Origin of the sequence: Pseudomonas sp. 18-147 (assembly GCF_051048045.1) — a bacterium.
Lineage (GTDB): Bacteria > Pseudomonadota > Gammaproteobacteria > Pseudomonadales > Pseudomonadaceae > Pseudomonas > Pseudomonas aeruginosa.
In genome coordinates, this window is record NZ_CP182296.1 from 842,750 (window position 1) to 895,761 (window position 53,012).

Below are 53,012 nucleotides of genomic sequence, written 5' to 3' on the forward strand. Positions count from 1 at the left end.
TACGACGCGACCAAAGCGTTGCAGACCGCCGCTCTGGCTCGCGGCAACCATGATTTCGCCGCCCAGTGGGCCGGCCAGGGCGCGGCGCTGGCGCGGGAGCTGCCGGCCGCCGAACTGCTGCGCACGCTGGTCGAGGAACTGCGCGGCTGAGGGAGGCCGTTCGCTGCGCGCGACGATGACTGTCTCTGTTCAGTTACCCCTGTGTTGTGCTTTTCTGCCTCCAGCACTGGAACGACAGGTGGAACATGGGACAGGACAAGTTGAAGGTCGCCGTTCTCTTCGGCGGCAGCAGTGAGGAACGGGACGTCTCCATCGCCAGCGGCGCGCAGGTGATCCAGGCGTTGCGCAGCGCCGGCCACCAGGTGCTGGCGGTGGATACCGCCAGCGGCCTGCTCGGCGCGGAGGAAGAGCGCCGCCTGCTGGCGAGCAAGGTCAAGGAGGTCCCGCCGGACTCCGACTCGCTGGCGATCATCCGCAGCGGCAAGCAGAGCCTGCTGAGCGCCGGCGAACTGGCTGGGGTCGACGTGTTCTTCCTCGCCCTGCACGGCGGCACCGGCGAGGACGGCACCCTGCAGGCGTTGCTGGATGCCGGTGGTTTCGCCTATACCGGCAGCGGCCACCTGGCCAGCGCCATGGCGATGGACAAGGACGTGGCCAAGCGCCTGTTCCTCGCCGCCGGGGTGGAGACCGCCAGTTGGCTGATGGCGCCGGCCTCGGAAGAGGCGGTGCGCGAGCAACTGGGCTTCCCCCTGGTGGTCAAGCCGAACAGCCAGGGCTCCACCGTGGGGCTGTCCATCGTGCATTCCCAGGCCGAATTGCAGCCGGCCATCGAGCTGGCCGGGCGCTATGGCGACGAGGTGATGCTGGAGCGCTTCGTCGCCGGCCGCGAGGTCACCGTCGGGGTGCTCGACGACCAGGCGCTGCCGGTGGGCGAGATTCTCCTCGGCGGCCAGGAGGTCTTCGACTACGAGCACAAGTACCAGGCCGGCGCGGTGCGCGAGGTGTTTCCCGCCGACCTGCCGCCGGCGATCGCCGCCGAGGCCCAGCGTCTGGCGCTGAAGGTACACCGGGCGCTGAAGCTGAGCGGCTACAGCCGCACCGACTTCCGCCTCGACGAACAGGGCCGGCTCTGGTGCCTGGAGGTCAATACCCTGCCGGGCATGACCGCCACCAGCCTGCTGCCGCAGGCCGCGGCGGCGGCCGGGATCGGTTTCGCCGAACTCTGCGAGCGGATCTGCCGGCTCGGAATCGAGCGCTGCAAGGGCGCGCGCAAGGCGCGTTCCTGATTCCCGCGGCCCGCCACCGGGGCGGGCCGCGCCTTTCGCTCAGGCCTCGAGGTTCTCGACCCGCTCGAGGGTGTCGTAGAGGCTGTAGCGCTCCTGTTCGTCGCGTCGCACCCGGCCCATGGCGACGCACGGATCATGGGTGAAGACCAGTCGGCCGTTGCGGGCGATGAGGCTGTCCAGCAGGCGTTCCTTTTCCTCGATCAGGCCTTCCGGGAAGCGGTCGTAGCCCATGGTCAGCGGTAGGTGTACCCAGGGTGCGCCGGGGATCAGGTCGCCGCTGAATACCACCGGGCCGTCGGGCATGGCGATCTCCGGGAGCATCTGGCCCGGGGTATGGCCTTCGCTGAAATGGAAACGCCAGCCCTCGCCCAGATGCGCCGAGCGCTCGCCGTCGTCGAGCAGCTCCAGGCGTCCGCTGGCCTGCAGCAGGTCGAGCAGTTCCGGCACGAACGAGGCTCGGTCGCGCGGGTGCGGCTGGCGCGCGCGCTGCCAGTGGCGGCGGCCGCTGACGAAATGCGCGTTGGGGAACAGCAGGCGCGCCGGCTGGCCTTCTTCCCAGGCGGCGAGCAGGCCGCCGGCGTGGTCGAAGTGCAGGTGGGTGAGCAGCACCACGTCGATGTCGGCGTCGTCCAGGCCGACCGCGGCGAGGCTGTCGAGCAGTACGTGGCGCTCTTCCTGGACGCCGTAGCGCTGGCGCAGGGCGGGCGGGAAGAACGCGCCGATGCCGGTCTCCACCAGTACGTTGCGCTCGCCGTCGCGCACCAGCAGGGCACGGCAGCCGAGGTCGATGCGGTTCTCCGCATCGGGCTGCATCCAGCGTGACCAGAGCGCGCGCGGGGCATTGCCGAACATGGCGCCGCCGTCGAGTTTCTGGCTGTTGCCGAGGAGGGTGGTGAGGGTTCGCATGGATATGTCCTTGTTCCTGGTCTAGCGAATAACCGGCGGTTGCGTCGTTTTTCAAGAATGCCTGGCCGGCTTCCCGGGCGTCGTAGGGCGAATAACCGCTTCGCGGTTATCCGCCGTTATCGCGGGCTGTCGGCGGACAGCGCGTTGCATGCTGTCCCGGAAAAAACACGTGGCCCACGGGCCGCGCGACAATGCTCGACGGAAGCTTCAGAACTGTTCCGCCTCCAGGCCGTACAGGCTTTCGCTGCCGGCTTCGACGGCGGCGGCGAGGGAGTGCACGCGGGGCAGGATGCGGGCGAAGTAGAAGCGCGCGGTGGCCAGCTTGCCGTCGTGGAACGACGGGTCGACCTCGCGCTGGCGCAACGCGGCGGCGGCCATGCGCGCCCAGAGGTAGGCGTAGGCGGTATAGCCGAACAGATGCAGGTATTCCACCGAGGCTGCGCCGATCTCGCGCGGGTCGTTGCCGGCGCGGGCGACGATGCCCTGGGTGAGGTTGTCCAGCAGGTCCAGGGCGGTCAGCAGCGGGGTGACGAACTCCGCCAGTTCGGCGTTGGCGCCGGCGGCGAAGGCTCGCACCTCGCGGCTGAAGATGGAGAGGAACAGCCCGCCGTTGGCGACCACCTTGCGGCCCATCAGGTCGAGCGCCTGGATGCCGTTGGTGCCTTCGTAGATCTGCGCGATGCGTACGTCGCGCACCAGTTGCTCCTGACCCCATTCGCGGATGTAGCCGTGGCCGCCGAACACCTGCTGGCCGAGCACGCAGCTCTCCAGGCCGGTATCGGTGAAGAAGGCCTTGGCCACCGGGGTCAACAGGGCCACCAGGGCTTCGGCCTGGCTGCGTTCTTCCTGGTCCTCGGCGTACTTGGCCAGGTCGAGCTGCTGCCCGACATAGGTGGAAAAGGCGCGGCCGCCCTCGGTCAGCGCCTTCATGGTGAGCAGCATGCGGCGCACGTCGGGGTGCACGATGATCGGGTCGGCGGCCTTGTCCCTGGCCACCGGGCCGGTCGGCGCGCGGCTTTGCAGGCGCTCGCGGGCGTAGGCGACGGCGCTCTGGTAGGACATCTCGGCGCAGCCGATGCCCTGGATGCCGATGGACAGGCGCTCGTAGTTCATCATGGTGAACATCGCCGCCAGGCCCTTGTTGACTTCGCCGACCAGCCAGCCACTGGCGCCGTCGAAGTTCATCACGCAGGTGGCCGAGGCCTTGATCCCCATCTTGTGCTCGATGGAGCCGCAGTGCACCGCGTTGCGTGCGCCGAGCGCGCCGTCGTCGCCGACCAGGAACTTCGACACCAGGAACAGCGAGATGCCGCGCGAACCGGCCGGCGCGTCGGGCAGCTTGGCCAGCACCAGGTGGATGATGTTCTCGGTGAGGTCCTGCTCGCCGCCGGTGATGAAGATCTTCGTCCCGCTGATCCTGTATGAACCGTCGGCCTGCGGCTCGGCCTTGGTGCGGATGATGCCCAGGTCGGTGCCGGCGTGCGGTTCGGTCAGGCACATGGAGCCGGCCCAGGTGCCGGCGTACATGTTCGGCAGGTACCTGTTCTTCAGCTCCTCGCTGCCGTGCGCATCGAGGGCCAGGCAGGCGCCGGCGGAAAGGGTCGAGTAGAGGCTGAAGCTGGCGTTGGCCGCGTACATCATCTCCTCGAACTGCACTGCCAGCATCTTCGGCATGCCCATGCCGCCATGGGCCGGATTGCCGGTGAGGCCGACCCAGCCGCCCTCGGCGTAGGTCGCGTAGGCCTCGCGGAAGCCGGCCGGGGTGCGCACGGCGCCGTCCTGCCACTGCGCGCCTTCTTCGTCGCCACTGCGGTTGAGCGGCGCGAGCAGGCCGCCGGTGACCTTGGCCGCTTCCTCGAGGATGGCGTCGGCGGTGTCGGCGTCGATCCGCTCGGCCAGTCGCGGCAGGCGCTGCCACAGGGCGGGGGCGTCGAACACGTCGTTGAGCAGGAAGCGCATGTCGCGCAGCGGGGCGTTGTATTCAGGCATTGCACACCTCGTCGGTGAACGGCCGGCGGGACGGCCGCAGGTACAGGGTTGCCCGTGCGCATCCTGCCTACGGCCGCCGTGGCACGGCCGCTGCACGGGCAATTCGGCTGGCGGCGCTCAGAGGGCGGCGGCCCACTCGCGCAGCACGTATTTCTGGATCTTGCCGGTGGAGGTCTTCGGCAGTTCCGAGAACACCACGGTACGCGGAATCTTGAACGCGGCCAGGTGTTCGCGACAGAACGCGACGATCTCGCTCTCGGCGAGCCCCTGATGATCGCTCTTCAGGGTAATGAACGCACAGGGCGTTTCCCCCCACTTTTCGTCGGGCCGCGCCACCACCGCCGCCTCCAGCACCGCCGGGTGGCGGTAGAGCACGCCCTCCAGTTCGATGGTGGAGATGTTTTCGCCGCCGGAGATGATGATGTCCTTGAGCCGGTCGCGGATCTCGATGTAGCCGTCCGGATGGCAGACCGCCAGGTCGCCGGTATGGAACCAGCCGCCGGCGAAGGCTTCCTCGGTGGCGCTGGGATTCTTCAGGTAGCCCTTCATCACGGTATTGCCGCGCATGAATATCTCGCCGATGGACTGGCCGTCGCGCGGCACCGGCTCGAGGGTCTTCGGGTCGGCCACCATCACCCCTTCGAGGGTCGGGTAGCGCACGCCCTGGCGCGACTTGATCGCGGCGCGTCGCTCCAGCGGCAGGTCGTCCCACTCGCCGTGCCAGGCGCAGACCGTGACCGGGCCGTAGACCTCGGTGAGGCCGTAGACATGGGTGACGCGGATGCCCATCTCTTCCACCGCGCCGATCACCTTGGCCGGTGGCGCGGCGCCGGCGACCATGGCATGCACCGGGTGGTCGATGGCGGCCTTGGCCGAGTCGGGCATGTTGATCAGGGCGTTGAGCACGATGGGCGCGCCGCACAGGTGGCTGACCTGGTGCTCGCGGATCAGGGTGAGGACCTTTTGCGGATCGACCCGCCGCAGGCAGACGTGGACGCCGGCCAGCGCGGTCACCGTCCACGGATAGCACCAGCCGTTGCAGTGGAACATCGGCAGGGTCCAGAGGTACACCGGGTGCTGGCCCATGGACCAGGTCATCTGGTTGCCCAGCGCGTTCAGGTAGGCGCCGCGGTGATGGTAGACCACGCCCTTGGGGTTGCCGGTGGTGCCCGAGGTGTAGTTCAGCGAGATCGCCTGCCACTCGTCCCGGGGCCATTCCCAGGCGAACTGCGGGTCGCCCTCGGCGAGCAGCGCCTCGTAGTCCAGTTCGCCAACCGGGCGGCCTTCGCCATACTCGGGGTCGTTGACGTCGACCACCAGCGGCGGGTGGTCGAGCATACCGATGGCGGCATGGATCACCTCGTGGAATTCGTAGTCGGTGATCAGCACCTTGGCTTCGCCGTGTTGCAGCATGAAGGCGATGGCTTCGGCGTCGAGGCGTACGTTGAGGGTGTTCAGCACCGCGCCGATCATCGGCACGCCATAGTGCGCCTCGAGCATCTCGGGGATGTTCGGCAGCATCACCGCCACCGTGTCGCCCTGGCCGATGCCGCGCCCGGCCAGGGCCGAGGCCAGGCGTCGGCAGCGTTGGTAGGTCTGCGCCCAGTCGCGGCGGATGTTGCCGTGGATCACCGCGGGGTAGTGCGGATAGACGCTGGCGGTGCGCTCGATGAAGCTCAGCGGCGTCAGGGCGATGTGGTTGACGGCGGCGGGCGCGAGACCCTGTTCGAAGATCGACATGAAGAGTACCCCGTGGCTGATTGTTAGCTCTGTTCTGGGTAAGGGTCACGATCTGCCGCGCGCGGAGAGACTGCGTCGAAAACGGCTGGTTTCTCTGGCTCGGCAGATCGTGAACAGCTTCCAAGGACCAGGCGAAGCGCTCCTTGGGTTGGGGCGATTTATAGCAACGATGAAAAATATATGGAAGTTAAACCATAAGCTTATAGTATAAATACCATATAAGTTCCCAGGATCATCTTCCGCCCATGAGTCCGCTTCCCGCTTCGCCTGCCCTCAACAGCCTCCTGCGCCTGCTGCGCGAGGGCGCGCCGCTGGTCGAGCGGGTCGGTGCGCTGCGCCGCTTGCTGCTCGAACATCCGGGCACGCGCCAGGCCTGGTACCTGGCCTGGCAGCCGCAGGCGCAGACCTATACCCCGGTGCCGCCGTCGCCGGCGCTGCCGCCGGGCGCCGGCGAGCCGAACCGGGCCAGCGACCTGGCGTTGCGCGAGCGGCTGGTGCGCGACGGCCGGCTGGCTCTGGACGAATTGCGGCGTTCCGCCTCCTGGCTCGGCGCGCGCTTGCGGCGTGCCGGCGTGGAGCATGGCATGGCCTTCGCCCTCGACCTGCAGGCCGGCGACGAAGGCCTGCTGCTGGTGGCCAGCGATACGCCGCAGAGCGCTGCGCTGGACTGGCTCGGCCTGCTCCTCGCACCGTTGCTCGCCGCCGCCCGTGGCGTCACCCGCGCTGCGCCGTTCCTCGCGGCCGACCCGCAGCCGGCGCTGCTGCTCGACGGCGAGGCGCAGGCGGTGGAATTCAACCAGGCCTTCCTTGCCTTGCTTGGCGAGCGGCCGCGCGAGGCCTGGCGCGCTTACCTCCCGGCCAACCATGGGCAACTGGTGCGCGCCAGCCTGGGGCAGGCGCGGGCCCTCGGCGAGGTGGAGGCGGAGTGCGACGGACGCATCCTGCTCTGGCAGTTCATTCCCGACAGCGCCGAGGCCCGGGTGCTGGCGCGCTGCCGCGACGCAACCGCCAGCCTGCGCGGCGAGCGCGAGGCGGCGCGGGCCAGCCGGCTGTACCGGCTGATCACCGAGAACACCACCGACCTGATTTCCCGGCATACCCTCGACGGCATTTTCCTCGACGCCTCGCCGGCTTCCTGGACCCTGCTCGGCTACTGGCCGGAGGAACTGCGCGGGCGTCCGGCGCAGGCGTTGTTCCACCCCCAGGACCGCGGCCAGGTGGCGCTGCGCGCGCGCGAAGCGCTGGAGCAGGACGGCTACCTGACCATCACCTACCGTATCCGCCACCGCGACGGCCGCTACCGCTGGTTCGAGACCGCCAGCCGGGCGATCCGCGAGACCTACACCGGGGCGGTGGTGGAGGTGGTCAGCGTGTCCCGCGATGTCACCCGGCGGGTCGAGGCGGAGGAGAACCGCCGGCGCCTGGCCGAAGTGGTCGAGGCGAACACCGACCTGGTGCTGTTCGTCGAGCATGGCGGCCGCGTCACCTACCTCAATCCTTCGGCACGTGCCGCCCTCGGCATCGCCGACGGGCAGGAGGCGCCGGCGCTGGAACGCCTGCTGGCCGGCGACACTCCGGCGCGGCTGGCCGAAGAGGGTTGGCGACAGGCGCGCGATGGCGGCGTTTGGAGCCGCGAGGGGCGCCTGCAACCGCAGGACGGGCGTCCGTCGCTGCCAGTCTCGCTGGTGTTGCTGGCCCATCGCGGCCGCGGCGAGGAGCGCTATTACTCGCTGGTGGCCCGCGACATGACCGAACGCGAACTGCGCGAGGCCCAGCAGCGCCGTCACCAGGACGAACTGGCGCACACTGCGCGGCTGGTCACTCTCGGCGAACTGGCCTCGGGCATCGCCCACGAGATCAACCAGCCGCTGGCGGCGGTGATGAACTACGCCAGCGCCAGCCAGCGTTACCTGGCCGTCCTCGGCAGCCAGCCCGAGGCCGCCGGGCGGGTGGCCGAGGGGCTGGCGCGGATCGGCGAGCACGCCGGCCACGCGGCGGAGGTGATCAAGCGCCTGCGCGCCTTCCTGCGCAAGGGCCAGCGGCGCCTGCAGGCGCTCGACCTCAACCAGGTGGCACGCGAGGCCATCGGCCTCTGCGCGTGGGAAGCCGGGCACTGGCAAGTGGCGGTGGAAGAGGCGATGACCGACAATCCGCCGCCGCTGTATGCCGACCGCGTGCTGCTCGAACAGGTGTTCCTCAATCTGCTGCGCAACGCCATCGAAGCCAACCGCGAGGCGCATCCCGGCTCGCCGTCGCGGGTCGTCATCGGTAGCCGCGTCGAGCCCGGCGGGCTGCTCTGCCTGTGGGTTCGCGACCAGGGACCAGGAGTGCCGGCGGATCAGCTGGAAGACATTTTCACGCCGTTCCACACCAGCAAGCCGGAAGGGCTGGGCCTGGGCCTGTCGATGAGCCGCAGCATCGTCGAGGGCTTCGGCGGCACCCTCGAAGCCGAGCTGCCGGCGGATGGCGGGTTGCTCATGAACTGCCGGCTGCCGCTCGCCGCCGGCGCCACGGGAGGGTAACGATGGCTATGCCTGACGAAGCGCTGGTCTACGTGGTCGACGACGACCAGGGCATGCTCGAATCGACGGTCTGGCTGCTGGAATCGGTCGGCCTCAAGGCACGGCCCTTCACCCAGGGCCGGGACTTCCTCGATGCCTGCGAGGGCGGCCGCCATGCCTGCGTCCTGCTCGACGTGCGGATGCCCGGCATGGGCGGGCTGAACGTGCAGGACGAACTGCTGGCGCGCGGCATCGACCTGCCGGTGATCTTCGTCAGCGGCCATGCCGACGTGCCCATCGTGGTGCGCGCCTTCAAGGCCGGTGCGGTGGATTTCATCGAGAAACCCTACAACGAACAATTGCTGCTCGACAGCGTGCAGCAGGCCCTCGATCGCCACGCCCGTCGGCGCCGGCACCACGATCTCGACGCCGGGTTGCACGAACGCCTGGACAGCCTCACCCCGCGCGAGCGCGACGTGCTCTTGCCGCTGGTGCGCGGCTATACCAGCCGCGAGGTGGCCGAGCAACTGGAAGTCAGCGTGAAGACCGTCGACCTCTACCGCGCGCGGGTGATGAAGCGCATGCAGGCCCAGACCCTGCCGGAGCTGGTGGGCATGGCCATCGCCGCCGGGCTGGTGGACCCGCTGCGCTTGCGCGAGGGCACCTGAGCGCGCGCGGGCCCTGGCGCGGGGCGGGAAGTGGCATAGTTTGATATCTCATATGGTTATATGAAAACCATATTTCACCGGATGTTTGGTTATTAATAGACTGCGGCCCACCCGGCGCCCGACGTCGAACCCCATTCCTCCGCGAGATACCCATCATGAAGATTCGCCTGCTTGGCGCAGCCTTGGCGGCTGTGTTCACCCTGATCGGCAGCGCTGCCCATGCCGACGACCTGGCCGACATCCGCAAAAAGGGCGAGATCGTCATCGGCACCCTTGGCACCGACGAGCCGAACAGCTTCATCGACCCGAAGACCCGTCAGATCATCGGCTACGAGGTCGATCTTGGTACCGAGATCGCCAAGGCCATCGGGGTCAAGCCGGTGTTCAAGCAGATTTCCGTGGCGGCGCGTATCCCGGAGTTGCAGCAGGGCCACGTGGACCTGCTCGCCGCCTCGCTGACCCACAACAAGGAGCGCGAGGCGCTGGTGGATTTCTCCTATTCGATCATCGTCACCGGGCAGAAGGCCTTGGTGAAGAAGAACGCCGGCTTCGCCTCGCTGCATGACCTCGACGGCAAGAAGGTGCTGACGGTCAAGGGCGGCACCCAGGAGCCGAACATCCGCAAGGCGTTGCCCAACGCCCAGGTGGTCACCTTCGAGACCAGCCAGCAGGCGCTGCTGGCGTTGCAGCAGGGCAAGGGTCAGGCCTTCGTCGACGACGAGTCGGCACTGGTCAACGATTTCGGCAAGCTCGGCGCGGCGGCCGGCGGCTACGCCATCCTGCCGGAGAACCTGAGTACCGAGGCCCTGGCCATCGCCTTCCGCAAGGGCAATCCGCAACTCAAGCAACTGGTCGACTCGACCCTCGCCGGCCTGGAGCGCAGCGGCGTGGCGGAGCAGCTGTACCTCAAGTGGTACGGGCCGGGCACCAAGTCCAACCTCAGCGAGCGCCACTTCAAGATCGATTCCGACCGGATCCCCGAGTGAGCGCCTGACGTCTCTGCGTGACGGCGACCATGCGCGTCGCCGCCCGTCCCCTGTGAGTCCTCGCGGACAGCGTGCGCCTTTCCCATGTTCGAGTTCGATTTCTCCCTGCTGCTGCGCGGCCAGTACCATGAGATGCTGGTCGCCGGCCTGCTGCTGTCGCTGAAGCTGGCCGCCGTCACCCTGGTCTTCGCCGTGCCGCTGGCGATGCTGGTGGCGCTGCTGCGCCTGGCGCCGTTCCGCGCCCTGCAATGGCTCGGTTTCGCCTATGTCGAGAGCATCCGCAACGTACCGCTGCTGGCGCACATGCTGTTCTGGTACTTCGCCGCGCCGGAATGGCTACCCGAGGACCTCAAGGCCTGGCTCTACGCCGGCAACATCGAGGCCGCCAGCGCTATCGTCGCGCTGACCCTGTACACCGCCGCGTTCATGAGCGAGGACATGCGCAGCGGCATCCGCGCGGTGCCCACGGTGCAACTGGAGGCCGCCCGCGCGCTGGGCTTCGGCTACCTGGCGAGCATGCGCCTGGTGATCCTCCCGCAGGCCTTGCGGATCACCGTACCGCCGCTGATCTCGCAAACCCTCAACCTGTGGAAGAACACCAGCATCGCCACGGTGATCGGCGTCGCCGAGCTGATGTACCAGGCCGGCCAGGTGGAGAGTTCGACCTTCCGCAGCTTCGAGTCCTTTGCCTTCGCCACCGCGGCCTATCTCAGCGTATCGCTGCTGATCACCGGCGCCGCCGCCTGGTACCAGCAGCGCTATCCGGGAGTCGAACGGCGATGACCACCCTGGAACTGATCGATATCTACTGGCTGTACTTCCTCGTCGGCCAGTACCCCAACGGGCCGTTGGGCGGGCTGGCCCTGACCCTGGTCCTGGCCTCGCTGGCGCTGCTGCTGGCGCTGCCACTGGGCATCCTGCTCGGCCTGGCGCGGGTCAGCCCCTGGCGCTGGCTGCGCTGGCCGATCACCGCGCTGGTCTTCGTGGTGCGCGGGGTGCCGTTGCTGATGGTGATCTTCTGGGCCTATTTCTTCCTGCCGACCCTCACCGGCCAGCGCACCGACCAGTTCACCACCATGCTGCTGGCGCTTGTGCTGTTCGACGCGGTGTACCTGGCCGAGATCGTCCGCGCCGGCATCCAGGGCCTCGACCGTGGCCAGTTCGAGGCGGCGCGTTCGCTCGGCCTGGGCTACCTGGCGAGCATGCGCCTGGTGATCCTCCCGCAGGCGCTGCGCAACATGCTGCCGTCGTTGGTCAACCAATTCGTCTCGACGATCAAGGAGACCTCCCTGGGCTACATCATCGGCCTGGCCGAAGTCAGCTTCATCGCCTCGCAGATCAATACCCAGGTGTTCACCCTGCCGACCCAGGTCTACCTGATCCTCGGCCTCACCTATTTCATCCTGTGCTTCGGACTGTCGCGTTTCGCCTTCTGGCTCGAACGCCGCCAGGCGCAGCGCGGCAATCCCAAGGAGGCCCGATGATCCGGCTGGAAAAGGTCAACAAATGGTACGGCGCCTACCACGCCCTGGCGGATGTCGACGAACAGGTCGGCCGCGGTGAGGTGGTGGTGGTCTGCGGACCCTCGGGCTCCGGAAAATCCACCCTGATCCGTACCCTGAACCGCCTGGAACCGATCCAGGGCGGGCGCATCCTGATCGATGGCCAGGACATCCACGCTCCCGGCCTGGACCTCAATCGCTTCCGCTCGCACATCGGCTTCGTGTTCCAGCAGTTCAATCTGTTCCCGCACCTGAACGTGCTGGACAACTGCACCCTGGCGCCGCTCCGTTTGCGCGGCCTGAAACCCGCGGAGGCACGCCGCCAGGCCTTGGCGCTGCTGGAGCGGGTCGGCCTGGCGGACAAAGCGGCGGCGTTCCCCGCGCGGCTTTCCGGCGGCCAGCAGCAGCGCGTGGCGATCGCCCGCGCGCTGGCGATGGAGCCGCCGCTGATGCTGTTCGACGAACCGACCAGCGCCCTCGACCCGGAGATGGTCGGCGAGGTGCTGCTGGTGATGCGCGACCTGGCCCGCGACGGCATGACCATGGTGGTGGTAACGCATGAGATGGGCTTCGCCCACGACGTCGCCGACCGCGTGCTGTTCATGGACGCCGGCCGGGTGCTGGAGCGCGCCAGCCCCGACGATTTCTTCAACCGCCCGCAGCACCCGCGTGCGCGGAAGTTCCTCGCCGACATCCGCACCCCCTTCGCCCAACCCCTGTGAGGAACGCCATGAGCACTCCGAGTCTGCCGATCATCGATATCGCCGCCCTTGCCGGCAGCGACCCGGCGGCGCGACGGTCGGTCGCCGTGCGAATCGACCGCGCCTGCCGCGAGCAGGGCTTCTTCTACGTGGTCGGGCACGGCGTCGAGGCGCAACTGGTCGAGCGCCTGGAGCGCCTGGCGCGGCAGTTCTTCGCCCTCGACGAGACGAGCAAGCTGCGCTGGCGCATGGAGCTTGGCGGGCGCGCCTGGCGCGGCTATTTCCCTCTTGGCGGCGAACTGACCTCCAACCGCCCGGACTGGAAGGAAGGCTTGTACCTGGGCAGCGAACTGGACGCTGAGCATCCCGAAGTGCGCGCCGGGACGCCGCTGCATGGCGCCAACCTGTTCCCCGAGGTGCCCGGCCTGCGCGAGACGCTGCTGGAGTACCTGGACGCAACCACCCGCGTCGGCCACCGGCTGATGGAGGGCATCGCCCTCGGTCTGGGACTGGAAGCCGACTACTTCGCCGCGCGCTATACCGGCGATCCGCTGATCCTCTTCCGCCTGTTCAATTACCCGAGCCAGCCAGTGCCGGAGGGCCTCGACGTGCAGTGGGGCGTCGGCGAACACACCGACTACGGCCTGCTCACGCTGCTCCACCAGGACGCCATCGGCGGCCTGCAGGTGCGCACCCCACAGGGCTGGCTGGAGGCTCCGCCGATACCGGGCTCGTTCGTCTGCAACCTCGGAGACATGCTCGAACGCATGACCGGCGGCCTCTACCGCAGCACGCCGCACCGGGTGGCACGCAACACTTCGGGGCGCGACCGCCTGTCGTTCCCGCTGTTCTTCGATCCGAACTTCCATGCCCGCGTGCAGCCCATCGAAGGGCTGCCCGAGGTGCCGGAACAGGATGACAGCGCCCGTCGCTGGGACCAGGCCAACGTCCACGCTTTCCACGGCGAGTACGGCGACTACCTGCTGAACAAGGTGGCCAAGGTATTCCCGCAGTTGCGCCGCGACCTGCTCTAGGCGCGCGGCCGGACGCTACGCTCCGGCCGCGCTGGCGGGTTCAGCCGAGCGGCGCCGGCGACCGCACCGGCTGGTAGGAGCGCTCGCCGCCCAGGGCTTCCGGCGTACGGCTGCTGCCCTGCAGGGCGGTGTCGAAGACCCCGGCGAAGCGCTGGCGATCCTCCAGGCTGGTGGCCAGCGCATGGCCATAGGAGACGATCGCCTGGTTCACCGGGAAGCGCTCGGCCTGGTAGCCGGCCAGGGCATCCTCCAGCGCGCAGGCGTCGCGCAAGGCCAGGTCGAGGGCGTCGGCCAGGGCGCTGGCGTCCTCGATGGCCAGGTTCATGCCCTGGCCGGTGATCGGATGCACGTTGTGGATGGCGTCGCCGAGCATCGCCACGTTGTCCGCCCAGTAGCGGTCCAGGTTCAGGTAGCCGATGGGGATGCCCTTGAAGCGCGAAGTGCCGGTGACGGCGGCGATCGCCTCGGCGCTCTCGTCGCCGACGAAGCGTTGCAAGCGCCGGCGCAGCGACTCGCCGCGGGTGTCGGCCATCAGCTCGCGCGCCTCCTCCCTGGGGAAGCTCACCACCAGTCGCGCGCGGTCGAAACCGATCGGATAGAAGTAGGCCAGCCCGCCCTGCGAGTCCACGTACAGGCGGTTGCGCTCGGCCACGCAGGGCGCCAGGGCGAAGGTGCCGACCAGCATCGGCGACGGGTAGGGGCGGCGTTCCACATCGATATCGAGCAGCCGGCGGCGCACGTAGGAGGCGATACCGTCGGCTCCCACCACCACCCGCGGACGCAGCACGCGGCCGTCGTTCAGGCGCACCTGGTCGATCGCGTGGCGCTCGTCGCGCTGCACCGCTTCGATGCGGGTCTCGAACAGCATCTCGACGGTCGCTTCGCCGTCGATCTTTTCCAGTACCAGGCGGCGCAGCGACTCGCAGGGCATGAGGATGAAATAGCCGCGCGCGTCGACGCTGGAATAGTTGAAATAGCGAAGCAGCTCGCCGTCGTGATAGACCTCCAGCTCATGGCGGACCCGCCCACCGCGACGGGTCACCTCGGCCAACAACCCGGCCGCCTCGACCACCCGGATGCCGGCCGGCTTGAGCAGGTCGGCGCCGTTGATCGCGCGTTCGCGCCGTGCCTGCTCCACTACCACCACGCGGTGGCCCTGGCGGCCGAGCAGGTAGGCGAGCATCGCCCCACCGATGCCGCAGCCGTTGATCAGTACATCGATATGGTTGTCCGTCATGGATGAGTCTCCGTGTCGTTCCTGGCGGAAAAGGGAAGGGTGGAGGCAGCAGCATAGCGACGGAACGTTATGCAGAATGGGTGTTGTCTGCACTTGGTCGCCTGTCCGGCCCGGTTGTCCGGTCTCGCCGCCAGGCGGGAGTGCCGGCCCTTGCGGGCCGGACAGCTTCAGGAAGCGTCGATCCAGATGGTCTTCAACTCTGTGTACTGGTCGTGTGCCCAGACCGACTTGTCGCGACCGCCGAAGCCTGACTCCTTGTAGCCGCCGAAGGGCGTCGAGGCGTCGCCCTCGCCGAAGCAGTTGACGGTGACGATCCCCGCGCGGATCTCTCGCGACAGGCGCAGTGCGTGGCGCAGGCTGCCGGTGTAGGCCGAGGCGGCGAGGCCGTAGACGGTGTCGTTGGCCAGGGCGATGGCTTCGTCGATGTCGTCGAAAGAGGTGACCGAGAGCAGCGGGCCGAAGATTTCCTCGCGGAACAGCCGGCTGTGCGGCGAGACGCCATCGACCACGGTCGGCTCGACGAAGATGTCAGCCTCGGTGGCGCCGCCGAAGCGCACCGCCAACCGCTCCGTCCTGGCCTGGTCGAGGTACGCGCGGACCTTCTCGAAGTGCGCCGGGCTGACCAGCGCGCCGAGGCGATTACGCGGATCCAGCGGGTCGCCCATGCGCCACTCGCGGAGCTGCGCGCCGATGCGTTCGAGCAGCGCCTCGCGGACCTCGGCATGGACGATCAGCCGCGAGGACGCCGAGCAGTTCTCGCCCATGTTCCAGAACGCGCCGTTGACCACGTGTTGCGCCACCAGGTCGAGGTCCTCGACATCGTTCATCACCACCGCCGGGTTCTTGCCGCCGCACTCCAGTACCACCCGCTTGAGGTTGGACTCGGCGGCGTACTTGAGGAACAGGCGGCCGGTCGCGGTGGAGCCGGTGAAGCTGACCATCGCCACGTCCGGGTGGCGGCCCAGCGGTTCGCCGGCCTCGCGGCCGCCGCCGGGGACCACGTTGAACACCCCGGCGGGGATCCCCGCCTGGCTGGCCAGTTCGGCGACGCGCAGGGCGGTCAGGCTGGTCTCGGGGGCCGGCTTGACCACTACGGAGCAGCCTGCCGCCAGCGCCGGGCCGATCTTCCAGGCGAGCATCAGCAGCGGGAAGTTCCACGGCAGCACCAGGCCGACCACGCCGATCGGCTCGCGTACCACCATGGCCAGCGCCGCCGAACCGACCGGGGCGGTGCTGTCGTAGATCTTGTCGATCAGTTCGGCATGCCAGCGCAGGGTATTGATGGTTTCCGGCAGGTCGGTGTGCTGGCATTCGCGGATCGGCTTGCCGCTGTCGAGGCTCTCCATCACCGCCAGTTCCAGCAGGTGCTCTTCCAGCAGCTCGGCCAGGCGCAGCAGCGCCGCCTTGCGCTCGGCGGGCGTGCGCGAGCGCCAGCGGCCGTCCTCGAACGCCCGCCGCGCGCTGGCCACGGCGTGCCCGACGTCCTCCGCGTCGCAGGCGGCGACCTGCGCCAGCAGCTCGCCGGTGGCCGGGTTGGTCGAGGCGAAGGTGCGGCCGCCGCAGGCATCGCGGAACCCTCCGTCGATGAAGGCGCGCTGGGGAAGGTCCAGCGTCGCGGCGATGGCCGCGTATTCCTCCCGGCTCAGCAGCTCAGTCATGGCGCCCACCCTCGACGATCCGCGCGACCTCGCCCTTGAGCCTGGCGACGATCTCCGCCAGTGCCGCCTTGCCGGCCTCGTCCAGCGCCTTCAGCGGCGCACGTACGCCGCCGGCGCGCAGGCCGGCCAGTTCGCAGCCGTGCTTGATCGACTGGACGAAGTGACCGCTTTCGAGAAAGTCCATCAGCGGCATCATCGCCGCCATGATGCGCCGGCCCTTGGCGAAGTCGTTCTCGACCACGCAGGCCTGGTACAGGGCGAGGTGTTCGCCAGGGATGAAGTTGGAGCCGGCGCAGACCCAACTGCGCGCGCCCCAGGCGAAGAACTCCAGGGCCTGGTCGTCCCAGCCGCAGGACAAGGTGATCCGCGGGTGGCGGCAGGCCAGGCGGTGCAATTGCGCGGTGGAGCCGGAGCTTTCCTTGATCGCGACGATGTTGCGGCAGCCGGCGACGGCGGCGAAGAACGCCTCGTCCATCTCCACGCCCATCCGCGCCGGATAGTTGTAGAGCATGATCGGCAGGCCGGCGGCGCGATCCACCGCCAGCACGTGCTCGGCGATCTCCCGCGAGGTCGGCAGCGCGTAGGGCGGCGAGCCGACCAGGATGGCGTCGGCGCCGATGGCGCGGGCGGCTTCGGCGTAGGCCAGCGAGTCCTCGGTGCGGATCGCGCCGGTTCCCACCACCAGCGGCAGGCGCCCGGCGATGACTTTGCTGGCGTGGGCGGCGAGGGCCAGGCGTTCCTCGGCGGTGTGCGCGTAGTACTCGCCGGTGGAGCCGCCGATCACGATGCCGTGCACCTTCGACTCGACGAGAAACTCCAGGACCTCGGCGAAGGCCTGGGTGTCGATGCTGCCGTCGGCGCTCAGCGGGGTGATGGCGGGGGTATAGATACCTTCGAATTTCACGGGGTTTCCTCCTGTGGGATGCTGGGCCGCGGCGCACCCGGCGGACGCTGCCGCGGCGGGTGGTTCAGGTGAGCGAAGCCGCCTGCTGCAGGTTCAGCGAACGGGTTTCCGGCGCCAGGGCCCAGGTCACGAGCAGCCCGAGCAGGGTCACCAGCGCGGCGGCGTACATGGTCTGGGCGGTACCCAGGGTTTCCAGGGAAAGCGGCACCAGGTAGGTGCCCACCGCGGCGCCGACGCGCGATAACGAGGTGCCGACGCCGACCGCGAAGGCGCGGATCTCGGTGGGGAACAGTTCGTTCGGGTAGACCAGTTGCAGCACCTGGGCGCCGCCGATGAACAGCGCGTAGGCACCGAACAGGCCGAGGATGGTCGCCTCCGAGCCGGCGTGGAAGACGCCCAGCCCGAGCAGCGCCAGGCCGGACCAGAGGAAGCTGTGCAGCAGCATGCAGCGCCGGCCGATGCGGTTGATCAGGCGGGTGGCGATGATGCAGCCGATGACGAACAGCAGGGTGATCGCCACCGAACCGTAGGAGGCCCAGTCGCCCTTCAGGTTCAGCGCCAGCAGCACCTTGGGCGCGAAGGCGTAGACGGCGAACACGGGGATCACCGAGCAGGTCCAGAACAGGGTGACGAAGAGCATGCGCTTGCCGTAGCCGGCGTAGAGCAGGTGCCAGATGGTGACCTTCCGTTCCAGCGCCTGTTCGGGCAGGTTTTCCAGCGAGAAGGCTTCGCCGTAGACCTGGCGGATGACCCGTTCTGCGTCCGCGTCGCGGCCCTTGCTCAGCAGCCAGCGCGGCGACTCGGGGGTGCCGATGCGTAGCAGGAACAGCACGGCGCCGATCGCCGCGGTGCTGGCCAGTACCAGGCGCCAGGCGTCCTCGCCGCCGCTGCGCAGGATCAGGTCGCCGACCAGGTAGGCGAAGGCGGCGCCGGCGAACCAGAGGATGGTCAGGGTGGCCAGGCGCGGTCCGCGATACTTCTTCGGCAGGAACTCCACCAGCAAGGCGGTGGCGACCGGGTACTCGATGCCCACCGCCACGCCGATCAGGAAGCGCAGGACGAACAGCGCCGCCGCCGAGTCGACCCCGTACTGCGCCAGGGAAGCGAGGACGAACAGGCTGGGGCCGACGAAGAACAACCTGCGGCGGCCCAGGCGGTCGGTCAGCCAGCCGCCGAGGAAACCGCCGAAGAAGATGCCGACCAGCGCCGAGGCGGCGATCATGCCCTGCCAGAAACTGCTCAGTTGCAATGCCGCGGTCATCTGCAGCATCGCCACGCCGATGATGCTCAGCACGTAGCCGTCGACGAAGGAGCCGCCGCCGGAGCGCAGGGTCAACAGCCGGTGGAAGGCGTTGAGGGGTACGTCTTCGATCGAGGTCGTAGGATTTGTCATTATTGTCTCCTGGTTCTAACCGCTGCCGGTGAATTCGGGCCGAGCGAATCCGCGAGGCTGGAACGCTCTCCAGCTCCGGTCTTCAATGGCCGTCTGAATCGAAGTCGGCGCCCGCGGGCGCGTTCCTAGGGATGCCTAGCTTTCTCTACCTGCTCGATACTGCCCCCACCTCAGGTTGAGGTTCACGCCAAGGGAAAGGAGTGGTTCGGGTGGATTGCCGCTGGGACCGGGCGCGCGCAGCAGGAAGTCGATCAGCTCGTTGCGTTCGCCCGCCAGCCAGTCGGCCAGCAGCTTCCCGGTGACGGTCCCGCGGGTTACCCCCAGGCCGTTGCAGCACAGGGCGCCATAGACGTTGGGCGCCAGCTCGCCGAAGTGCCCCATGTGGTTCCTCGACAGCGCCAGCGAGCCGCCCCAGGTGTAGTCGAAGCCGACTTCCGGGAGCATCGGGAAGCGCTGGCGGAACGAGGCGCGATGGCGTACGGCGAAGCGCTCAAGGTACTTCCCGGCGCTGCGTCCGTCAGGGTTGAAACTGAAGCTGTTGCGGATCAGCAGGCGGTTGTCCGGGGTACGCCTCACCGTGGTGCCGTAAGGGTCGGCCGGGATCAGGCCCCAGTAGGGGCGCCCGCCGAGACGGGCCTGCTCCTCGGCATCGAGCGGCCGGGTCAGGCTGGCGTAGGTGAAGATCGGCAGCATCCGCCCCTGGAGGAAGCCGAAGCTCATGCCGAAGGCGTTGTTGGCGAGGACCAGGCGGTCGGCCAGGATGCTGCCGTGGGGATGGCTCAGCAGGGTCCTGTCGCCATATTCCACGGCGGTGATCGGTGTGTGTTCGTAGAGGCTGACGTTGCCCGGCAGGCTGTCGGCCAGGCCCTTGACCAGGGCCGAGGGCTGCACCAGCAGGGTACCGGGGGTGAACAGGGCCTTGCGATAGAAAGCGGTGCCGATGTGTCCCGGGAGGTCGTCCGCCTCGATCACCTCGTAGGCCTGGCCGAGCCGATCGAGGCCGCGCCGGTAGGCGTCGAGCACAGCCACGCCGCGCGCCTCGACGGCCGCCTGGTACTTGCCGCAGGCCTTCATCTGGCAGTCGATGGCATGGCGCTGTACCTGTTCGCGGAGCAGCGACTGGCCGGCGAGATTGAGCTTCAGGCCGATCCGGGCGGTCGCTATGTCGCCGATGTAGTCGTCGGCGCCGATGTCGTGGGGCAGGTCGATGGCGAAGCCGGCGTTGCGCCCGGCGGTACCGAAGCCGACTTCCTGGGCCTCGACCAGGACGATCTCCTCGTCGGGAAAATGCAGCGCCAGCTGGCGCGCGGCGGCGAGGCCGGTGAAGCCGGCGCCGACCACCACCCAACGGGCGGCGCTCCTGCCGTAGTGGGCCGGCTTCGGCCGCCGCGGCGGGCTGAGGTGATACCAGCCGCAGGAACGGTCGTCGGCCGGAAGGTGGGTTACTTTCGTCATCGCAGGGACCTGACTCTTGTTATTGGAACCCGGTAACCATCCCCTGCGTGACCGCCTCCGCTTCTCGGGCGGGGCCGTGGCGCGGGGGCTCGCTAACCCTCGTAGACCAGCGCCACCTCCACTCCGGCCGGTGCCGCGTACTCGGCCATGCGCCGGCGCGACAGCTCGAAATGCGCACGGACGATGTCCGCCGCCGCATCCGGATCGCGCCGCTGGATGGCATCGACGATCTGGTCGTGCTGGTCGCAGGCGAGTTCCAGGTCGCGTTGCATGTCGTCGGTGGTCGGATGGCGGTAGAAGATCTTGCCCAGCCGCGCATGGTCGATCAGCAAGCGGCGCAGGCTCGGCATGAGGTAGTCGTTGTGGGCCATCCTGCCGATCTCCAGGTGGAAGGCGTCGTTGTGGATGACGCGGTTTTCCACATGCTTCTCTTCGATGGCCTTGCGGAAATCTTCCTGGATCGCCTTGAGCGTCTCGATCTCCGCTTCGCTGGCATGGGTGGCCGCCAGTTGCGTGGTGGCGATGTAGATCAGCGGCGCGGCGAGAAAGAAGGCGTGCAGCGAGTCGTGGCTCATGGCCGCGACGCGCGGCGCACGGTTGGCTTCCAGTTCGATGTAGCCCTCGGCGGCGATCTGCCGCAGCAGTTCGCGCACCGGCGGGCGCGAGAGGCCGAACTCGTCGCACAGGGCGAGTTCGTCGACGACCGCGCCGGGCGCCAGTTCCATGCTCAGGATCCGCCGGCGCAGCGCATCGCCCAGCACCGCCTTGCGGTCGAAGGGGGCATCGGCGCTGTTCGAGTCGACGTCGGGTTGGGCTTTCATGGAGGCCTTTCTACTTGTCATGGGCTTTGTCTACAGTTTGTATAATGACTATAGGGTTCTGTTAGACAATATGTCTACAGGTTTTCGGGGCGTCTCCGCACCGTTCGTCCGCGCTGTTTCCGCTGACGCCGTGGCGTGTGAAAGGGGCAGCCCCCCGAGGGCGTATTTGAGCACATTCCCCCGGCGCGCCAGGGAGGCGCCAAGTCACATGGCTTGCGCATATGATGGAGCGCCCGGGGTTTTCGCCGTGACGGCAGGCGTCGCGGCCCGCTGGCCGGGAACAAGAAGAACAAGAGGCACGAATCGATGGAAAGAAGGCGTTTCAGCGCCGCCCTGCAAGGGCAGAACCTCAGGTTCACCGGGGCCGGGGAGGGGGGCTCGGCACGGGCGCGGGTGGGCTTCCTGAGAGAGGGTGAGAAATACCGAGGGGGAGGTGCGCGAAAAATCGAGATATAGCGGGAGGGGATGGGGAATATCGAGACGAGAGAATGAAAAGGTGTTGCCAGGGGTGAAACGAAGACCCGGCTCATTCGACCGGGTCAAAAAGCGTCATCTGATCCTTTCGCTGCCTGCGGTGCTTCCTGACTATTTCGTAGATCAGCCCTTCTGAAATTCCGAACTCCTGGACCAGCTTGTCGGCGTTCGATCCATCGTAGCGCTGCAGGATGTGCAACTCCAGACGCTTGCGGGCCAGGTCATCTTTGACCGGGAAAACAAATGTCAAACCGGCCCAGCGCCGATGCAGCTGGAACGCCACCTCCTCCGACTCGGGCACCGCCTTCTCCCGAGGAATCCCGTTGCGCACGAACGCTTCGACGATCAGTTCGGCCAGCTCGCTGAGCATGTTGTTCCGGCGGCGGATCTGCTGCGAACGGATCTCCTTCATTATTACCTCCGCTTGCTATCTGCGGCCGCCTGGAGCGTTTCAACCAGGGCCTTGAGGATTGGACGCTGCCGCCGCCACCCTTTCGGCAGCTGTTCCAGGCCGGCCGCCTGTTCTGGATGCTCAATGCCCAGGCCCTGGCAGAGCCGATCCACTTCAGCGAGTAGGTACCGCTTCTCCTGCTCGACGTGCAGCGCTGCCAGGATTGCCGTGAGCTGATCTGGCTTCTTCAGCCAGGCGACCTTGGCCACGCCGAACATCTGCTTTGCGATCTTGTCGGCGTAACTCCAGGGCAGCCTCATCTCGGCCAACTGCGCCTCGATGACCTGGACCTCGGCGGGCAGCTGACTGAAGTTATGCGGCTTGCCGGCTGCTCGCTTGCTGGGCTGTGGTTGCCAGCCCAGGCGCTTGAACTCCGTCAGCAACTGCTCGGCCTGGCGCAGGTTGAGATCCCGCGCCGATCCCTTGCCGAACATCACCTGCAGCTTCTGCCGATAGACATCGTCCTGCAGGCCGAGCTGCTGACGAGCGATGTGGATCTTGCTGAGCAGCCCCCTAGCGAGTGCCATGGAACACCTCCATGCCATGCCGACGTCCCAGCCGGCGCAGCTCAGCATCGCTGACGCCCAATTCGCGAGCGAGCCTGGCCGTCTGCGCAGCCAGCAGCGCCTGGGCTTTGATCATCCGGCTCAACCAGACCTTCGGGTTCACGCCAGGAGCCGGCTGCAAAGCCGGCAAGGGAGCTGGGGAGCGTTGGGGCTCGGTCTTGGCTTGCGTACGTGGCGCGGCAGGCTTCGCTTTGAGCGACGAATTCTCGGCCAGGGCTCCGTTGTATACCGGCGTCTTCATGGGGTTGATGACGAAAGTGTCCGGCAACTCACGCATCTTGTACCCGACTTTCTCGATCTGACCGCCGCCGGCCAGGAATTGCTGAACAAGTTCGTCCAGCTCCTGAGCCTCCTGCCGCTTTACGTCAGCATCACGCCGAGGTGGATCGCCGGCCGTTGAGTGGTAGCGCTCCATCACCTGGCCTCCTTGTTGAGCTGTCGAATGCGGCTGTGCAGCTTCTTCTCGACGGTCTTCTGCAGACCGGGTACCGAGAGCGCAGCACGGCATTGCTCTAGATTGAAGCTGTCCAGAGCGCGCAGGCGATCATCAGCACTCACTGCACCGTAGTCCTTGTCAGGACGAATGAACGGATTGGCTTGCGACATCTCACACCCCCTGAGTAAGCCGAGCCACGGCCTGGTGCCCGATCCCCTGGTGCAGCCGCGCGCGCTTGCCCGCGGCATACCCCGCTTCACTGGCCACTTCGTCACGTGCCTTGAGCTTGCGGCGCTTCATCTCGAACTTGCCGACGTCAGCGTGGTGCTTCGCCATGTACGCCTGGATCGCGTCGGCGATGTTGTCGTCGACGCCCGCGAACTGGTCGACCTTGGCGTACACGGCCTCGATCCATCCATGCGCGAAGGCATCTCCACGGGCTACCTTGGTGGACCGCTTGCAGCGTTTCTGCGTGCTCAGGAAGTCCTTGCGCGCCTTCTGCAGCTGTCGCTCCAGCACCTGGTAGGCGTAGCCGGTCAGCTCCGGCGCCGCCGCGCAGCCGACGAAGAGGAACGAAGCGCTTTCGAAATAGGAGGTGCAGATGATCAGGTGCGTGCCGAAGGCATGGCAGCACACTTGAGCGAGCCTCACCCGCCAGGCCGGCGGTTTTCCATCCGAGCCAGCGGGAACCTTGGCTTCGCCAGCCATGCTGGCCAGCACGTCGCCCATCTCCAGGTTGTAGGCTTCCATCAGTTTGTGGGCATGACGCAGCGCGATCTCGGCCTCGTTCGGGTTGGAGCCCCGTCCCTTCGCCATTTCCAGGCACTTCTTGATCTTGTCGAGGATACGGTCCTGGTCCATGTCACACCCCTGCGATATCAAGAGGAATGGAGCGGTACTGGTCGGTGTCCCCGACCCGCTCCTGGATACGCACGTACGCCTTGGTGCTCACGACCTGGACAGCCTCGCCGATGGCCTGCATTGCACGCTGCCAACGTTCGTCATCGATCTGCAGGCGGCGCAGGGCAAGCACACTGCCGGTACGGATGTTCCCTGCTTGGTCCACGCGGAACGCATCGTTGATCAGCGTGATGACCTCCGCGCGAGCACCTTCCGTCCATTCGTGGAGGCACTCGTCGATCAACGCCTTGGCCGCCTGCAGGCGCTCGTCGAAGGCGATGTTTTCGGCCATGGCCCGAATGACCTTGTAGCGACCGTCGAAGCTGACCAGGGAGGCGTTGCCCTTCTTGCCACCTACCTTCGCCTGGTACTGCTCGGCCGACAGTGTGATGAAGGCTTCGATATCGCCGAATGTCGCCAGTTTGAAATCCAGCAACGCCTTGTTCAGAGCCTTCCCCTTGGCAACGATCTCCTGCACAAGGCGGTCGCGCTCCAGGTCGATGGGCTTGATCATTTTTTCAGGTACCAGGCGCCCCTTGGCGTCCATGCGGTACCCGGCGGGAACATGCACTGCTTGTTCAGCCATGGGAGGAATCCTCAGTTGGAGAGAAGGTTTTGCACCCGCAGCGTGGGCAGACGTTGTCGCTACGCGAAGAATCCTTCGGGTGCGGCACCGGATGGAGATCGCTAAGCGCGCCGATCCAGCGGCAGCGCCGGCATTTGAGGCGGCGCTCAGTCATAGCCAGCCTCCAGTTGTCGGTTGTGGCGGGCGATGACTCCTTCGGCCATCAGCTGCAGGGCATCACCGGGAACTTCGTTGTAGTCGCCATTGGCCAGAGCCTGCACGAATGCTTCAAGCGGATCGGCTCCTGCGAGTGCATGTCCCTTCGCCCAGGACACGACACGCCCTCCGTCTACCTCTTTAGGTACGGTGGTGCCGCTGGCTCCCTCAATGACGAGAGTGTCGTAACGGGTGCTCTGGATCACGGTTGTTCCTCCCCGTCAGACTGCAGTTCCACCTCGATCTGTAGATCGATCGCGTCACCCTGTGCGAGGAGCAGCGCCGTGGCCTTCACCAGGTTCTTTCGAGCGCCCAGGCTGGGTTTCCACCAGGATGGCTCGAACGGCCACCAGCCCGGCACCAGTTGCGTCAGGCACGGCTCTCGCTCTGGCTGGCAGATCTGCGTAACGGCTTCGTCGGCGTAGCAGGTAGCAGCCAGCGCTAGTTCACCGCCTCGGTACTCGGCATCATGGCTGGGGCTGAAGCCTTCCTGGAGGATCTGCCGCTGCCGTTCTGCCAGCACATCCCGAGCGAAAGCAGATACCGGCTGCTGGACCGGAATCGCGAAAAGAGCGATCACGTTCTTACCATCCTCAGCCCATTGCTCCGCTCGGTTTGGATCAGCCGTGTGGTCCGAGATCCAGGCGCCGTCGAAAATGGCCCATGCCACAGGCTGTACTTGCGGCGCCCCATAGAGATGGGCTGTGCAGCTCATGAGGTCGGGGTAGCCACCAGGACGTCCCATTCGGTGTTTGCCGTTCTCCAGCGGCACGCCGGCCTGGCAGCCATCGCACTGGTTCCGCTGTGTGTCGTTGTTCATCAGTGCACCCTCCCAGCAGTCTGCTGCTCGGCCTTGAGGTGCAGGTAGTAAGCGGCCAACTGCTCCAGCTCGGCTTCATACGCCTCGTGTTGATAGGCCAGCTTCAACTCCGCCAGCTTGATCAAGATGTTGTTCGCGTGATTGAGCTGCTGATTCAGCGTGTGGTTGATGGTCTTCAGCTCGACCATTTGCTGGTCCTTCGCGAACCCATCGCGCAGAACATCCTTCAGGGCCAGGCGGCAGTCCTCCTCGCTCATGGCATCAACGTCCATCAGCGGGGTGTAAGCATGGGTGATGACGGTCATTGGTCTTGCTCCTTCACCGGGGTCGTCCAGGCCACGTCAACACCGAGCAGACTGACGACATGGACGGTGACCTTCCCGTGAGTGGTCTGGCGAATACCGCGGATGGCGTTGCGGAAGCGGCGGTGCAGCCGCAACGAATCCTCTTCGCGGATGAACAGGCGGCGATCGAGCACCGACGTCTGCTCAATCGGAATGCCGGCCTGGCGCAAGGCGCGGGTGGCGCTGTTGACGGCCTCCAGGCAGCGGGCCAGCTCTGGCGTCAGTACTGTGCAGAGCGGCAGATGGGTAGCTTTCGGATGCTCTTCAGGGAGGCGGCCAGTGATCGGTACGACGTTCATCTCACACCCCCTTGACCACATCAGCGGTAATGCGGCTTTCACCGATCTCGGCAGCCAGGTTCAGCGCTGCGTTGAAGAGGTTTCCGATAGCCAACGGATAGAGCTGGCTGGTTCCGTCCTTGCCGGAGCTGGCGAGGCGTTCAACGATGGCGTGGATGCCACCCTGGTCGATCAGTTCGTCCAGCTTCTTGCCGGCGCGTCCGACACGAAATGCCAGGTGCTGCTCTACATCACCCGAGGGGATGGCCGGCAAGATGGCGATCTCGACCCGCTGGGCTACTTCGCGCACGTCGGCGTTGCGTGGCGACAGCTTGATGAGCAGTTCGGGCTGACCGATCAGGATGATGCTGAGCAGCTTGTCAAATCCGTCCTCGAACTGGTCGCGCATGCGCTTGAGGTGGTTGAGGGTCTGGGTCGGGATCGAGTGCGCCTCTTCGATGATCACGACATGACGGTTGCCGGCGGCGTATGAGTTCTTGAGGCAGGTGTGGACCTGGCGGAAGCGAGCTTCGGGGCTGGACTTAGGTGTTTCCAGCGGTGCCACGGCATACATGATGGCTTCGGCGATATGAGTCGCCTTCAGGGTCTTGCCCTTGATGTCGTTGGCTTCCATGCCAACTACGAAGGGGTCGATGGTGATGACCGGCTCGTTGCGCAGACGGTGGGTTAGATCGCGACGCAGAGTGCTCTTGCCGGCACCGGACTCGCCCACGATGGCGAGGAAGCCGTCATGGCGTGCGGTTTGGTACATCGATTCGCGGATGTAGCGAATATCGCCGCTGAAATACATGTCTTCGGCGCAGCGTAGATCGCCAAACGGGTCGACCATCACGCCGAAGGCGCGCTTGGTGTCTGGCCGCAGGGATTGTTTTGCCATTAGCATGTCGGGGCACTCCTGGTTTTCGTGATTGGTTTCCGGGGTTGCAGGAGTCGCCGCGTTGGCGCGCGGCGACTCCACTTCTTCTTCCAAGGCGGCGATGTCGCCGTCTTGCGCACCAACGTCATAGAGCCAGTCGGCCATACGGCCCCACAGCTCCTGCTTGTCGATGGACTTGGGCCACTGGTCGTGATTGACCAACTGGGCGATGGCTGCCGGGCTGAGCTTCATCGCCCTGGCCAGATCAGCCTGGCCAAGGCTGAGGGTTGCGAGTACTTCCTTCAGGCGCAGCATTACTCACCCCCTACCAGGCGCAGGCTTGGGCGTGCAGGTGCCTGCAACTGCTGAACGATGCTGTCGAGTTGCTCCTCCATAGCGCCTTCCGGGTAGTTGGTCTTGAGCCATTCCATAGATGCCGGTGTCCAGGCTGTACCCAGACGTACGCGCAGCGCCTTGGCTAGCTCGATGCGGTTCAGTGGTTTCAGCTCGACCGAGGCCAAGCCAGCCACGGTGACGCGGGTCTCCAGTTCGGTACCGCGCTTGGGCAGGTAGGTTGGCAACACGGTGTTGGCCTGTTCCTTGAACGGATCGATCTCGCCGTTGAACGGCACTGCTCGCGACCTGATCGCCTTCTCTGCCTCCGTGACCGAGCTGGTGCCGGTGGCGAGTTGGTCCAGGTGCTTGCGGTCCTTCTGCGCGGCCGTCTCCGGCAAGGCTTGGTGCCCTTCGCCAATCACTCGGCGAGTGGCAGCGTTGGCAGCGAATCCGTTGTCATCACGCTCAACACGCTCGACCACCTGGTAGTGCTCGCGGCCGTCTTCTCCAACAAGCACAACCTGAGCGCTATCCGCATCGCGGAACGGGTTGCGGGTAACCAGCACCTGGTCACCGACCTGCAAGTGCTGGATAACGGACACGTCGTATTCGGCACCGCGGAACGGCACCCGCAGCCGGGCAGAAACCTTGCGTTTCTCCGGTGCGGCAATGGCCAGTTCGCGCATCGTCTCTGCAGGCGGTGCAATGCGCAGTTGCTCAGGCTTGATCGTCATCCAGGCCGCGTAGCGAGTGCGGTGATGTCGGGTGTGGATGGCGGTGGCGTTGTAGTGCCGCATCCAGCGTCCGGCCAGCCCGTTGATCTCGTCCAGAGTGCGCGGTTTCTGCATCAGTTGCAGGCCACTTTCAAACTCCCGCTCGACGATGTTGTGGGCCTGCTCGACCTGGCCCTTGGCGCGTGCGTTACCGACTTTGTTGATGATCAGTTCGATGCCCAGGGCGCGACACAGGTTGCGGAACATCGAGGAGGTCATGGCCGCACCGGGGTCGGTCATGATCATGAAGGGCACGCCATGGAACGGGTCGGTATCACCACGCTTGACCATCGCGCTGATCAGTACATGGCAGAGGTTCTCCGCGCTTTCAGCACCGAGCACGTAATGTACGTACAGGGTGCCGCTGGTGTGGTCCGTGATGACGTAGCGCCACAGGCGCTGCTTCTCGATGCGCTTGAGATTCTCTGGCTTGCCGTCGTAGAACTCGGCCTTATTCATGGCGCGCGCGCCGTCATTGGCAAGGTAGAACTGAGTGGAGATTGAGGCGTCGATCTGCCAGACGTGGTTGGGATGCAGACTGACCAACTCGACCGCAGGGGCCGGGCGCAGCAGTTGCTCAGGGTGCAAGCCATAGGCACGCAAGGCCCTGCCTATAGCGCTGAGCGACATGAGCGTGACTTCACCAGTACGGTGATCCACAGAGCCTGCGACGATCTTGCCGTTGTTGCGAAGACGCTCGACGGCGCGCTCCAGGGTGCTGAGTTGCTTGTCGTTATCGCGGATGGAGCGGATCAGCGTGGTACTGAGTAGCTCCGCCTCATCGCGAGTCAGCGCTGAGGTGCCGGCGTCGACCCGCTTCTTTCGGGGCTGGGTCACAGTGACCTCCTTCAATTTCCGGTACAGAGTCGCCAGGGAGATGCGCAGATCGTCCGCCGCCGCTTGGCACAGCTCTGTTCTGCTCGCGGTGGAGCGATCCAGCTCGTGTGCCAGGGCAACGAGGCGTTGAGTCATCACGGCGCTCATAGGCTTACTCACCCTGCTTGGCGGCTTCGGCCAACGCGGCCTTCACCGCCTCCTCGCTGTCATCAGCCATCCAGGTCGGTGTGACACTGGCGGACGGCGTGGCGGGGATGTTGTACTCAGCGCGGATCTGCAGCAGCGCCCGCTCTACCTGGGCGAGCATGCCGGCGATGATCGGACGCTGGTCTTGCCCGGACTCTTCGCCTTTCTCGACCAGCAGTTGGACGGCCGGATGCAGTGCGCCGGCAATGGCGGCTTCGGCCGCGGTGGCCTTGGTAGCGAGTTCTTCGCGTCGTTCGGCCAACTGCTCATCCATCGGCTGCACGACCACCAGCGGCTTTCGCGCCAGTTGAGCGGCCAGTTCGTCGATCTTGGTGTTCTTGTCGGCGTTGACCTGGGCGAGGGCCTTCTTGTCTTCGCGGGCTTCGCGCAGGGCCTTGCGCAATTCCTTGACCGACATGGTGGCCACATCGTCAATGCTCAGCTCGCCGGTCTGGCCAGTGAGTTCCAGCTCCTGGATCTCTTCATCATCCAGGACGAGCATTTCGAAGAGCTTGGTCTGATTGCCAATAGCTTTGGTCAACGTCGAGTTGTTGCCCAGGCTGGCGAACTTGGCGGCCGACTGCATGAAGCGGGCAGCAACGTGACGGTCAATTCCCAATACCTCCAGGCGATCAGCGAACTCACCGTGTCCGCATGCCTTTTTCAACACCTGCAGGCCACGCCCCACTTCAAGGCACGCCTCTACGCTGCGGCGCATGTTGGCGGCGATGTCGCGCTGGATCAGGTCCGGGTCCGTGCAATCGGCCGGTAGTTGATAGCCCAGTTGTGCAGCCACAGCGCGCACCTGGTTGTCATGTTCGGTGTTGAGCGCGGCCATTTGGTGCTGCTTGGCTAGCAGGGCCTGACCTTGTTCAATGTCATCTTCAAGCAGTTCAACAGCGGCTTGTGATTTGCGAGCCATCAGGCAACCCTCCGATCACCAGCCGATTTCCGATAGTTCATGGGTGTTGCTCCTTGTTCAGTGGGCGCTGATGCGCGCCTGGATCTCGTTGATGCGTGCGGCACCGCGCTGCAGCTCCTCGGCGGTGGCCATCGCGTATTGCAAAAAGCCGATGCTCGGGGCGAAGCGTCCGCTGTCGAGGCGAGTGGCGAAGCCGGCCTCTATCAGGCTGTCCATGTAGCGGGTGATGTTCGCCGGGCTCTCGCCCAGCGCCTTGGCCAGCTCGGCGTTACTCAGCCCATTGAGGGTGTGGCCGCGCAGGGCCTTGAGTACTCGCAGGGCGCGGCTAACGCTGTCGTGGGTGCGTTTGGTGCTCATGCGCAGCGCTCCATCGGAATGACGACCAGGGCGCCGGATTGGGTGATAGCGGCCTGGCCACCGGTGGCTTCCGCCAGTTGCTGGTGGAGATGCTGGGCCTCGTTGCACCATCCTTCGGCACATTCCTCCATGCGGGTCAGCTCGGTGCGCAGGTGTTCGTTCTCTTCGGCAATGCGAGCAGCTTCGATGCAGAGCTGCTCATAGGCTTGCTCGTCCAGGCGACGCAGCAGCGCCTGCAGGTTGATGGCCTTACTCATCGTCAGCCACTCCAAAGTCCAGTTGAGGGGTTTCTGCCTGGGCAACGTTGCCGTGGTGCCAGGCGAGGGATTCGAGGCCGGCGCGAATGGCGTCCAGGGTCTGTTCGGCGGTTTGCTTGCCGTCGTAGAAGGCCATCAGCGCGCCGGTGGCGTTGTGCAGCACGCCCTGCAGCTGCTGCAGGTCGCTGGCGTTGCAAGCCTTGCCAACCGGGATGTCGACCAGGAGCTTGCCGTGAGCGGCGGCCAGGTAGCGAGTGATCAGCGGCAGGCCGCAGGCGTGCTCCAGCGGCAGGATCAGGCTCAGCGGCAGGCGGCCGTTGCCGATCCACTTATAGAGAGAACTGTGGTTGTTCTGGCCCAGGTGATCACAGGCCAAACGTTCGATTCCTCGGTTGTAGCGCTGCATGGCCAGCTGCGCGCAGCCGTCCAGTGCGTCGGCTGGCGAGCGCGGCACCCAGTGTTTCCAATTTCGGCGCTTCATTGGATGGGGCTCCTTTGGGCCGTCTGAGGCGGCTTCCAATCAAAAACTCTGTTTTGCCCTTGGCAATGTCGTTACCAAATGGCCACTCTGTTGGGGTACATTCACTGCGAGGACAAACCATGTACGTGCAACTGACCATCCGTGAATCCCGCGTCGACGTGCAGCGAGACGCTCACCTTGTGCATGGCGATATCAACTTCTCGGCGGGGCCAGACAGGGCTTGGCTCAACCACCGTTTCGTCGACCAGCACGGGCGGCCCGACAGTGAAGCAGCCGCGCTCTGGTTGATCGACAGCCCAGAGGTTGCCGAGCTGTTGACCAGAACACTGGACGCAGTCCCCCGCCTACTTGTCGGTGAGAGCGCTGGATGGGAGGTCATTTGCATCACCGATGGGCTGCTAACGCGCCGTGCCGATATCAGCCTCGACAAGGCTGTCTTGCTGCTCCAGGCTCTGGCGCCGCAGAACGTCTTGGATTACCAGACGCATATCTTCGGGGCTTAGGGCGTTGATATCGCGGATGGCTAGTTGCACCTTTGGCGCACTCCAGTTGTGGACTGCCGTGCGCATGGCGGCCTCTGTTGCGGTCAGCAGGCACTTGCCGTTGGTGCGGGTGGCTGCTGCCAGCAGGGCTTCCGTTGACGGGCGGTCGCTGACCAGTCGGCCGGCGCCGATCAGCATCAGACGGTCGACCAATTTGCGGGTGCCTTCGGTGGCAGCAGTGCGATCGACGAACACCAGGGCCTGCTGGCGGGCTTCGGCCAGGTGTACGGCGATGGCTGCACTGTCACCAGGGGCGCAGGCGATCAGCGCGTTGAGTGCGGCGCGCCAGGCGTCCATGGGATGAGGGATCAATTCGATCTCTTCGGTCATGAGTTGCGGTTGGTCGGTCATGGCGGTGACCCTCGGTAGGAGGACGGATGGAAGAACAGGAAACGGGCCGGGACTGGGCTCTGGAAGGCATCGAGGGACTGATGCAACTGCTTCAGGCGTTGGTGCTGGCACTGGGCAAGACGGGGCAGTTGGATACAGCGGAGTACGCCCGTCTACTTGCGGACTGGCACAACCAGCAGATAGAGCCGGACTCGCTTCAGGACGTGCTGTTTCAGCGAATGCTTGGGATGCTGGTTGATGAACCCGAGGTGCTGCTGCGGCGTTCAAGGTTTCAACTGATGCCGGCACCAAGCCTTGCTGGCGAGCCCAAGCAGCCAGGCGCTGGCCAGAAGCCTGAAAACGATTGATGGACATGGCGGTGTCCCTCACTGCTGTTGTTGGAGGTGAAAGAATTAGGCGGCGACGGGGTCGCAGGCCTTGAGGCCGAGGGCTACGGCGATGTCGTGGGCCTGGCCGTAGTTGGCTTTGTCGAAGCCGTTGAGCACGCGGTACACAGCGTTGCGCTTGTAACCATGCTCTGCGGCCCACTGGGTAATGGTGATTCCGCGCTGGCGGAAACGCTGTTTGACCTGGTCAGGGGTCAGTGCCTTCTGGGTAGCCATGGCGGTGGCTCCTTGACTGGTTGCTGAATGATGTTTGTGTTTTGTTGGGTTGATGATGGTAGAGAATTTTCTACTCGTCAAGCGAATGGTAGATATTTATGAACCTTGGCGAGCGACTTAAGGCTGAACGAGAACGCCTGGGCTACAACCAAACGGACTTCGCCGCTTTGGCTGGGGCTTCCAAGCACTCACAGATCAATTGGGAAAAAGGCGCTGCAGCGCCTAATGCCACGGTGCTTGCGGCATGGGCTGAGCACGGACTGGACGTGTTGTATGTCGTGACTGGAGTTCGGGGTCAGGCTATGACCTACGGGTCAAATGTGCCGTTGACGGCACATTTGACCCAAAAGGCCAATCCAGTCACGCACTCAGTCGTCGCTGAACCGCTTGGCGAGTACAGGCTCAATCAGCGAGAAAAGGCCCTGATCGAGAACTATCGGGGATCAGATGAAGAAGGACGGAGAGCCATGGAGAGCACAGCGAGTGCTCTGGCGCACAAGGACCGTGCGAAAGAGAAACGCCAAGGCGGCGAATGATGATTACGGAGATGCTGCGATGAATGATTTCAGTGAAGAAACCAGGCGAGAAATCATGAAGTTGGCTGTGCAGTTGGTGACGACTTATGTCACTAGCCAAAACCAGATGCTGGACTCCCGAGAACAGTACTGGTTCGGCATCGAGGAAAGAGAGAGCACTCCACCCTTGCCCGACCTTATCGAGGGAGTCTACCGTCAGCTCTTGGGTATGCTGGGTAAGTGAGGACACGCTGTGGAAGAAGGCCAAGGACGTCATTCTGAAGCCCTCGGCCTCTTGGTCATTCGGGCTTTTGCGCGAGTACCTGAAAACCGAGATGGCCCGGAAGCTCCCCGGTCTTGAGCAGATTCTGTAATTCTGCGGCGCAGTTGTAGTGCGCCATGTACCTCAGCTCCAGCCCGCGCTTCCGGTCCGGGTTGGGGTTCGCCTCAGCCTCGCGCTTCGACACTGCGGCGATCCTGAGCCAGTACTGCGCCAACTGATCCAGCAAGACACGCTGTGGCCCTGAAAACGCGATGTGTTTCAGGGGCCCCGGTTTGGCCGGCTCTTCGGCCTCCAGCGCCTGCGCAGGGGGACGTTCCGGACAACGTGGTTTCGAGACCAGATCCCAAAAGTCCGCAGGATCAATAAGAGGTTCCAGTAGCCGAGCAGTCTGTTCCTTTATTCGACGCTCGAAGGCCTGTAGCCACCGTTCCAGGTGATGAGACGAACAGCCGTGCTTTTGCGCAAGCACTTGCTGTTTGATTTCGTCATTCGTGCCTTCATTGGACTCGGGAGCGGAATCATCCGGTAGCGAGTCCATCAGCAGCCCCAGGATGCTCCTGATCTTGTCGGGGTCACGCTGGATGAGTTGCAACAGCAGGTCTTCATGCCTGGACATGGTAGTGGTCTCCTCGGTGATGGAGATCCAATGCTGATCCGTCGTCCTATCGATTGATTGTTCGGTACCCAAAAAGAGCCTTCGCGCGCGCGTGACGATGATGTCCGGGCGTCCTGCAGGAGCAGGATGCCCATCAGTTGGCCAGGGATGGCCACCCCATCGGGAGCATCGTCATGCCATCGCCGCAACCCCGGCGCCGCCGCGCGCCGCGTATGACCAGCTGGACGCTGGTCACCCTTGTCCTGCTGATCATCCTCGCCGCCATTCGCCCGGAGCAGCTCCAGGTCGTCACCTATAAGCTGGTCCTGGTGACGCTGGGCGCAGTGGCCGGCTACTGGATCGACCGCAGCCTGTTTCCCTACGTGGCTCGCCCGCATGAGTGCTCAGCCAACCTGGTGGTCGTGGGCGCCTGGCTGCGCCGTGGGCTGATCGTACTGGCCTGCATCCTCGGCCTGACGCTGGGGCTCTGACCATGGGCGCCCCGCAAATCATCTGGATCGTGCTGGCCGCTGTGGTCCTGGTTACGTCCTATGCGTGCGATGGCCTCACCAACGTGATCAGCTTCAAGCAGCGCGTGTTCGACGTGATCGCGATGACGGCCCTGGTGTGGTGGGGAGGCTTCTTCGGATGAAGCGCCTGCTCACCCTCGGCCTGCTGGGCCTGCTGAGCGCCTGCCAGCCGGCCTTCGCGACGGATCGCATCCCCACTGCCGCCGAGCAATACCGGCGCACCCTGGTGCGCAGCGCCCATGCCGAATGGGGCCTGTCGGCGCCGATCGCCACCTTTGCCGCACAGGTTCACCAGGAAAGCCGTTGGCGTGCTGATGCCCGCTCGCCGGTTGGTGCCCAGGGCCTGGCGCAGTTCATGCCCGGAACCGCGGAGTGGATCGCCGGCCTGTATCCGGCCGCCCTCGGCACCAATCAGCCGTTCAATCCTGGCTGGGCACTGCGCGCGCTGGTCACCTACGACCGTTGGCTCTACGACCGAAACCAGGCCTCCAGCGAGTGTGATCGCTGGGCATTCGTACTGTCCGCTTACAACGGCGGCCAGGGGTGGGTAAATCGCGACCGTAGGCTGGCCTCGGCATCCGGCGCCGACCAGCTGGCCTGGTTCGATTCCGTCGAGCGCTTCAACGCCGGGCGCTCGGCCGCCAACTTCCGCGAGAACCGCAACTACCCGCGCCTCATCCTGCTGCGCTACGAGCGGATCTATCTGCAGTGGGGCGACGGTGTGTGCGGAGAGAGGTACACCCTGTGAGACTGTCCTCCAGCATCACCTTGGCTCTGAACGTTACCTACCTAGACCTAGCGGTCATTCGGCGGCTGTTCGCAGGCAGTCGCGACTTCCTACCGGCACCTGAGCTGTATTGCTCGCCAGTGCCGCGCGAGCGGCGCGGTAAGTCCGGTGTGGCTCGGGCAAAACGCAAGGCCCGCAAGTACCGTCGGCAAAGGGGGCGCCATGGGCATCCTTAGTCTCCTACGCACCAGTACGTTCTGGCTCGTGCTGAGCGCGGTGCTGTGCGGCGCCGCTGTGGTGATCCACGGCTCTGCCAGCTACGACCGTGGGTATGCCGCCGCCCGCGCGGAGGGTGACGCTGCGCTGCTCAACCTGCAGCTGCAGCACACCAACGAACGCGCCCAGGCCCTTCAGGACGCCCTGGTCCAGTACAAGCAGCAGATCGCGCGCGCCAACCTGGCCGAGGAGCAACTGCTGCAGGTACAGCAGCAACTGACCGACACCCGACACCAACTCCAGGAGCGAATCGCCCATGTATCGACCGCCTACCGAGCGGCACCTGGTGCTGCGCCTATTGCTATCCCTCGCTGTGTCTTCACTCGCGGCTGGGTGCGCGACTTCAACACCGCCCTCGGTGCCGGTTTGCCCGCCACAGGAGCGCGCACCGCTTCCGCCGGCACTCAAGCAGCGACCTGGCCCGCCGCCGGTTCTGACGCCGAGCTACTGGAAAGCGGCGTCACTCCGGCGGACATCCTGGCCTTTGCCCAGGACTACGGGGCCTGGTCTCTTCGCAATCTCGCTCAGCTCAACGCACTACTGGAACAAGGGGAATAGGGAATGAAGGTCGAGCTGGAACTGTGGCAGTTGATCACTCTGCTGCTGACCTTCCTCGGGGCCTGCGCGGGCGGCGGCAAGCTGCTGCTCAACCAGATCCAGAAGAGCCTGGATGCGAGGTTCGCAAGCCAAGACCAGGCACGCCTGGCGAACCATGAACAACTCTCCTACCGGCTGGACGCCATCGAGCAGGCCGCGCGGGAAGAAACCAACCAGTGGCAGCGCGTTGAGCGAGAGCTGATGAGCCTGAAGGCCGAGCTTCCGTTCCAGTACGTGCTTCGCGACGACTACATCCGCGGCCAGAGCGTGATCGAGATGAAGCTCGACAGCCTGGCCACGAAACTGGAAAACGCGCAGCTGCGCGGCTTGGTAGGAGCAAACCATGCAAACTGATATGGCCAAGATTCGCCGGGAATCCCTGCGCTGGCTGATTCTGCTGACCCTGAACAACGCTCGACCGGTGGGCGCCTACGAGGGGCCAGTCCTCTCGGTCGCACAGAGCGAGTACCCCGACGCCACCCCGCTGGAGATCCGTCGCGAGCTGGACTACCTGGCCGACCGTGACCTGGTGACCCTGGTCAAGGAACCGTCTGGCAAGTGGTTCGCCGATTTGACCCGGTACGGCACCGACGTCGCCGAGTACACCATCGACTGCGAACCCGGCATCGCTCGCCCCAAGAAGTACTGGTGACGACCATGGGGCGGAAATCATCGATCTCCCGGCTACCGGACCAGGTCCGGGCCTACATCGAGGGGCGCCTGGCCGATGGCCGGATGACCCTGGACGAGCTGATCGCGGACCTGCAGGCGCAGTTCCCGAGCCAGGCCGAGGCCGGCGAGCTGCCCAGCCGTGCAGCCGTACATCGCTACGGCCAGAAGCTGGAGCGGCGGCTGGCGGCAATTCGTGCCAGCACCGAGGCGGCCAAGCTGATCCGTGCCCAGGCCGGCGACGACCTGGACGCACGCAGCGAGGCACTGACGGCGATGATCCAGTCCGAGCTGTTCGAGTCGATCATCTCCCTGCAGGAGGCTGGTGATGAAGAGATGGACCCGGCCGATCGTGTCGGACTGCTGGCGTCTGCGGCCAAGAACATCGCGACGCTGACGCGCTCCAGCGTCACGCTGAAGAAGTTCCAGGCAGAGGCTGAGCAGCGGGGCCGCGAGAAACAGCTCCAGGAACAGGAGCAGCGCCTGGAAGAGATGCGTGGCAGCGATGGCATGAGCGAGCAGCTCGAACAACGTATCCGCGACATCCTGCTGGGGAAAGCCTGACATGGCCATGCACGCAACGTCCGATAACCTGGGCTCCAAGCTCAAGGCCACCAGCGCGCCGCGCAAGATCGACCTGGCCGAGGAGATGGCGTTGCATGGCGTCGACGTGCCGCAGGAGATATCCGAGGCGATTCCCTCCAACGACGCCGTCTTCTTGGGCTACCAGCAGCGCTGGTTCGAGGACGAGAGTCCGATCATGATCGCGGAGAAGTCTCGCCGCACCGGCCTGACCTGGGCCGAAGCCGGGCGCAACGTGATCAATGCCGCCAAGCCGCGGCGCCGAGGTGGCTGCAACACCTTCTACGTCGGCAGCAAGCAGGAGATGGCGCTGGAGTACATCGCCGCCTGCGCGTTGTTCGCCCGCGCCTTCAACGAGCTGGCCGAGGCTGACGTCTACGAGCAGACCTTCTGGGACGAAGGGAAGAAGGAAGAGATCCTGACCTACATGATCCGCTTCCCGAAGTCGGGGCGGAAGATCCAGGCCCTGAGCAGCCGGCCGAGCAACTTGCGCGGCCTGCAGGGCGATGTGGTGATCGACGAGGCGGCGTTCCACGAGTCCCTGGAGGAACTGCTGAAGGCCGCCCTGGCGCTCACGATGTGGGGTAACAAGGTCCGCCTGATCAGCACCCACAACGGTGTCGACAACCCGTTCAACCAGTACATCCAGGATGCCCGCGAGGGCCGCAAGGATTACAGCGTTCACCGCATCACCCTGGATGATGCGATCGCCGAAGGGCTGTACAAGCGAATCTGCTTCGTCACCGGCCAGGTGTGGTCGCCCGAGGCCGAGAAGGCGTGGCGCGATGGGCTGTACAAGAACGCCCCCAATACCGAGTCCGCCGACGAGGAATACGGCTGCATCCCGAAGAAGTCCGGTGGCGCCTACCTATCTCGCGTGCTCATCGAGCAGGCGATGGTCCAGGACCATTCGATCCGTATCTACCGGTACGAGGCACCGGAAGGTTTCGAAGGCTGGACACCACAGATGCGGGAAGACGAGATCCGCACCTGGTGCGAAGAAAACCTTCTGCCAGAGCTGGCCAGGCTGGACCCGGAGAACACCCACAGCTTCGGCGAAGACTTCGCGCGCCGCGGCGACCTGACCGTGTTCACCCCGCTGCAGATCTCGCCGACCCTGCGCAAGCGGGAGGCGTTCCGAGTCGAGTTGCGCAACCTGACCTACGAAGCACAGCGCGACATCATGTTCTTCATCTGCGATCGCCTGCCGCGTGTCGTGGGCATGGCCTTCGATGCCACCGGCAACGGCGGATACCTCGCGGAACAGGCGGCGCTGCGGTATGGCCCAGCGGTGGTCGAGCAGGTCAGCCTCAACCTTGCCTGGTACGCCGAGTGGATGCCCAAGCTCAAAGGGGAGTTCGAGGCCTTCAACATAGAGCTGTCCAGGCACCAAAGCACGCTGGACGATCTTCTCTCGATCAAGGTCGAGAACGGCATTCCAGTGATCGACAAAGGCCGCAAGGCTGATCTGGAGTCGGCGGGCGGTAAGGCAAAGCGTCATGGCGACAGCGCCGTGAGCCTGGTCATGGCCGTGCGAGCAAGCTACATGGCTGGCCGCAAGCAGCCTATCGAGTGCCAGTCGGCTGGGCGCCGAGCCTCCGCACAACAAGACCTTGCCGGTACCCGTAACACCACCAACCGCGGCTGGGGCACCGTCGCCGGCCGCACCGACCTCGGAGGCTACTGATGCACCCGCCCAAGCTCGGCCAGGAGATCGCCACCACGGGCGACGGCCGCGATATTACCCGTCCATTCCTCTCCGGCCTCCAGCAACCGAGCGACTACATTCTGCAGCGCCGGGGCGGCAACGACCTGCGCATCTACGAGGAAGTGCTGCGCGACGCCCAGGTCAAGGCGACCTGGGGCCAGCGTCAGCTGGCCGTCGTCAGCAAGGAGTGGCAGGTCGATGCCGGCGGCGACCGCCGGATCGACAAGGCCGCAGCTGAGCACCTGAAGCAGCAGCTGCAGAACGTTGGTTGGGACCGGATCACCAACGGCATGCTCTATGGGGTGTACTACGGCCACGCCGTGTCGGAACTCATCTACGGCCGCGACGACCGCTACATCACCCTGCAGGCGGTCAAGGTGCGCAACCGCCGCCGCTTCCGTTACGACCTGCAGGGCGGCCTGCGCTTGCTGACGCCGAACAACATGTTCGAGGGTGAGCCGTGCCCTTCGCCGTACTTCTGGCACTTCTCGACCGGCGCCGACAACGACGATGAGCCCTATGGCCTCGGACTGGCCCATTGGCTGTACTGGCCGGTGTATTTCAAGCGCAACGGACTGAAGTTCTGGCTCACGTTCCTGGACAAGTTCGGTATGCCCACGGCCGTCGGCAAATTCGGGAAGAACGCCACGCCAGAGGAGAAGGCCAAGCTGCTGGCCGCCACCCAGGCGATTCAGACCGATACCGGTGTCATCATGCCGGAGGACATGTTGGTGGAACTGCTGGAGGCCTCGCGCTCTGGCACGGCCGACTACAAGATCCTGCACGACACCATGGATGAGACCATCGCCAAGGTTACGCTGGGCCAGGTGGCGTCGAGCCAGGGCACTCCCGGCCGCCTGGGCAACGACGATCTGCAGGCCGACGTGCGCCTCGACCTGGTGAAAGCCGACGCCGACCTGATCTGTGAGAGCTTCAACCAGGGCCCCGCGCGTTGGCTGACCGAGTGGAACTTCCCCGGCGCTGAGCCGCCATGCGTTTACCGGGTCGTCGAAGAACCCGAGGACATGGACGCCAAGGCCAGCCGAGACGAGAAGGTAGTGCGGTTCTCCGGCTTCAAGCCCACCTTGGGTTACGTCCAGGAGACCTATGGAATTGAGGTCCAGGAGCAGGATCAGAAACAGGAGCAAGGTCAGCCAACTGGCCCCTCACCTGCCGCCGAGTTTGCCGAACGTGCCGGGGGAAGCGATCCGGCCGCGGCGATGACGGACCAGTTGGCCAAGGTCATGCAGCCGGCGGTAAAGGACTGGAGCGAGCAACTCCGCGCTCTGGTCGACAATGCCACCAGCCTCGACGACCTGCAGGAGCAACTGCTGCGACTTGCTCCCGAGCTGAGTCTGGACCAATACGCGGCCGCCATGGCGGTCGGCCTGCAGGCAGCGAACCTGGCTGGGCGTACTGACGTCCAGGACGATCTGGCCGCGCGAGGTAGTGCCTGATGGCTACCGCAGCGACGTATGGCAGCCTCTCGTTTCGCGAGCAGATCGCTTTCTTTGAGGCGAAGAACCCCTCGGTCAACTACGCCACGGTGCGCGGCGCCGCCCACGATCAGTCGTTTGTGAGCGCAGGTGCCCATCGTGCGGACCTGGTCGCAGATCTCTATGCCGTGGTGCGTCAGGCGATCCGCGATGGCTTAACCCTGGAGGAGTTCCAGAAGGACTACTACGCCGTTCTGGACAACTACGGCTGGGAGCCGGCTGGCGGTCGCGCTTGGCGTGCCCAGGTGATCTACCGCACCAACCTGCGTACCAGCTACGCAGCCGGCCGCTACGCCCAGCTGCAGGCAGTGAAGGCGACCCGACCGTACTGGGGTTATCACCACAGCGATGCCGTCGAGCATCCGCGTGAGCTGCACCTGGCCTGGGACGGCCTGGTGATCCACGCCGACAACCCCTGGTGGCAGACGCACTATCCGCCCAGTGGATTCGGCTGCGAGTGCTACGTCACGGCCTACAGCCTGGATGAGCTGCAGGCGATGGGGAAGTCGGGACCAGACGAACCTCCGCCTGGTCGCATGCGCAACATCGTTTTCCACGGCGAGGTAGTCCAGGTGCCGGAGGGCATCGATCCGGGCTGGAACTACGCGCCCGGTCGAGCCGCCTTCGAGAACCAGGTGCAGCTGACCCTGGAGAAGACCGCGCCGCTGCCGGCCGAACCGGCGGCACGCATGAACAGGCAACTGCTGGACGAGCAGCGTGTCGAGGAGGCGCTGCAGCGCTCCTGGACGAGCTGGCTGGATGAGGTCGTGGCCGAGCCGGTGGTGCGTGGCAGCGCTCGCAACGTGGGCACGTTGAGCCCCGAGACGGTCGTGGGCATGCAGCGGGCGGGCGTCACGCCACAGACCGCGTTGATCAGCATGCGCGACGAGCAATTGGTGTCACTGGTCAAGGCCGCGCCGGCCGAGCCAGAGGTAGACGACGCGCTCGCTGGACTGACGCTGGCCGACCTGCGGCAACTGCCGCAGGCGCTCGCCCAGCCGCAGGCTGTTCTCCTGGATGCATCATCCAATGCTCTGGTCTACGTGTTCGACTCTGGCCGACGCGGAGGCTGGCTCTCATTGATCGTCAACTATCTCCTGCAGGGCAGCTCGCGTAGCAATGCCGTCCAGTCCGGCAGCGTGGTCGACGTCGAGCAGCTCGGGCAGCAGTTGGCCAACGGACGTTTGGCTCTGGTGGAGGGTGGACTATGAGCGGTGCACGTATCGAGCTGGAGTTCGACAGCCAGCAGGTGACACAGGCACTGAGCGCGGCGGCCGCGACTCTGCGTGATCCCTCCCTGCTCCTCGAAGACCTGATCGAACCGTTGCTGCGCATTCACCAGGCGCGCTTCCGTGCCCAGCAGGCTCCTGACGGCACGCCCTGGACGGCACTGTCGCCTCGCTACCTGGCTCGCAAGCGGAGAAACAGGGACAAGATCCTGACATCCGAGGGATTACTGCGAGGGTCACTGCGCGGCCAGGTTGAAGGGGATACCTTGTTGTTCGGTACCGATCGCGACTACGGTGCCATCCACCAGTTCGGCGGCACGATCCAGCGGCGTGAGCGGCAGAGCACGGTTTACTTCAGGATGAATGAGCGTACTGGCGAGGTCGGTCGACAGTTCGTCCCGAAACGCCGCAGCAACTTCGCCCAGGACGTACGCATCGGCCCCTACACGATCACCATGCCGGCCAGGCCCTGGCTGGGCACGTCGGATACTGACGATGCCCAACTGCTGCAGCGAGTCATGAGCCTCATAAACTCAACCTTGCAGAATTAGCGTTTCTAGGCCCCTGGTGGCCCAAACGAGGGCGTAGGTCTATCTTCGTCGGCCTACGCCCCTCTACGGGCCTTGCTGACGCTTTATAAATCGCCCTACTGGGGTTGCCACGGTGCCCGTTGGCGTGGTTTCGTAGAAAAGCCTCCCCAGCGCGGCCTCTGTCCCAATTTTCGATTGCGACAAAGATCGTCCAGTTCTGCCGCCTCACTCTGGGCGGCATGAAAAAGCCAACCGCCACTCTGCCAATCCTCCCCGCCGGCCGGCACGTCGCTCTCGATGGTCGCCCGGTGGAGTTCACCGAGGCCATCCTGCAGGAGATCGCCGCGACCTACGATCCGGCGCTCAGCGAGGCCCCTCTCGTCATCGGTCACCCCAAGCTCAATGCACCGGCCTACGGCTGGGCCAAGGGTCTGGAGGTGCGCGACGGCATGCTCTATGCCGAGCCGCACCAGGTGGTCCCCGAGTTCGCAGAAGCCGCGAACCGCAAGATGTACAAGAAGCGCAGCGCTTCGGTGTACCTGCCGGACTCACCAGGCAACCCGGTTCCGGGCAAGCACTACTTGCGCCATATCGGCTTCCTCGGTGCTGTGCCGCCGGCCATCAAAGGCATTCCCGATGCCTTGAACTTCGCCGAGGATGACGGCGATCTGGTCATCGAATTCGCGGAAGCGCCCTACGCGGTGACGGCTCTGACCGAGATCCTGCGCCGCCTGCGTGACTTCTTCGTCGAGCGCGAAGGCGCCGAACGAGCCGACCAGCTCATCCCGCAATGGCAGTTGTCCTCGATCGAGGAGGACGCGCGGCGTGCAGTCACCAACGGCGCCAGTGCCCAGGCGTCGTTCTCCGAACCCGCAATAGAAGGCGTCGACGCCGCAGCAGCCTCTGCCGCCGCTGCGGAAGAGCCGCAGGGCACCGTCACCCCATCCGACGGTGCTTCCGCGTCAGCGGCAGAGGCTGACCGGACCTCTCACCCATCACAGCAGGACACGACCATGCCTGACGAAGCCGCGCTCCAGGAGCGCCAACGCCAGCTCGACGAGCGCGAGCAACTGCTGGCCACCCGCGAAGCACAGGTGGCCCAGCAAAAAGCCCAGGAACATCGCAACGAGGTCACCGAGTTCGCCGAAGGCCTGGTCAAGGCCGGCCGACTGCTGCCGCGCCAGAAGGCTCCGGTGATCGAGTTGCTGGTGAGTCTGCCTGCCGACACTCCCCTGGAGTTCGCCGAGGGCGACGGCCAGGTCACCAAGCCGGCGGCCGAGGTGCTGCGCAGCTTGCTGGCCGAACTGCCCAAGCAGGTGGACTTTTCCGAGAAATCCGGCGACGGCGGCGACCTGAGCTTCGGCAGTGCTCACGCCATTGCAGCGCGAGCGCAGAGCTATCAGGAAGAACAGCGGCAGGCTGGACGCCATATCAGCACGACCGAGGCCGTTACCCACATCACCAAGGGAGCCAAGTAGGCCATGAACATTCCCGGACTCATCGCCGCCAAACGTGCCAGCGGCGCCATCGCCGCCCGCCGCATCGTGATTCATGGCAGCTCGGACGGCCTGGCCGCCCAGGCCGCCGGTAGCACTGCGCTGCTGATCGGCATCAGCACCGAAATTCCCGCCGCCGACGGTGCGGTCTTCGACGTCATCCGTTCCGGCCTGGCGCCGGTCGAGTACGGCGGCAACGTCACTCGCGGTGATGCGCTGACGGCCGACGCCCAGGGGCGAGCGGTTGCCGCGACGCTGCCGCCGGCCGCCACCACTTACATCATCGGCTTCGCTGAACTCAGCGGCGTCGCGGGTGATATCGGGTCCGTCTACATCGCCCCGGCCGTTCTGCCGGTAGCCTGAAGGAGCGCTCCATGAGCAATGCACCATTTCCCATCGATCCCGAACTGACGGCGATCGCCATCGCCTACCGCAACGGCCGGATGATCGCAGACGAGGTTCTGCCGCGCGTGCCGGTCGGAAAGCAGGAGTTCAAGTTCTGGAAGTACGACCTCGCCCAGGGCTTCACCGTCCCAGAAACCCTGGTCGGCCGTAAGTCCAAGCCGAACGAAGTAGAGTTCAGCGCCACCGACGAAACCGGCAGCACCGAAGACCACGGCCTGGACGCGCCGGTGCCGCAGGCGGATATCGACAACGCACCGACGAACTACAACCCCCTGGGCCACGCGACCGAGCAAACCACCAACCTGATCCTGCTCGATCGCGAGGCTCGGACCTCCAAGCTGGTCTTCAGCCCCAATAGCTACGCTGCGGGCAACAAGACCACCCTGTCCGGTGCCGATCAGTGGAGTGACCCGACCAGCAACCCGTTGCCGGTGATCACCGATGCGCTGGATAGCGTCATTCTGCGCCCGAACATCGGCGTGCTGGGCCGTCGCACCGCCACCATCCTGCGCCGTCACCCGAAGATCGTGAAGGCATACAACGGCTCGCTCGGCGACGAGGGCATGGTGCCGATGGCCTTCCTGCAGGAGCTGCTGGAACTGGACGCGATCTACATCGGCGAAGCACGGCTGAACATCGCTCGGCCGGGGCAGAACCCGAACCTGATCCGCGCGTGGGGGCCGCACGCGTCCTTCATCTATCGCGATCGCCTGGCCGACACCCGCAACGGCACCACCTTCGGCCTGACCGCCCAGTGGGGTGATCGCGTGTCCGGTTCGATCGCCGACCCGAACATCGGCCTGCGCGGTGGCCAGCGCGTCCGTGTCGGTGAGTCGGTCAAGGAACTGGTCACCGCACCGGACCTCGGCTTCTTCTTCGAAAACGCCGTCGCGGCTTAACCCTCAACTGGGCGGCCGCTCTGGCCGCCCCTCGGAGTCTGTGTTCATGGCCCGCAAACCCAGTAACGACAAGGACAAAGCGGCTGCACCTGCCGCACCTGCCGCTACCGGCGCACAGCCGCCGGCGGAGGAGAACCTGATCGACGGTCAACTGGCCGGCGTTCAACACCAGGACGGCACTGTTATTCCGCTCGCCGAACTGCCGGAAGCGGAACTGCGGCAGATCGGTGCCGACCTGGAGATCCAGGACGCCGCCACGCTGGCGATCGAGCAGCTCGTCGCTGCCATTCAGGCGCAGAAGGTGCTCGTGCCGGCCGGCGATGAAGTGGCCAGTCCCGAAGCGGCGAAATCGCCTTTGCGGATCGCCGACGATGACGCGCGCTACCAGGTGCTGCTCAGCGACGGTTCGCTGGCCTATCTGGAAGATCTGGTCCAGGAGGATCTCGAAGCGCTGGCTGCAGCCTGCTACGAACTGGCGATTCAGTCGCGCGGCGGCGAGCTGGGCCGGACTATCGGGGTGGATCTGGCCGCCGGCCTCAAGGACCGCTTCATCGTGCAGCGCGAGCGTCTGGATCATGACGGGGAGACGTACACCCATGGTGATCCGATCTACCTGGATAGCACCCAGGCTGCTCAGTTGCTGTCGCTTGGTGCGGTCAGGTCGGAGATGCAGTAATGGACAACCAACATCGCAAAATCAGCGGCTATCGCGAGTTGACTCAGGAAGACATCGACCTGATGAACCGCGTCAAGGCCAAGGGGGCTGAGCTGCTGGAGCTTCAGCGTGAAGTCTCTGCCCACCTGGTGAAGTGCCAGTGCACCTTGGCTGTCGAGGGGCCAACGGAGGAGTTCAGCCGCTTCCTGAAGGCAGAACCCCGCCGCTGGGCTTCGATCGCCAAGACTGACATCCAGACAGGTGTCATGGCTCTGGTACGCGCCATCGCTCAGCCCGAGGGCTGCTGAGGTGGCTGTGTACATCACGTTGCCGGAGCTGGCCGAACGGCCTGGGCCGGAAGAATTGTCCCAGGCCGCGACGCCTCAGCAGTACCGCGCGGTCCAGACCGAGCTGCTCGATGCCTTGCTGCGCGGCTTGCCGGTGGACCAGTGGACGCCGGAGGAGATCGAGGTCGGCAACGCTGCTGTAGAGGTCATCGACAGTGCGGTGAGCGATGCCCAGTCCTTCATCGACGGTTTCCTGCAGCAACGTGGTTACCTGCCGCTGCAACAGCGCTTTGGCATCGTGGTCGGCTGGCACCGGGCGATCACGCGCTACCTGTTGCATAAGGACCGGTTGGGTGAAGGCGCGGAGAAAGACCCGATCGTTCGGGACTACCGGGACGCCCTGAAATTTCTGCAGCTCACTGCCGAGGGCAAGTTCTCCCTGGGGCAGGACGACCCGGTGGCCAACTCCACCAGCGGGGCTCCCCAGGTGGTGACTCCGGGCCGAACTTTCAGCCTCGATCAGTTGAAGGACTTCTGACATGTCCAGCGCTCCATTCGATCACAACCTGATCATCGAGCGCCTGAAGGATCAGGTAGCTGTCTTGGAGAGTGTCGGCGGTGCGGCGGACTTTGCTGCCATCAAGGCGGTCCGCGATTTCCGGACACCGACCGCCTACGTGATCCTCGCCGAGGAAACGCCGATGCCGCGCTCGTCTGGAGCGGCCGGCGCAGCGACCCGGCAGATGGTCCAGGTGCGATTCGGTGTTGTGGTCGCAACCCGCAACTACCGGGACAACAAGGGCAAGAACGCGATGGACGATCTGCGCCCGGTACTGGGACAGGTGCGGGATGCCCTGATCGGCTGGGTGCCGCCTGGTCTGGCGGGAGCCCGTGACTGCCAACTCATCCAGGGGCAACCCGTGGACTACGACACGTCCGTTTTGATCTGGACCGACCTCTATCAGACCCAACACGCCATCGGGAGAACCTCATGAGCACACCCGTCAAGAAACAGGACGCCGCCGTCCCAGTGCCGAAGGAGGAGAAGGTGACACTCACCGCTCATCACACGCACGCTGGCACGAAATACCCGGCCGGCGCCGAAATCTACGTCAACGCCCTCGACAAGGCTTTCCTGGTACAGCACCAGAAGATCTCGGTCGAAACCCAGGACGCGGCCACCGCCGCCAAGGAGTAAATCATGTCGCTGTTTTCCTTCCAGGGTCGGGTCTGGGCCGGCGAGCGCCTGCCCAACGGCAAGCTGAGCCGCCCTGTGTGGGCCGGAAACGTACCGGTCTTGACCCTGCAGATGGCCACCGAAAGCACCAATACAACGGAGTCGTTCTCGGGCAACCGCCTGCAATATGGCCGCTTGCAGCGCGGCAAGACCGCCACCGTCAACATCACCTACGACGAGTGGCTGCCGAAGAACATCGCTGCGGCGATCTGGGCCTCGCAGATCGAGCTGCCCGCCGACACGGTGACCGGTGAAGTCCTCGAGGGCGATCTGAAAGCCGGCGACTTCGTGAAGCTGGACCGTCAGTTCGTCTCCTCGGTGGTCCTCACTGACAGTGCTACCACGCCTGCGGAACTGGCCTTGGGTACGGACTACCGTATCGAGTCGCCAACGGCTGGCTTGATCGAGCTGCTGAATGTCACCGGCAAGACCCAGCCGTTCAAGGCCGCGTATGCCTCCGAGGTCGCTACCGGGTACACCATGTTCACCTCACCACCGCCGGAACGCTACATCCTGCTGGACGGCATCAACACCGAGAATCAGGAACCGGTGATCGTGACCCTGTACCGCTGCAAGTTCGACCCGGTCGGTGACCTGGCACTCATCAACGACGAGTACGGCAACTTCCAGCTCACGGGCAGCGTGCTGTACGACACCTTGAACGCTGCCGACGCCAACTTGGGCGGTTTCGGTCGCATCGTGCAGAAGGGCGCCTGACATGGGGCGCAAGGTAGAACGTAAGGCCAAGCCCGGCCCCGCTGCTGCGCAAGGGGCAGATGATCTGCAGATCCTGCACCCCGAACGCGAGATCGAGGTCGCCGGCCGCACACTGACCGTGCGCGAGTACGGATTCGTCGAGGGGCTGCGGCTACGCCCCATGATCCAGCCGTTGCTCGATGACCTGTATGCCATCAGCCAAGGGCCTGTGCTTCCCGACCTGGAACAGATCCTGGTGGTGCTCGGCCAGCACTCGGATCTCATCCCGCACCTGATGGCAGTGGCGGCCGACGTCGACGAAGAATGGGTGAAAGGCTTGCCGCACCGGGATGGAAACTTCCTGCTGTACGTCTGGTGGCTGGTGAATGGCCCTTTCTTTATCGGGGCGGTGGTGGACCGAATTCAAACCGAACGGGGCGCCGAAGAGGCCAGGAAGGCCGCTGGGCAGACATCTATGCCTGCCTCATCGCCGGAGGATACGGAACCCCAGCCACCATCGGTCGAATGACCGAGCGGCAGATCCTGCTGCTCTACGACGCCGAGCAGCGGCGACTGTCCCACCACCGGGCTAACCAGGTCATCGACACCAACCTGGCGTTGGCCGGGGGCAACGACGCCAAAGAGCACCTCAAGACGCTTCGGACTTAGTTCGGGGCGTTTTTTTTGCTTGCCACAAAGACCCGTTCGCGCGCGCGCGTAACCATGCGAGCCACTCCTTTCTGACGTGACTCGACATGGCAACGGGCAAAGAACTTGATCTGGCACTACGCATCCGCGCTGACGGGAATCAGGGCGCCCAGGCCCTGGACAACATCAACAGCCAGGTCGAGCAGATCGGTACCAGTGCCACCGCCACCAGCAGTCAGCTGAGTGCGATCGGCGAGAGCGCCGATCAACAGGCGGCACGGCTCAAGGCCATGGTGGCGGCCAGCCTTCAGCAGCAGGCCGCGTTCGACGCCCTGGCTAGCAGTTCCGACAAGCTCAACACCTCAACCCGCGCCGCAACTGCCGGTTGGCAGGAGAGCGCCCGCGCCCAATCGGCGTCGATGAACGCCTACCACAACGCCGAGCGTGCCAGGCAGCAGCAGATCGCAACCGAGCAGCGAGCCGCCGAAGCCGCCGCCAAGGCATCGGCCGAGTTCGACAAGCAGCAGGCGGAGCTGGCCAAGCTGCTGGGCGCAATCGATCCGGTTACACGTGAACTGGAGAAGCTCGACAACCTGGAAAGACGCCTGGGCCAGGCCAGAAGCGCCCGGTTGATCGATCCCGAGGGCTTCACCACCTACAACGCCAAGCTCCAGGAGCAGCGTGAACGCCTGCTTGGCACGTCCGATGCCATGGCTGTGGCCGGGATATCTGCTGGCCAGTACCGCCAGGCCATGCGGCAGTTGCCCGCGCAGATCACCGACGTCGTCACCAGCCTGGCCAGCGGCATGCCGATCTGGCTGGTCGCCATTCAGCAAGGTGGGCAGATCAAGGACAGCTTCGGCGGTGTGGGCGCGACCTTCCAGGCGCTGGGTGACAAGATCAAGTCCTTCTTCGGGGTCGCGAGCACGGCCAGCGAAGGACTGGGTGAGATCGCCCGCGGGGCAGACGCAGCAGCAGTATCGGCCAACAACGCCAGGACCGCGATGACCGGCCTTAGCGGGGCCGGCAGCGCCTTTGCGATCGTTGGCGTCGCAGCCGCTGCTGCCGGCGTGGCACTGGCCGCTGCCTACGAGAAAGGCCGCTCGGAAGCGACCGAGTTGAACAAGGCCATCATCCTGACCGGCAACTACGCCGGAACCAGCGCTGGCCAGCTATCCGCGATGGCCGCTGCGATCGCGAAGGCGAACGGCACCCAGTATGAGGCCGTGGCCGTATTGTCGGAGATCACCTCCACCGGCAAGTTCACGGTCGATCAGATCGAGCTGGTAGCCAGCACCGCCATCGCCATGCAAGACGCCACTGGCAAGGCCGTTTCCGAAACGGTGGCCGAGTTCTCCAAGCTGGCCGAAGACCCGGTCAGGGCGTCGCAACAGCTCAACGAGAAGTACCACTACCTGACTGCCTCGGTGTACGAGCAGATCACCGCCCTGAACCAGCAAGGGGACACGTTGGGCGCCGCCCAGCTCGCCATGGATGCGTACGGCCAGGCGATGGATGAGCGGGCCAGTCAGATCGTTGAGAACCTGGGCACGATGGAGCGCGCCTGGAAGACCGTCGCTGGCGTTGCCAAAGGCGCCTGGGATGAGATGCTCGGCGTGGGCCGGACGGAGACGCCCGAGGAACGGCTGGAGCAGCTGACCAAGGGGCAGGCCTTCCAGCCTGGTCGCGCTGTGGCCAGCGGGGCGGTCTTTGGCCCGTTGGGCTGGTTCAACGAGCTGCGCAAGGCGTATCAGCGCAGCTCGATGTCGGACGACGAGCGCGGGAAGCAATTCACCGATGCCCTCCAGGAAATCCAGGACGAGGGCGAGAAGGCGCAGAAGGCGCGACTGGACCGCTACCTGGAGGACGAGGCAATACGCGGCCAGCAGAGCATGGACAAGCTGCTGGAGTCGGTGCGCACCAACAAGGAAAAGCGCGACAAGCTCAACAGGGAGCTGGACCGGAGCATCGCCGCGATTCAAGCCACGAACCCGGAAGACGAGCGGCTGCGCCCGGAGAACATCGCTGCTGCTCGGCGAGCCATCGACGAGAAGTACAAAGACCCGAAGACCCCGAAGGGGCCGAGTACTCCACTCGATCAGTCCACCGTCACCGAAGCGAAGAACCAGTTGGACCAGCTGCAGGCCGACTACAGGAACGCTGAGCAGAGCTTGCAGGCGCAGCAGCGGGCTGGGCTGCTCTCCTACGCCGACTATGTCGCCCGCCGCAGCGAACTGATCCGCCAAAACAAGGACCAGGTCACCGCAGCCTACCAAGCGGAGATCCAGGCGCTGGAGGCGCTGCGCAGCAAGAGCACTACCACTGCCGCACAGCGCATCAGCCTAGATCAGAAGATCGCCGACGCCCGCAGCAACATGGTGAAGGCACAGAAGAAATCCGACGCGGACCTGGAGATACTCCAAGTCAACGAGCAAGGCCGCCTCAAGAAGCAGGCCCAGGCGGTGAAGGCTTACGCCGACGCGTTGCAGCAGCAGCAAGATGCTCTCGCGCTGCAGGGGGAGCGGGCTGCGGCCGCCGTTGGGATGGGGGCGCAACAGCGCAGGCTGTTCGAGCAGCGCGGCAACCTCGACGATCGCTTCACCCAGCAGAGATTGGATCTTGCCAGCCAGTATGGCGACGGCTCGCGTGGCATGAGCCTCGACGAGTACAACGACAAGCTGCAGAAGCTGCAGGCGAACCACGTGGCGATGACCGAGCAGTTGCAACGCAACTACGTGGCCTTGCAGGTCGCGCAGGCAGACTGGACCAACGGTGCCCGCTCGGCGTTCGCCGACTATCTCGACTCGGCCAGGAACGTCGCGGGCCAGACCTACGACCTGTTCAGCAACGCGATGTCGGGCCTGGAGAACAGCGTCGTTTCCGCCGTAACAACGGGTAAGGCCAGCCTGGATGACTTTCTCCGTACGCTCGCGGCCGACTCCGCTCGTATGGCGACCAGGCAGCTCGGGGCATCGCTGCTCAGTAGCTTCGGACTCGGCGAGACCAAAGACGCTGGTAGCAAAGACCTGGCCGTAGGTGCCTCGGCGGTCTCGGCATCGGCCGGCGCCCTGGCAACCGCGGGAGGCACTCTCGTGACCGGCGCCGCGGCGATTCAGGCTGCAGCCGCATCGCTAGCGGCAGCGAACGGTGGCCAGGTAGTGGGCGGCGCAGCCTCTGCAGCCGGACAAGCCGGTCCAGCGGCTGCTATTGCTGCCGCGTCGACCGAAGGCGCAGCCGCAATGGGTAGCGCAATCAGCGAAGCAACCACGTCGGGCGGTGGCACCCTGGCGAGCGCGCTGGCTGGAGTGTTTGGTCAGGGTGCCAGTTTGTTCGGCAACCTGTTCAGCAGCCTATTCGGTGGCGGTGCTGCTGGCGGCACTGGCGGTGGGGGTGGCTGGTTGCAACTGGGCATGAGTGCCGCCAGTGCGTATTTCGGAGGTGGCTTTGCCGATGGCGGCCGTATCCAAGGACCAGGCACCGGCACCAGCGACAGCATCCCGATCCTGGCCTCCAACGACGAGTTCATGACCCGTGCCGCCGTGGTGAGGCAGCCCGGCGCACTCGCGTTTCTGGAGCAGTTCAACCGGTATGGCATGGCTGCCCTCGGCGCCTGGGCGAACCCGGTCCGCCACGCTACGGGCGGCCTGATGGGGACTCCTGCTCCGGCCATGCCTGCTCCGGGCCTGGCTGCTTCGCGTCTACAAGAGCCCGCAAAGAATCTCAGCGCGACGCTGAAGAACAACCAGAACTTCTACTTGGTCGACGACCCCAGCCGCATCGGTGATGTGATGGCGGGTCGTTACGGCGACGAAGCAATGGTTCTGCACATCAGCCGCGACCCGCAGAAATTCCGTCAACTACTGGGAATCAACTGATGGCCACCGAATTCGGCACAGCCACGAACCACCAGAACCTGGTCGAGCGCCTCGTCCAGTTCCTCACCGCGAACCCAGACCTGGTCGCGGCTGGGCAGGCCTACGAGATGGTTTTCGACAACACCATCCCCGCGTCCGGCACGGCTATAGCCGTACGCCAGGTGACTCTGCGCGCCCCTGGCCTGGGCGGCACCGACGCCATCTACATGGGGATTCAGAGCTACGGCGATACCGCCCTGGACTACTACAACCTGCGCCTGATGGGCGGCACGGCGTTCAATGCTGGGGCGATCCCGCCCGGTGGCGATTTCTGGACAGCCTTCGTCAACTACAGCCCGCGGGTGCAACTGCTGGCATGGAACCAGCCGATGCCTTACTGGTTCTTCGCCAACGGCCGCAGGTTCTGGCTGGTCGTCAAGGTCAGCACGATTTACGAGTCGGCCGGCGCGGGCTTCATCCTGCCACCCTGTCCGCCGTCGCAGTTCCCGTATCCACTGGCTGTCGTGGGCTCCTACCGTGGCGACGTTGCAACCCGCTGGTCCGACGTTAGCGACCGGCACCGGGGCATCAGCAGCCCCTACGAGCGCAGCTGCTATCTCCGCGATCCCGCCGGGCGCTGGCTCGGTTTCACTGTCGCAGGTGGGTCAGCCAACGAATCTGACTACAGCAATCGGACGCTCCTCCCGCTGGGCTGCGGCCGTTATGCGGGCAGCAGTGAAGCCGTT

At 65.3% G+C, this 53,012-nt stretch carries 64 protein-coding genes and 1 pseudogene (2 of these 65 running past the window's edge); 37 read left to right on the top strand and 28 right to left on the bottom strand.

Annotation, left to right across the window (positions count from 1 at the left end; genetic code table 11):
• Together nmoA and ACM0M4_RS03970 are read left to right on the top strand one after the other, a co-directional pair.
• A protein-coding gene (gene nmoA, locus ACM0M4_RS03965; RefSeq protein ID WP_003104734.1) for a nitronate monooxygenase crosses the window boundary here: on the top strand, positions 1–150 show its 3' end. It extends 906 nt beyond the left edge of the window; the window shows 150 of its 1,056 coding nt (coding positions 907–1,056); the start codon falls outside the window, past its left edge; its stop codon occupies positions 148–150.
• A gap of 95 nt (positions 151–245) precedes the next feature.
• The gene (locus tag ACM0M4_RS03970) at positions 246–1,286 is read left to right on the top strand and encodes a D-alanine--D-alanine ligase (protein WP_003093601.1); all 1,041 of its coding nucleotides are present in this window, start codon (positions 246–248) and stop codon (positions 1,284–1,286) included.
• A gap of 39 nt (positions 1,287–1,325) precedes the next feature.
• On the opposite strand, the gene ACM0M4_RS03975 is transcribed toward ACM0M4_RS03970, so the two are convergent.
• The 3 genes from ACM0M4_RS03975 to ACM0M4_RS03985 all read right to left on the bottom strand — a co-directional run bounded on the left by ACM0M4_RS03975 (position 1,326) and on the right by ACM0M4_RS03985 (position 5,921).
• A complete protein-coding gene (locus ACM0M4_RS03975; protein WP_003093600.1) occupies positions 1,326–2,192 on the bottom strand; it encodes an MBL fold metallo-hydrolase in 867 nt (288 codons plus the stop codon).
• A 207-nt stretch (positions 2,193–2,399) separates the two neighbouring features.
• Positions 2,400–4,181 (bottom strand): acyl-CoA dehydrogenase C-terminal domain-containing protein, encoded by a 1,782-nt coding sequence (locus tag ACM0M4_RS03980; RefSeq protein WP_115288958.1) that lies wholly within the window; start codon positions 4,179–4,181, stop codon positions 2,400–2,402.
• A 117-nt stretch (positions 4,182–4,298) separates the two neighbouring features.
• Positions 4,299–5,921, bottom strand: a complete 1,623-nt coding sequence (locus ACM0M4_RS03985; RefSeq protein ID WP_003093598.1) for an acyl-CoA synthetase — start codon at positions 5,919–5,921, stop codon at positions 4,299–4,301.
• 245 nt (positions 5,922–6,166) lie between these two features.
• Between ACM0M4_RS03985 and bfiS the strand changes: the two genes are divergently transcribed.
• The 7 genes from bfiS (at position 6,167) to ACM0M4_RS04020 (ending at position 13,313) form a co-directional block, all read left to right on the top strand.
• Positions 6,167–8,443: a two-component system sensor histidine kinase BfiS gene (bfiS, locus tag ACM0M4_RS03990; RefSeq protein ID WP_019371431.1), complete on the top strand. Its 2,277-nt coding sequence runs from the start codon at positions 6,167–6,169 to the stop codon at positions 8,441–8,443.
• A gap of 2 nt (positions 8,444–8,445) precedes the next feature.
• On the top strand, positions 8,446–9,090 hold the full coding sequence (gene bfiR / locus ACM0M4_RS03995) for a two-component system response regulator BfiR (RefSeq protein WP_003114717.1): 645 nt from the start codon (positions 8,446–8,448) through the stop codon (positions 9,088–9,090).
• A 155-nt stretch (positions 9,091–9,245) separates the two neighbouring features.
• Positions 9,246–10,076: an ABC transporter substrate-binding protein gene (locus ACM0M4_RS04000; RefSeq protein ID WP_014602473.1), complete on the top strand. Its 831-nt coding sequence runs from the start codon at positions 9,246–9,248 to the stop codon at positions 10,074–10,076.
• A gap of 84 nt (positions 10,077–10,160) precedes the next feature.
• Positions 10,161–10,859, top strand: coding sequence for an amino acid ABC transporter permease (locus ACM0M4_RS04005; protein ID WP_003101388.1), 699 nt, complete (start codon positions 10,161–10,163; stop codon positions 10,857–10,859).
• Entirely contained in the window at positions 10,856–11,560 is a 705-nt protein-coding gene (locus ACM0M4_RS04010; protein WP_115288960.1) for an amino acid ABC transporter permease, read from the top strand. The genes ACM0M4_RS04005 and ACM0M4_RS04010 overlap by 4 nt, the downstream gene beginning before the upstream one ends.
• On the top strand, positions 11,557–12,300 hold the full coding sequence (locus ACM0M4_RS04015; protein ID WP_003118985.1) for an amino acid ABC transporter ATP-binding protein: 744 nt from the start codon (positions 11,557–11,559) through the stop codon (positions 12,298–12,300). The genes ACM0M4_RS04010 and ACM0M4_RS04015 overlap by 4 nt, the downstream gene beginning before the upstream one ends.
• Before the next feature lie 8 nt (positions 12,301–12,308).
• Positions 12,309–13,313, top strand: a complete 1,005-nt coding sequence (locus tag ACM0M4_RS04020) for an isopenicillin N synthase family dioxygenase (RefSeq protein WP_003101381.1) — start codon at positions 12,309–12,311, stop codon at positions 13,311–13,313.
• A gap of 40 nt (positions 13,314–13,353) precedes the next feature.
• Here ACM0M4_RS04020 and pqsL read toward each other — a convergent pair whose 3' ends face one another.
• From pqsL to ACM0M4_RS04050, 6 genes are all read right to left on the bottom strand, one after another.
• On the bottom strand, positions 13,354–14,550 hold the full coding sequence (gene pqsL / locus ACM0M4_RS04025) for an FAD-dependent monooxygenase PqsL (protein WP_003101379.1): 1,197 nt from the start codon (positions 14,548–14,550) through the stop codon (positions 13,354–13,356).
• A 167-nt stretch (positions 14,551–14,717) separates the two neighbouring features.
• A complete protein-coding gene (locus ACM0M4_RS04030; RefSeq protein ID WP_023096435.1) occupies positions 14,718–16,208 on the bottom strand; it encodes an aldehyde dehydrogenase in 1,491 nt (496 codons plus the stop codon).
• Complete coding sequence (locus ACM0M4_RS04035) at positions 16,201–17,112, bottom strand: dihydrodipicolinate synthase family protein (protein WP_023096436.1); 912 nt, start codon at positions 17,110–17,112, stop codon at positions 16,201–16,203. The genes ACM0M4_RS04030 and ACM0M4_RS04035 overlap by 8 nt, the downstream gene beginning before the upstream one ends.
• Before the next feature lie 64 nt (positions 17,113–17,176).
• Positions 17,177–18,505 (bottom strand): MFS transporter, encoded by a 1,329-nt coding sequence (locus ACM0M4_RS04040; protein WP_003101374.1) that lies wholly within the window; start codon positions 18,503–18,505, stop codon positions 17,177–17,179.
• 135 nt (positions 18,506–18,640) lie between these two features.
• Positions 18,641–19,960 carry an NAD(P)/FAD-dependent oxidoreductase gene (locus tag ACM0M4_RS04045; protein ID WP_003101373.1) on the bottom strand — a complete coding sequence of 440 codons (1,320 nt, stop codon included), beginning with the start codon at positions 19,958–19,960 and terminating at the stop codon, positions 18,641–18,643.
• A 92-nt stretch (positions 19,961–20,052) separates the two neighbouring features.
• The gene (locus ACM0M4_RS04050) at positions 20,053–20,781 is read right to left on the bottom strand and encodes a GntR family transcriptional regulator (protein WP_003101372.1); all 729 of its coding nucleotides are present in this window, start codon (positions 20,779–20,781) and stop codon (positions 20,053–20,055) included.
• A gap of 306 nt (positions 20,782–21,087) precedes the next feature.
• Here ACM0M4_RS04050 and ACM0M4_RS04055 point away from each other — a divergent pair.
• Positions 21,088–21,186, top strand: a pseudogene (locus ACM0M4_RS04055) (hypothetical protein); the annotation flags it as partial.
• A gap of 121 nt (positions 21,187–21,307) precedes the next feature.
• Here the strand turns inward: ACM0M4_RS04055 and ACM0M4_RS04060 are convergent.
• The 17 genes from ACM0M4_RS04060 to ACM0M4_RS04140 form a co-directional block, all read right to left on the bottom strand.
• Positions 21,308–21,667: a Mor transcription activator family protein gene (locus tag ACM0M4_RS04060; RefSeq protein WP_121411703.1), complete on the bottom strand. Its 360-nt coding sequence runs from the start codon at positions 21,665–21,667 to the stop codon at positions 21,308–21,310.
• Positions 21,668–21,669: 2 nt separating this feature from the next.
• Positions 21,670–22,233, bottom strand: a complete 564-nt coding sequence (locus ACM0M4_RS04065) for a gp16 family protein (RefSeq protein WP_003094181.1) — start codon at positions 22,231–22,233, stop codon at positions 21,670–21,672.
• Complete coding sequence (locus ACM0M4_RS04070) at positions 22,220–22,687, bottom strand: hypothetical protein (protein ID WP_016852433.1); 468 nt, start codon at positions 22,685–22,687, stop codon at positions 22,220–22,222. The genes ACM0M4_RS04065 and ACM0M4_RS04070 overlap by 14 nt, the downstream gene beginning before the upstream one ends.
• Positions 22,687–22,878, bottom strand: a complete 192-nt coding sequence (locus tag ACM0M4_RS04075) for a hypothetical protein (RefSeq protein ID WP_016852434.1) — start codon at positions 22,876–22,878, stop codon at positions 22,687–22,689. Before ACM0M4_RS04075 ends, ACM0M4_RS04070 begins: the two co-directional genes overlap by 1 nt.
• Before the next feature lies 1 nt (position 22,879).
• A complete protein-coding gene (locus ACM0M4_RS04080) occupies positions 22,880–23,569 on the bottom strand; it encodes a DUF2786 domain-containing protein (protein ID WP_221345486.1) in 690 nt (229 codons plus the stop codon).
• 1 nt (position 23,570) lies between these two features.
• Positions 23,571–24,194, bottom strand: coding sequence for a DUF3164 family protein (locus ACM0M4_RS04085; protein WP_221345487.1), 624 nt, complete (start codon positions 24,192–24,194; stop codon positions 23,571–23,573).
• 146 nt (positions 24,195–24,340) lie between these two features.
• Positions 24,341–24,595: a hypothetical protein gene (locus ACM0M4_RS04090; protein WP_221345488.1), complete on the bottom strand. Its 255-nt coding sequence runs from the start codon at positions 24,593–24,595 to the stop codon at positions 24,341–24,343.
• Positions 24,592–25,209 (bottom strand): hypothetical protein, encoded by a 618-nt coding sequence (locus ACM0M4_RS04095; protein ID WP_221345489.1) that lies wholly within the window; start codon positions 25,207–25,209, stop codon positions 24,592–24,594. The genes ACM0M4_RS04090 and ACM0M4_RS04095 overlap by 4 nt, the downstream gene beginning before the upstream one ends.
• Positions 25,209–25,514: a hypothetical protein gene (locus ACM0M4_RS04100; RefSeq protein ID WP_031642105.1), complete on the bottom strand. Its 306-nt coding sequence runs from the start codon at positions 25,512–25,514 to the stop codon at positions 25,209–25,211. The genes ACM0M4_RS04095 and ACM0M4_RS04100 overlap by 1 nt, the downstream gene beginning before the upstream one ends.
• Complete coding sequence (locus ACM0M4_RS04105; RefSeq protein ID WP_221345490.1) at positions 25,511–25,852, bottom strand: hypothetical protein; 342 nt, start codon at positions 25,850–25,852, stop codon at positions 25,511–25,513. The genes ACM0M4_RS04100 and ACM0M4_RS04105 overlap by 4 nt, the downstream gene beginning before the upstream one ends.
• A gap of 1 nt (position 25,853) precedes the next feature.
• Positions 25,854–27,023, bottom strand: coding sequence for an ExeA family protein (locus ACM0M4_RS04110; protein ID WP_023102419.1), 1,170 nt, complete (start codon positions 27,021–27,023; stop codon positions 25,854–25,856).
• Positions 27,023–28,801 carry a DDE-type integrase/transposase/recombinase gene (locus ACM0M4_RS04115; RefSeq protein ID WP_075122756.1) on the bottom strand — a complete coding sequence of 593 codons (1,779 nt, stop codon included), beginning with the start codon at positions 28,799–28,801 and terminating at the stop codon, positions 27,023–27,025. Before ACM0M4_RS04115 ends, ACM0M4_RS04110 begins: the two co-directional genes overlap by 1 nt.
• 4 nt (positions 28,802–28,805) lie before the next feature.
• The gene (locus tag ACM0M4_RS04120; protein ID WP_033866797.1) at positions 28,806–29,762 is read right to left on the bottom strand and encodes a hypothetical protein; all 957 of its coding nucleotides are present in this window, start codon (positions 29,760–29,762) and stop codon (positions 28,806–28,808) included.
• A 57-nt stretch (positions 29,763–29,819) separates the two neighbouring features.
• On the bottom strand, positions 29,820–30,119 hold the full coding sequence (locus tag ACM0M4_RS04125; RefSeq protein WP_031642102.1) for a helix-turn-helix domain-containing protein: 300 nt from the start codon (positions 30,117–30,119) through the stop codon (positions 29,820–29,822).
• The gene (locus ACM0M4_RS04130) at positions 30,116–30,376 is read right to left on the bottom strand and encodes a hypothetical protein (protein ID WP_121411608.1); all 261 of its coding nucleotides are present in this window, start codon (positions 30,374–30,376) and stop codon (positions 30,116–30,118) included. Before ACM0M4_RS04130 ends, ACM0M4_RS04125 begins: the two co-directional genes overlap by 4 nt.
• The gene (locus tag ACM0M4_RS04135) at positions 30,369–30,857 is read right to left on the bottom strand and encodes a hypothetical protein (protein WP_023442737.1); all 489 of its coding nucleotides are present in this window, start codon (positions 30,855–30,857) and stop codon (positions 30,369–30,371) included. Before ACM0M4_RS04135 ends, ACM0M4_RS04130 begins: the two co-directional genes overlap by 8 nt.
• 398 nt (positions 30,858–31,255) lie before the next feature.
• Complete coding sequence (locus ACM0M4_RS04140; RefSeq protein WP_052156815.1) at positions 31,256–31,750, bottom strand: hypothetical protein; 495 nt, start codon at positions 31,748–31,750, stop codon at positions 31,256–31,258.
• A 26-nt stretch (positions 31,751–31,776) separates the two neighbouring features.
• On the opposite strand from ACM0M4_RS04140, the gene ACM0M4_RS04145 reads away from it, so the two are divergent.
• A complete protein-coding gene (locus ACM0M4_RS04145; protein ID WP_033866801.1) occupies positions 31,777–32,097 on the top strand; it encodes a hypothetical protein in 321 nt (106 codons plus the stop codon).
• Between the two features lie 45 nt (positions 32,098–32,142).
• Here ACM0M4_RS04145 and ACM0M4_RS04150 read toward each other — a convergent pair whose 3' ends face one another.
• On the bottom strand, positions 32,143–32,352 hold the full coding sequence (locus ACM0M4_RS04150; protein ID WP_023657070.1) for a DNA-binding protein: 210 nt from the start codon (positions 32,350–32,352) through the stop codon (positions 32,143–32,145).
• Positions 32,353–32,450: 98 nt separating this feature from the next.
• Between ACM0M4_RS04150 and ACM0M4_RS04155 the strand changes: the two genes are divergently transcribed.
• Together ACM0M4_RS04155 and ACM0M4_RS04160 are read left to right on the top strand one after the other, a co-directional pair.
• Positions 32,451–32,888 carry a helix-turn-helix domain-containing protein gene (locus ACM0M4_RS04155; RefSeq protein WP_180216556.1) on the top strand — a complete coding sequence of 146 codons (438 nt, stop codon included), beginning with the start codon at positions 32,451–32,453 and terminating at the stop codon, positions 32,886–32,888.
• A 19-nt stretch (positions 32,889–32,907) separates the two neighbouring features.
• Complete coding sequence (locus ACM0M4_RS04160) at positions 32,908–33,111, top strand: hypothetical protein (RefSeq protein ID WP_033866802.1); 204 nt, start codon at positions 32,908–32,910, stop codon at positions 33,109–33,111.
• Between the two features lie 55 nt (positions 33,112–33,166).
• On the opposite strand, the gene ACM0M4_RS04165 is transcribed toward ACM0M4_RS04160, so the two are convergent.
• Entirely contained in the window at positions 33,167–33,766 is a 600-nt protein-coding gene (locus tag ACM0M4_RS04165) for a hypothetical protein (protein ID WP_221345491.1), read from the bottom strand.
• A gap of 173 nt (positions 33,767–33,939) precedes the next feature.
• On the opposite strand from ACM0M4_RS04165, the gene ACM0M4_RS04170 reads away from it, so the two are divergent.
• The 24 genes from ACM0M4_RS04170 to ACM0M4_RS04285 form a co-directional block, all read left to right on the top strand.
• Positions 33,940–34,236, top strand: a complete 297-nt coding sequence (locus ACM0M4_RS04170; RefSeq protein ID WP_202981932.1) for a putative holin — start codon at positions 33,940–33,942, stop codon at positions 34,234–34,236.
• A 2-nt stretch (positions 34,237–34,238) separates the two neighbouring features.
• Positions 34,239–34,397 carry a hypothetical protein gene (locus ACM0M4_RS04175; protein WP_003094227.1) on the top strand — a complete coding sequence of 53 codons (159 nt, stop codon included), beginning with the start codon at positions 34,239–34,241 and terminating at the stop codon, positions 34,395–34,397.
• A complete protein-coding gene (locus ACM0M4_RS04180) occupies positions 34,394–35,023 on the top strand; it encodes a transglycosylase SLT domain-containing protein (RefSeq protein ID WP_010791818.1) in 630 nt (209 codons plus the stop codon). Before ACM0M4_RS04175 ends, ACM0M4_RS04180 begins: the two co-directional genes overlap by 4 nt.
• A 201-nt stretch (positions 35,024–35,224) precedes the next feature.
• Complete coding sequence (locus ACM0M4_RS04185; protein WP_121411609.1) at positions 35,225–35,836, top strand: lysis protein; 612 nt, start codon at positions 35,225–35,227, stop codon at positions 35,834–35,836.
• 3 nt (positions 35,837–35,839) lie between these two features.
• On the top strand, positions 35,840–36,229 hold the full coding sequence (locus ACM0M4_RS04190; RefSeq protein WP_003094234.1) for a hypothetical protein: 390 nt from the start codon (positions 35,840–35,842) through the stop codon (positions 36,227–36,229).
• The gene (locus ACM0M4_RS04195; RefSeq protein WP_003094236.1) at positions 36,219–36,527 is read left to right on the top strand and encodes a hypothetical protein; all 309 of its coding nucleotides are present in this window, start codon (positions 36,219–36,221) and stop codon (positions 36,525–36,527) included. Before ACM0M4_RS04190 ends, ACM0M4_RS04195 begins: the two co-directional genes overlap by 11 nt.
• A gap of 5 nt (positions 36,528–36,532) precedes the next feature.
• The gene (locus tag ACM0M4_RS04200) at positions 36,533–37,108 is read left to right on the top strand and encodes a DUF3486 family protein (protein ID WP_003094238.1); all 576 of its coding nucleotides are present in this window, start codon (positions 36,533–36,535) and stop codon (positions 37,106–37,108) included.
• Position 37,109: 1 nt separating this feature from the next.
• Positions 37,110–38,813: a hypothetical protein gene (locus ACM0M4_RS04205; protein WP_121411610.1), complete on the top strand. Its 1,704-nt coding sequence runs from the start codon at positions 37,110–37,112 to the stop codon at positions 38,811–38,813.
• Positions 38,813–40,291, top strand: a complete 1,479-nt coding sequence (locus tag ACM0M4_RS04210) for a DUF935 domain-containing protein (RefSeq protein ID WP_058128917.1) — start codon at positions 38,813–38,815, stop codon at positions 40,289–40,291. The genes ACM0M4_RS04205 and ACM0M4_RS04210 overlap by 1 nt, the downstream gene beginning before the upstream one ends.
• Before the next feature lie 119 nt (positions 40,292–40,410).
• Positions 40,411–41,541, top strand: coding sequence for a phage head morphogenesis protein (locus ACM0M4_RS04215; protein WP_270004083.1), 1,131 nt, complete (start codon positions 40,411–40,413; stop codon positions 41,539–41,541).
• Positions 41,538–42,110 (top strand): phage virion morphogenesis protein, encoded by a 573-nt coding sequence (locus ACM0M4_RS04220; RefSeq protein ID WP_034011206.1) that lies wholly within the window; start codon positions 41,538–41,540, stop codon positions 42,108–42,110. The genes ACM0M4_RS04215 and ACM0M4_RS04220 overlap by 4 nt, the downstream gene beginning before the upstream one ends.
• 287 nt (positions 42,111–42,397) lie before the next feature.
• A complete protein-coding gene (locus ACM0M4_RS04225) occupies positions 42,398–43,567 on the top strand; it encodes a peptidase (protein WP_221345493.1) in 1,170 nt (389 codons plus the stop codon).
• 3 nt (positions 43,568–43,570) lie between these two features.
• Positions 43,571–43,948 (top strand): capsid cement protein, encoded by a 378-nt coding sequence (locus tag ACM0M4_RS04230; RefSeq protein ID WP_023102437.1) that lies wholly within the window; start codon positions 43,571–43,573, stop codon positions 43,946–43,948.
• Between the two features lie 11 nt (positions 43,949–43,959).
• The gene (locus ACM0M4_RS04235) at positions 43,960–44,889 is read left to right on the top strand and encodes a phage capsid protein (RefSeq protein ID WP_043502536.1); all 930 of its coding nucleotides are present in this window, start codon (positions 43,960–43,962) and stop codon (positions 44,887–44,889) included.
• Between the two features lie 46 nt (positions 44,890–44,935).
• Entirely contained in the window at positions 44,936–45,565 is a 630-nt protein-coding gene (locus tag ACM0M4_RS04240; RefSeq protein WP_221345494.1) for a hypothetical protein, read from the top strand.
• Positions 45,565–45,852: an Acb2/Tad1 domain-containing protein gene (locus ACM0M4_RS04245; RefSeq protein WP_031630683.1), complete on the top strand. Its 288-nt coding sequence runs from the start codon at positions 45,565–45,567 to the stop codon at positions 45,850–45,852. Before ACM0M4_RS04240 ends, ACM0M4_RS04245 begins: the two co-directional genes overlap by 1 nt.
• Before the next feature lies 1 nt (position 45,853).
• Positions 45,854–46,369, top strand: a complete 516-nt coding sequence (locus ACM0M4_RS04250) for a DUF1320 domain-containing protein (protein WP_228477933.1) — start codon at positions 45,854–45,856, stop codon at positions 46,367–46,369.
• Position 46,370: 1 nt separating this feature from the next.
• On the top strand, positions 46,371–46,826 hold the full coding sequence (locus ACM0M4_RS04255) for a phage tail terminator protein (protein WP_221345495.1): 456 nt from the start codon (positions 46,371–46,373) through the stop codon (positions 46,824–46,826).
• Positions 46,823–47,029, top strand: a complete 207-nt coding sequence (locus ACM0M4_RS04260) for a DUF7210 family protein (RefSeq protein ID WP_044261896.1) — start codon at positions 46,823–46,825, stop codon at positions 47,027–47,029. The genes ACM0M4_RS04255 and ACM0M4_RS04260 overlap by 4 nt, the downstream gene beginning before the upstream one ends.
• Before the next feature lie 3 nt (positions 47,030–47,032).
• Positions 47,033–47,785, top strand: a complete 753-nt coding sequence (locus ACM0M4_RS04265) for a hypothetical protein (RefSeq protein WP_031636315.1) — start codon at positions 47,033–47,035, stop codon at positions 47,783–47,785.
• Position 47,786: 1 nt separating this feature from the next.
• Positions 47,787–48,293 carry a DUF6631 family protein gene (locus ACM0M4_RS04270; protein ID WP_003152203.1) on the top strand — a complete coding sequence of 169 codons (507 nt, stop codon included), beginning with the start codon at positions 47,787–47,789 and terminating at the stop codon, positions 48,291–48,293.
• Entirely contained in the window at positions 48,290–48,433 is a 144-nt protein-coding gene (locus ACM0M4_RS04275; RefSeq protein ID WP_162836281.1) for a hypothetical protein, read from the top strand. The genes ACM0M4_RS04270 and ACM0M4_RS04275 overlap by 4 nt, the downstream gene beginning before the upstream one ends.
• 86 nt (positions 48,434–48,519) lie before the next feature.
• Positions 48,520–52,287 carry a phage tail length tape measure family protein gene (locus tag ACM0M4_RS04280; protein WP_221345496.1) on the top strand — a complete coding sequence of 1,256 codons (3,768 nt, stop codon included), beginning with the start codon at positions 48,520–48,522 and terminating at the stop codon, positions 52,285–52,287.
• Positions 52,287–53,012 carry the 5' portion of a hypothetical protein gene (locus ACM0M4_RS04285; protein WP_031636313.1) on the top strand. Its footprint extends 231 nt past the window's final position, so 726 of the gene's 957 nt are visible here — the first part of the coding sequence; the start codon lies at positions 52,287–52,289; its stop codon lies off the right edge, out of view. The genes ACM0M4_RS04280 and ACM0M4_RS04285 overlap by 1 nt, the downstream gene beginning before the upstream one ends.

Bases quoted from the DNA above. Each gene is read 5' to 3' on its own strand.
- ACM0M4_RS04130 (WP_121411608.1), bottom strand. From the start codon at position 30,376: ATGAGTAAGGCCATCAACCTGCAGGCGCTGCTGCGTCGCCTGGACGAG.
- ACM0M4_RS04085 (WP_221345487.1), bottom strand. From the start codon at position 24,194: ATGGCTGAACAAGCAGTGCATGTTCCCGCCGGGTACCGCATGGACGCC.
- ACM0M4_RS04150 (WP_023657070.1), bottom strand. From the start codon at position 32,352: ATGGCTACCCAGAAGGCACTGACCCCTGACCAGGTCAAACAGCGTTTC.
- ACM0M4_RS04260 (WP_044261896.1), top strand. From the start codon at position 46,823: ATGAGCACACCCGTCAAGAAACAGGACGCCGCCGTCCCAGTGCCGAAG.
- ACM0M4_RS04135 (WP_023442737.1), bottom strand. From the start codon at position 30,857: ATGAAGCGCCGAAATTGGAAACACTGGGTGCCGCGCTCGCCAGCCGAC.
- ACM0M4_RS04125 (WP_031642102.1), bottom strand. From the start codon at position 30,119: ATGAGCACCAAACGCACCCACGACAGCGTTAGCCGCGCCCTGCGAGTA.
- ACM0M4_RS04075 (WP_016852434.1), bottom strand. From the start codon at position 22,878: ATGTCGCAAGCCAATCCGTTCATTCGTCCTGACAAGGACTACGGTGCA.
- ACM0M4_RS04185 (WP_121411609.1), top strand. From the start codon at position 35,225: ATGGGCATCCTTAGTCTCCTACGCACCAGTACGTTCTGGCTCGTGCTG.
- ACM0M4_RS04280 (WP_221345496.1), top strand. From the start codon at position 48,520: ATGGCAACGGGCAAAGAACTTGATCTGGCACTACGCATCCGCGCTGAC.
- bfiS (WP_019371431.1), top strand. From the start codon at position 6,167: ATGAGTCCGCTTCCCGCTTCGCCTGCCCTCAACAGCCTCCTGCGCCTG.
- ACM0M4_RS04200 (WP_003094238.1), top strand. From the start codon at position 36,533: ATGGGGCGGAAATCATCGATCTCCCGGCTACCGGACCAGGTCCGGGCC.
- ACM0M4_RS03975 (WP_003093600.1), bottom strand. From the start codon at position 2,192: ATGCGAACCCTCACCACCCTCCTCGGCAACAGCCAGAAACTCGACGGC.
- pqsL (WP_003101379.1), bottom strand. From the start codon at position 14,550: ATGACGGACAACCATATCGATGTACTGATCAACGGCTGCGGCATCGGT.
- ACM0M4_RS04210 (WP_058128917.1), top strand. From the start codon at position 38,813: ATGCACCCGCCCAAGCTCGGCCAGGAGATCGCCACCACGGGCGACGGC.
- ACM0M4_RS04180 (WP_010791818.1), top strand. From the start codon at position 34,394: ATGAAGCGCCTGCTCACCCTCGGCCTGCTGGGCCTGCTGAGCGCCTGC.
- bfiR (WP_003114717.1), top strand. From the start codon at position 8,446: ATGGCTATGCCTGACGAAGCGCTGGTCTACGTGGTCGACGACGACCAG.
- ACM0M4_RS04145 (WP_033866801.1), top strand. From the start codon at position 31,777: ATGGAAGAACAGGAAACGGGCCGGGACTGGGCTCTGGAAGGCATCGAG.
- ACM0M4_RS03985 (WP_003093598.1), bottom strand. From the start codon at position 5,921: ATGTCGATCTTCGAACAGGGTCTCGCGCCCGCCGCCGTCAACCACATC.
- ACM0M4_RS04275 (WP_162836281.1), top strand. From the start codon at position 48,290: ATGACCGAGCGGCAGATCCTGCTGCTCTACGACGCCGAGCAGCGGCGA.
- ACM0M4_RS04070 (WP_016852433.1), bottom strand. From the start codon at position 22,687: ATGGAGCGCTACCACTCAACGGCCGGCGATCCACCTCGGCGTGATGCT.
- ACM0M4_RS03980 (WP_115288958.1), bottom strand. From the start codon at position 4,181: ATGCCTGAATACAACGCCCCGCTGCGCGACATGCGCTTCCTGCTCAAC.
- ACM0M4_RS04010 (WP_115288960.1), top strand. From the start codon at position 10,856: ATGACCACCCTGGAACTGATCGATATCTACTGGCTGTACTTCCTCGTC.
- ACM0M4_RS04195 (WP_003094236.1), top strand. From the start codon at position 36,219: ATGCAAACTGATATGGCCAAGATTCGCCGGGAATCCCTGCGCTGGCTG.
- ACM0M4_RS04165 (WP_221345491.1), bottom strand. From the start codon at position 33,766: ATGTCCAGGCATGAAGACCTGCTGTTGCAACTCATCCAGCGTGACCCC.
- ACM0M4_RS04240 (WP_221345494.1), top strand. From the start codon at position 44,936: ATGGCCCGCAAACCCAGTAACGACAAGGACAAAGCGGCTGCACCTGCC.
- ACM0M4_RS04155 (WP_180216556.1), top strand. From the start codon at position 32,451: ATGAACCTTGGCGAGCGACTTAAGGCTGAACGAGAACGCCTGGGCTAC.
- ACM0M4_RS04160 (WP_033866802.1), top strand. From the start codon at position 32,908: ATGAATGATTTCAGTGAAGAAACCAGGCGAGAAATCATGAAGTTGGCT.
- ACM0M4_RS04235 (WP_043502536.1), top strand. From the start codon at position 43,960: ATGAGCAATGCACCATTTCCCATCGATCCCGAACTGACGGCGATCGCC.
- ACM0M4_RS04265 (WP_031636315.1), top strand. From the start codon at position 47,033: ATGTCGCTGTTTTCCTTCCAGGGTCGGGTCTGGGCCGGCGAGCGCCTG.
- ACM0M4_RS04270 (WP_003152203.1), top strand. From the start codon at position 47,787: ATGGGGCGCAAGGTAGAACGTAAGGCCAAGCCCGGCCCCGCTGCTGCG.
- ACM0M4_RS04245 (WP_031630683.1), top strand. From the start codon at position 45,565: ATGGACAACCAACATCGCAAAATCAGCGGCTATCGCGAGTTGACTCAG.
- ACM0M4_RS04140 (WP_052156815.1), bottom strand. From the start codon at position 31,750: ATGACCGACCAACCGCAACTCATGACCGAAGAGATCGAATTGATCCCT.
- ACM0M4_RS04230 (WP_023102437.1), top strand. From the start codon at position 43,571: ATGAACATTCCCGGACTCATCGCCGCCAAACGTGCCAGCGGCGCCATC.
- ACM0M4_RS04040 (WP_003101374.1), bottom strand. From the start codon at position 18,505: ATGACAAATCCTACGACCTCGATCGAAGACGTACCCCTCAACGCCTTC.
- ACM0M4_RS04000 (WP_014602473.1), top strand. From the start codon at position 9,246: ATGAAGATTCGCCTGCTTGGCGCAGCCTTGGCGGCTGTGTTCACCCTG.
- ACM0M4_RS04045 (WP_003101373.1), bottom strand. From the start codon at position 19,960: ATGACGAAAGTAACCCACCTTCCGGCCGACGACCGTTCCTGCGGCTGG.
- ACM0M4_RS04205 (WP_121411610.1), top strand. From the start codon at position 37,110: ATGGCCATGCACGCAACGTCCGATAACCTGGGCTCCAAGCTCAAGGCC.
- ACM0M4_RS04030 (WP_023096435.1), bottom strand. From the start codon at position 16,208: ATGACTGAGCTGCTGAGCCGGGAGGAATACGCGGCCATCGCCGCGACG.
- ACM0M4_RS04050 (WP_003101372.1), bottom strand. From the start codon at position 20,781: ATGAAAGCCCAACCCGACGTCGACTCGAACAGCGCCGATGCCCCCTTC.
- ACM0M4_RS04100 (WP_031642105.1), bottom strand. From the start codon at position 25,514: ATGACCGTCATCACCCATGCTTACACCCCGCTGATGGACGTTGATGCC.
- ACM0M4_RS04065 (WP_003094181.1), bottom strand. From the start codon at position 22,233: ATGGCACTCGCTAGGGGGCTGCTCAGCAAGATCCACATCGCTCGTCAG.
- ACM0M4_RS04110 (WP_023102419.1), bottom strand. From the start codon at position 27,023: ATGCTGCGCCTGAAGGAAGTACTCGCAACCCTCAGCCTTGGCCAGGCT.
- ACM0M4_RS03970 (WP_003093601.1), top strand. From the start codon at position 246: ATGGGACAGGACAAGTTGAAGGTCGCCGTTCTCTTCGGCGGCAGCAGT.
- ACM0M4_RS04190 (WP_003094234.1), top strand. From the start codon at position 35,840: ATGAAGGTCGAGCTGGAACTGTGGCAGTTGATCACTCTGCTGCTGACC.
- ACM0M4_RS04120 (WP_033866797.1), bottom strand. From the start codon at position 29,762: ATGGCTCGCAAATCACAAGCCGCTGTTGAACTGCTTGAAGATGACATT.
- ACM0M4_RS04115 (WP_075122756.1), bottom strand. From the start codon at position 28,801: ATGAGCGCCGTGATGACTCAACGCCTCGTTGCCCTGGCACACGAGCTG.
- ACM0M4_RS04170 (WP_202981932.1), top strand. From the start codon at position 33,940: ATGCCATCGCCGCAACCCCGGCGCCGCCGCGCGCCGCGTATGACCAGC.
- ACM0M4_RS04020 (WP_003101381.1), top strand. From the start codon at position 12,309: ATGAGCACTCCGAGTCTGCCGATCATCGATATCGCCGCCCTTGCCGGC.
- ACM0M4_RS04255 (WP_221345495.1), top strand. From the start codon at position 46,371: ATGTCCAGCGCTCCATTCGATCACAACCTGATCATCGAGCGCCTGAAG.
- ACM0M4_RS04060 (WP_121411703.1), bottom strand. From the start codon at position 21,667: ATGAAGGAGATCCGTTCGCAGCAGATCCGCCGCCGGAACAACATGCTC.
- ACM0M4_RS04015 (WP_003118985.1), top strand. From the start codon at position 11,557: ATGATCCGGCTGGAAAAGGTCAACAAATGGTACGGCGCCTACCACGCC.
- ACM0M4_RS04175 (WP_003094227.1), top strand. From the start codon at position 34,239: ATGGGCGCCCCGCAAATCATCTGGATCGTGCTGGCCGCTGTGGTCCTG.
- ACM0M4_RS04095 (WP_221345489.1), bottom strand. From the start codon at position 25,209: ATGAACAACGACACACAGCGGAACCAGTGCGATGGCTGCCAGGCCGGC.
- ACM0M4_RS04080 (WP_221345486.1), bottom strand. From the start codon at position 23,569: ATGGACCAGGACCGTATCCTCGACAAGATCAAGAAGTGCCTGGAAATG.
- ACM0M4_RS04005 (WP_003101388.1), top strand. From the start codon at position 10,161: ATGTTCGAGTTCGATTTCTCCCTGCTGCTGCGCGGCCAGTACCATGAG.
- ACM0M4_RS04220 (WP_034011206.1), top strand. From the start codon at position 41,538: ATGAGCGGTGCACGTATCGAGCTGGAGTTCGACAGCCAGCAGGTGACA.
- ACM0M4_RS04105 (WP_221345490.1), bottom strand. From the start codon at position 25,852: ATGAACGTCGTACCGATCACTGGCCGCCTCCCTGAAGAGCATCCGAAA.